The sequence below is a fragment of the Clostridium cuniculi genome (assembly GCF_004353185.1).
Lineage (GTDB): Bacteria > Bacillota > Clostridia > Clostridiales > Clostridiaceae > Clostridium > Clostridium cuniculi.
In genome coordinates, this window is the sequence record NZ_SMUS01000002.1 from 115343 (window position 1) to 171119 (window position 55777).

The 55777-nt window shown below is 28.5% G+C and carries 53 protein-coding genes and 1 pseudogene; 21 read left to right on the top strand and 33 right to left on the bottom strand.

What is annotated here, in order from left to right; genetic code table 11:
- Window positions 1-319 precede the first annotated feature (319 nt).
- The 9 genes from EJJ37_RS21265 (at window position 320) to argF (ending at window position 9836) form a co-directional block, all read left to right on the top strand.
- Entirely contained in the window at window positions 320-1216 is an 897-nt protein-coding gene (locus EJJ37_RS21265) for a YetF domain-containing protein (protein ID WP_133013784.1), read from the top strand.
- Complete coding sequence (locus EJJ37_RS01300) at window positions 1213-1593, top strand: DUF4363 family protein (RefSeq protein WP_133013785.1); 381 nt, start codon at window positions 1213-1215, stop codon at window positions 1591-1593. Before EJJ37_RS21265 ends, EJJ37_RS01300 begins: the two co-directional genes overlap by 4 nt.
- A gap of 265 nt (window positions 1594-1858) precedes the next feature.
- Window positions 1859-3082: an argininosuccinate synthase gene (locus EJJ37_RS01305; RefSeq protein ID WP_133013786.1), complete on the top strand. Its 1224-nt coding sequence runs from the start codon at window positions 1859-1861 to the stop codon at window positions 3080-3082.
- 4 nt (window positions 3083-3086) lie between these two features.
- Window positions 3087-4487 carry an argininosuccinate lyase gene (gene argH, locus EJJ37_RS01310; protein ID WP_133013787.1) on the top strand — a complete coding sequence of 467 codons (1401 nt, stop codon included), beginning with the start codon at window positions 3087-3089 and terminating at the stop codon, window positions 4485-4487.
- The gene (gene argC, locus EJJ37_RS01315; protein WP_133013788.1) at window positions 4475-5509 is read left to right on the top strand and encodes an N-acetyl-gamma-glutamyl-phosphate reductase; all 1035 of its coding nucleotides are present in this window, start codon (window positions 4475-4477) and stop codon (window positions 5507-5509) included. The genes argH and argC overlap by 13 nt, the downstream gene beginning before the upstream one ends.
- Before the next feature lie 18 nt (window positions 5510-5527).
- Window positions 5528-6757 carry a bifunctional ornithine acetyltransferase/N-acetylglutamate synthase gene (argJ, locus tag EJJ37_RS01320; RefSeq protein WP_133013789.1) on the top strand — a complete coding sequence of 410 codons (1230 nt, stop codon included), beginning with the start codon at window positions 5528-5530 and terminating at the stop codon, window positions 6755-6757.
- A gap of 81 nt (window positions 6758-6838) precedes the next feature.
- A complete protein-coding gene (argB, locus tag EJJ37_RS01325; protein WP_133013790.1) occupies window positions 6839-7693 on the top strand; it encodes an acetylglutamate kinase in 855 nt (284 codons plus the stop codon).
- 22 nt (window positions 7694-7715) lie between these two features.
- Window positions 7716-8894 (top strand): aspartate aminotransferase family protein, encoded by a 1179-nt coding sequence (locus EJJ37_RS01330; protein WP_133013791.1) that lies wholly within the window; start codon window positions 7716-7718, stop codon window positions 8892-8894.
- A gap of 21 nt (window positions 8895-8915) precedes the next feature.
- Complete coding sequence (argF, locus tag EJJ37_RS01335) at window positions 8916-9836, top strand: ornithine carbamoyltransferase (protein ID WP_133013792.1); 921 nt, start codon at window positions 8916-8918, stop codon at window positions 9834-9836.
- Between the two features lie 27 nt (window positions 9837-9863).
- On the opposite strand, the gene EJJ37_RS01340 is transcribed toward argF, so the two are convergent.
- The gene (locus EJJ37_RS01340; protein WP_133013793.1) at window positions 9864-10904 is read right to left on the bottom strand and encodes a nucleoid-associated protein; all 1041 of its coding nucleotides are present in this window, start codon (window positions 10902-10904) and stop codon (window positions 9864-9866) included.
- 75 nt (window positions 10905-10979) lie between these two features.
- A complete protein-coding gene (locus EJJ37_RS01345) occupies window positions 10980-11873 on the bottom strand; it encodes a LysR family transcriptional regulator (protein WP_133013794.1) in 894 nt (297 codons plus the stop codon).
- Window positions 11874-12135: 262 nt separating this feature from the next.
- Here EJJ37_RS01345 and EJJ37_RS01350 point away from each other — a divergent pair, with 262 nt between their 5' ends.
- Together EJJ37_RS01350 and EJJ37_RS01355 are read left to right on the top strand one after the other, a co-directional pair.
- Window positions 12136-13359 carry an MFS transporter gene (locus EJJ37_RS01350; RefSeq protein WP_133013795.1) on the top strand — a complete coding sequence of 408 codons (1224 nt, stop codon included), beginning with the start codon at window positions 12136-12138 and terminating at the stop codon, window positions 13357-13359.
- 169 nt (window positions 13360-13528) lie between these two features.
- Window positions 13529-14320, top strand: a complete 792-nt coding sequence (locus EJJ37_RS01355; protein ID WP_166484634.1) for a M15 family metallopeptidase — start codon at window positions 13529-13531, stop codon at window positions 14318-14320.
- A gap of 78 nt (window positions 14321-14398) precedes the next feature.
- Here the strand turns inward: EJJ37_RS01355 and EJJ37_RS01360 are convergent, their stop codons facing one another.
- From EJJ37_RS01360 to EJJ37_RS01405, 10 genes are all read right to left on the bottom strand, one after another.
- Window positions 14399-14995, bottom strand: coding sequence for an FMN-dependent NADH-azoreductase (locus EJJ37_RS01360; RefSeq protein ID WP_133013797.1), 597 nt, complete (start codon window positions 14993-14995; stop codon window positions 14399-14401).
- 31 nt (window positions 14996-15026) lie between these two features.
- Window positions 15027-15908: a pirin family protein gene (locus EJJ37_RS01365; protein ID WP_133013798.1), complete on the bottom strand. Its 882-nt coding sequence runs from the start codon at window positions 15906-15908 to the stop codon at window positions 15027-15029.
- 72 nt (window positions 15909-15980) lie between these two features.
- Window positions 15981-16424, bottom strand: a complete 444-nt coding sequence (locus tag EJJ37_RS01370) for a MarR family winged helix-turn-helix transcriptional regulator (RefSeq protein WP_133013799.1) — start codon at window positions 16422-16424, stop codon at window positions 15981-15983.
- 235 nt (window positions 16425-16659) lie between these two features.
- Window positions 16660-17934 carry an MFS transporter gene (locus tag EJJ37_RS01375; protein ID WP_133013800.1) on the bottom strand — a complete coding sequence of 425 codons (1275 nt, stop codon included), beginning with the start codon at window positions 17932-17934 and terminating at the stop codon, window positions 16660-16662.
- Window positions 17924-18724 (bottom strand): ABC transporter ATP-binding protein, encoded by an 801-nt coding sequence (locus EJJ37_RS01380; protein WP_133013801.1) that lies wholly within the window; start codon window positions 18722-18724, stop codon window positions 17924-17926. The genes EJJ37_RS01375 and EJJ37_RS01380 overlap by 11 nt, the downstream gene beginning before the upstream one ends.
- A gap of 2 nt (window positions 18725-18726) precedes the next feature.
- Window positions 18727-19734: a FecCD family ABC transporter permease gene (locus EJJ37_RS01385; protein WP_133013802.1), complete on the bottom strand. Its 1008-nt coding sequence runs from the start codon at window positions 19732-19734 to the stop codon at window positions 18727-18729.
- Window positions 19734-20726, bottom strand: coding sequence for a FecCD family ABC transporter permease (locus EJJ37_RS01390; RefSeq protein WP_133013803.1), 993 nt, complete (start codon window positions 20724-20726; stop codon window positions 19734-19736). Before EJJ37_RS01390 ends, EJJ37_RS01385 begins: the two co-directional genes overlap by 1 nt.
- Window positions 20713-21663 carry an iron-hydroxamate ABC transporter substrate-binding protein gene (locus EJJ37_RS01395; protein ID WP_133013804.1) on the bottom strand — a complete coding sequence of 317 codons (951 nt, stop codon included), beginning with the start codon at window positions 21661-21663 and terminating at the stop codon, window positions 20713-20715. Before EJJ37_RS01395 ends, EJJ37_RS01390 begins: the two co-directional genes overlap by 14 nt.
- Before the next feature lie 239 nt (window positions 21664-21902).
- Window positions 21903-22211 (bottom strand): nucleotidyltransferase family protein, encoded by a 309-nt coding sequence (locus tag EJJ37_RS01400; RefSeq protein ID WP_133013805.1) that lies wholly within the window; start codon window positions 22209-22211, stop codon window positions 21903-21905.
- A 1-nt stretch (window position 22212) separates the two neighbouring features.
- Window positions 22213-22614: a nucleotidyltransferase substrate binding protein gene (locus tag EJJ37_RS01405; protein WP_133013806.1), complete on the bottom strand. Its 402-nt coding sequence runs from the start codon at window positions 22612-22614 to the stop codon at window positions 22213-22215.
- A 120-nt stretch (window positions 22615-22734) separates the two neighbouring features.
- On the opposite strand from EJJ37_RS01405, the gene EJJ37_RS01410 reads away from it, so the two are divergent.
- The 7 genes from EJJ37_RS01410 (at window position 22735) to EJJ37_RS01440 (ending at window position 29757) form a co-directional block, all read left to right on the top strand.
- Complete coding sequence (locus tag EJJ37_RS01410) at window positions 22735-23739, top strand: helix-turn-helix domain-containing protein (RefSeq protein WP_133013807.1); 1005 nt, start codon at window positions 22735-22737, stop codon at window positions 23737-23739.
- Between the two features lie 127 nt (window positions 23740-23866).
- Window positions 23867-24718, top strand: a complete 852-nt coding sequence (locus tag EJJ37_RS01415; RefSeq protein WP_133013808.1) for a Cof-type HAD-IIB family hydrolase — start codon at window positions 23867-23869, stop codon at window positions 24716-24718.
- A 55-nt stretch (window positions 24719-24773) separates the two neighbouring features.
- The gene (locus tag EJJ37_RS01420) at window positions 24774-25625 is read left to right on the top strand and encodes a MurR/RpiR family transcriptional regulator (RefSeq protein ID WP_133013809.1); all 852 of its coding nucleotides are present in this window, start codon (window positions 24774-24776) and stop codon (window positions 25623-25625) included.
- Between the two features lie 108 nt (window positions 25626-25733).
- Window positions 25734-26507, top strand: coding sequence for a GDSL-type esterase/lipase family protein (locus tag EJJ37_RS01425; protein ID WP_133013810.1), 774 nt, complete (start codon window positions 25734-25736; stop codon window positions 26505-26507).
- 104 nt (window positions 26508-26611) lie between these two features.
- Complete coding sequence (locus tag EJJ37_RS01430) at window positions 26612-27121, top strand: DUF4358 domain-containing protein (RefSeq protein ID WP_133013811.1); 510 nt, start codon at window positions 26612-26614, stop codon at window positions 27119-27121.
- 23 nt (window positions 27122-27144) lie between these two features.
- Window positions 27145-28551 (top strand): MBOAT family O-acyltransferase, encoded by a 1407-nt coding sequence (locus tag EJJ37_RS01435; RefSeq protein ID WP_133013812.1) that lies wholly within the window; start codon window positions 27145-27147, stop codon window positions 28549-28551.
- 12 nt (window positions 28552-28563) lie between these two features.
- Window positions 28564-29757, top strand: coding sequence for a DHHW family protein (locus EJJ37_RS01440; protein ID WP_133013813.1), 1194 nt, complete (start codon window positions 28564-28566; stop codon window positions 29755-29757).
- Between the two features lie 275 nt (window positions 29758-30032).
- Here the strand turns inward: EJJ37_RS01440 and EJJ37_RS01445 are convergent, their stop codons facing one another.
- The 9 genes and pseudogenes from EJJ37_RS01445 to EJJ37_RS01485 form a co-directional block, all read right to left on the bottom strand.
- Entirely contained in the window at window positions 30033-30812 is a 780-nt protein-coding gene (locus tag EJJ37_RS01445; RefSeq protein ID WP_133013814.1) for a ZIP family metal transporter, read from the bottom strand.
- A 215-nt stretch (window positions 30813-31027) separates the two neighbouring features.
- A pseudogene (locus tag EJJ37_RS01450) lies at window positions 31028-31138 on the bottom strand (zinc-ribbon domain containing protein); the annotation flags it as partial.
- A gap of 112 nt (window positions 31139-31250) precedes the next feature.
- On the bottom strand, window positions 31251-33065 hold the full coding sequence (locus tag EJJ37_RS01455) for an ABC transporter ATP-binding protein (protein WP_133013815.1): 1815 nt from the start codon (window positions 33063-33065) through the stop codon (window positions 31251-31253).
- Entirely contained in the window at window positions 33062-34798 is a 1737-nt protein-coding gene (locus tag EJJ37_RS01460; protein WP_133013816.1) for an ABC transporter ATP-binding protein, read from the bottom strand. Before EJJ37_RS01460 ends, EJJ37_RS01455 begins: the two co-directional genes overlap by 4 nt.
- 83 nt (window positions 34799-34881) lie before the next feature.
- Window positions 34882-35364, bottom strand: a complete 483-nt coding sequence (locus EJJ37_RS01465; protein WP_148321268.1) for a MarR family winged helix-turn-helix transcriptional regulator — start codon at window positions 35362-35364, stop codon at window positions 34882-34884.
- 205 nt (window positions 35365-35569) lie between these two features.
- Window positions 35570-36814 (bottom strand): sensor histidine kinase, encoded by a 1245-nt coding sequence (locus EJJ37_RS01470; protein ID WP_133013818.1) that lies wholly within the window; start codon window positions 36812-36814, stop codon window positions 35570-35572.
- Window positions 36807-37487 (bottom strand): response regulator transcription factor, encoded by a 681-nt coding sequence (locus tag EJJ37_RS01475; protein ID WP_133013819.1) that lies wholly within the window; start codon window positions 37485-37487, stop codon window positions 36807-36809. The genes EJJ37_RS01470 and EJJ37_RS01475 overlap by 8 nt, the downstream gene beginning before the upstream one ends.
- A complete protein-coding gene (locus EJJ37_RS01480) occupies window positions 37487-38035 on the bottom strand; it encodes a UBA domain-containing protein (protein ID WP_133013820.1) in 549 nt (182 codons plus the stop codon). Before EJJ37_RS01480 ends, EJJ37_RS01475 begins: the two co-directional genes overlap by 1 nt.
- 147 nt (window positions 38036-38182) lie before the next feature.
- Complete coding sequence (locus tag EJJ37_RS01485) at window positions 38183-38722, bottom strand: DUF4342 domain-containing protein (RefSeq protein ID WP_133013821.1); 540 nt, start codon at window positions 38720-38722, stop codon at window positions 38183-38185.
- A 221-nt stretch (window positions 38723-38943) separates the two neighbouring features.
- On the opposite strand from EJJ37_RS01485, the gene EJJ37_RS01490 reads away from it, so the two are divergent.
- A complete protein-coding gene (locus tag EJJ37_RS01490; RefSeq protein ID WP_133013822.1) occupies window positions 38944-39861 on the top strand; it encodes a DMT family transporter in 918 nt (305 codons plus the stop codon).
- Window positions 39862-39968: 107 nt separating this feature from the next.
- Here EJJ37_RS01490 and EJJ37_RS01495 read toward each other — a convergent pair whose 3' ends face one another.
- From EJJ37_RS01495 to EJJ37_RS01510, 4 genes are all read right to left on the bottom strand, one after another.
- On the bottom strand, window positions 39969-41972 hold the full coding sequence (locus tag EJJ37_RS01495; RefSeq protein WP_133013823.1) for an oxidoreductase: 2004 nt from the start codon (window positions 41970-41972) through the stop codon (window positions 39969-39971).
- Between the two features lie 194 nt (window positions 41973-42166).
- On the bottom strand, window positions 42167-42613 hold the full coding sequence (gene aroQ, locus EJJ37_RS01500; RefSeq protein WP_133013824.1) for a type II 3-dehydroquinate dehydratase: 447 nt from the start codon (window positions 42611-42613) through the stop codon (window positions 42167-42169).
- Between the two features lie 95 nt (window positions 42614-42708).
- Entirely contained in the window at window positions 42709-43578 is an 870-nt protein-coding gene (locus tag EJJ37_RS01505; RefSeq protein ID WP_133013825.1) for a shikimate dehydrogenase, read from the bottom strand.
- A gap of 314 nt (window positions 43579-43892) precedes the next feature.
- A complete protein-coding gene (locus tag EJJ37_RS01510) occupies window positions 43893-44078 on the bottom strand; it encodes a hypothetical protein (protein WP_133013826.1) in 186 nt (61 codons plus the stop codon).
- A 339-nt stretch (window positions 44079-44417) separates the two neighbouring features.
- Between EJJ37_RS01510 and EJJ37_RS01515 the strand changes: the two genes are divergently transcribed.
- On the top strand, window positions 44418-45779 hold the full coding sequence (locus EJJ37_RS01515) for a dicarboxylate/amino acid:cation symporter (protein ID WP_133013827.1): 1362 nt from the start codon (window positions 44418-44420) through the stop codon (window positions 45777-45779).
- A 62-nt stretch (window positions 45780-45841) separates the two neighbouring features.
- Here the strand turns inward: EJJ37_RS01515 and EJJ37_RS01520 are convergent, their stop codons facing one another.
- The 6 genes from EJJ37_RS01520 to EJJ37_RS01545 all read right to left on the bottom strand — a co-directional run bounded on the left by EJJ37_RS01520 (window position 45842) and on the right by EJJ37_RS01545 (window position 52519).
- Entirely contained in the window at window positions 45842-47266 is a 1425-nt protein-coding gene (locus tag EJJ37_RS01520; RefSeq protein WP_133013828.1) for a 6-phospho-beta-glucosidase, read from the bottom strand.
- 87 nt (window positions 47267-47353) lie between these two features.
- The gene (locus tag EJJ37_RS01525) at window positions 47354-49279 is read right to left on the bottom strand and encodes a beta-glucoside-specific PTS transporter subunit IIABC (RefSeq protein WP_133013829.1); all 1926 of its coding nucleotides are present in this window, start codon (window positions 49277-49279) and stop codon (window positions 47354-47356) included.
- A gap of 129 nt (window positions 49280-49408) precedes the next feature.
- Complete coding sequence (licT, locus tag EJJ37_RS01530; protein ID WP_133013830.1) at window positions 49409-50251, bottom strand: BglG family transcription antiterminator LicT; 843 nt, start codon at window positions 50249-50251, stop codon at window positions 49409-49411.
- Between the two features lie 280 nt (window positions 50252-50531).
- Entirely contained in the window at window positions 50532-51278 is a 747-nt protein-coding gene (locus EJJ37_RS01535) for a hypothetical protein (RefSeq protein WP_133013831.1), read from the bottom strand.
- Between the two features lies 1 nt (window position 51279).
- On the bottom strand, window positions 51280-52152 hold the full coding sequence (locus EJJ37_RS01540; protein ID WP_133013832.1) for an ABC transporter ATP-binding protein: 873 nt from the start codon (window positions 52150-52152) through the stop codon (window positions 51280-51282).
- A 4-nt stretch (window positions 52153-52156) separates the two neighbouring features.
- Window positions 52157-52519, bottom strand: coding sequence for a GntR family transcriptional regulator (locus tag EJJ37_RS01545; RefSeq protein WP_133013833.1), 363 nt, complete (start codon window positions 52517-52519; stop codon window positions 52157-52159).
- Window positions 52520-52737: 218 nt separating this feature from the next.
- Here EJJ37_RS01545 and EJJ37_RS01550 point away from each other — a divergent pair, with 218 nt between their 5' ends.
- Window positions 52738-53295 (top strand): class IV adenylate cyclase, encoded by a 558-nt coding sequence (locus tag EJJ37_RS01550; protein WP_133013834.1) that lies wholly within the window; start codon window positions 52738-52740, stop codon window positions 53293-53295.
- Window positions 53296-53326: 31 nt separating this feature from the next.
- Here the strand turns inward: EJJ37_RS01550 and EJJ37_RS01555 are convergent, their stop codons facing one another.
- Entirely contained in the window at window positions 53327-54331 is a 1005-nt protein-coding gene (locus EJJ37_RS01555) for a polysaccharide deacetylase family protein (RefSeq protein WP_133013835.1), read from the bottom strand.
- Window positions 54332-54533: 202 nt separating this feature from the next.
- Complete coding sequence (locus EJJ37_RS01560) at window positions 54534-55532, bottom strand: polysaccharide deacetylase family protein (protein WP_133013841.1); 999 nt, start codon at window positions 55530-55532, stop codon at window positions 54534-54536.
- Window positions 55533-55777 lie beyond the last annotated feature (245 nt).

The window sequence follows — 55777 nt, forward strand, 5'->3', positions numbered from 1 at the left end:
AGTGCTAAATCTTGTTTTATCATAAAAATTTTTTAAATTAATTCTTTATACTCTTATTATATACTGCTTCGAAAATTATTCTATTATTTTATAGGTTAAAATTATTATTATTTTAAAATTCATATAAAAAAATTAAAATATAGAGTTTCAGACAACTTCAAGTAACCAAATATAAAATTTGGACTAATGTTATTTTTTTAAGGAAACTCAACTCCTTTCAGTCGCTGAGTAAGTTCGAGTAACCAAATATAAAATTTGGACTCTCACTTAGAATAAAAGTATTTTTTATACAAATACTTAAATTAGAGGTGATTTAATTATGTTCATTGTTCTTATAAGAACTATATTTTTATATTTTTTAGTAATACTTGTAATGAGATTAATGGGTAAGAGACAAATTGGAGAGCTACAACCATATGAGTTTGTTATAACAATAATGATATCTGACTTAGCAGCTCTTCCAATGCAAGATACTAGATTACCTTTAATTCTTGGTATTATTCCAATTATTACTTTATTGTTTATAAAAACAATCTTAACTCAATTACAGCTTAAAAGTCAGTTTACTAGAAAAATACTTGAAGGTGAACCTTGTATATTAGTTTGCAAAGGTAAAATAAATTACAAAGCCTTAAAAAAACAACAAATTAATCTAGATGAACTTATGGAGGAACTTAGACTAGCAGGTTATTTTGATTTAAATGAAATTGAATATGCTATTTTAGAAAATAACGGTCAATTATCATTTTTAACATCTCAAAGTAGCTCTAGTAGCGCTTCTGTTGATACTTCTTGTAGTTCTAATACACAACCATTATCATCAGGAAGTGAACCTCAAGCTTCCACTCAAAGTAATACTCAAAACACTAATAGCAATGCTTCAGGAAGTGAAAGTTCTTCTAAAAATAATAAAAAAAGTAATTCTACAGGCTCTAGTGGATCTAATAGTTCAAGTTCTTCATCAAATTCAAATAGTTCTGGAAATAGTAACTCTACCCAAGTTCCTAGATTACCTATAATTTATGTTCTAGATGGGCATGTTAATAATAATGCACTTACTACTAGCGGAAAAAATAAAGTTTGGATTGAACATGAATTGAAAAAATATCATATTAACTCAATTAAAGATGTTTTAATTGCTATGATTGATACTCAAGGAAAATTTGTTTATCAATTATATGATAAAAATGATAATGTTAAAGGAGCTAAAAAATGAAAAACTCATTATTTTCTATTCTTCTCTTTATATTATTATTAGGCTTTTTAACTTATACAGATATAAGTTTTAAAAATCTTTGTAGTAATGTTATTGAAATGTGTAATGAAATGGAAGGAAGCTTAAGTTACTCTACTAAAGAAGAAAATTTTGAAGATGCTATGGCAATTTTTAATTTAATTCAAGATAAAGGTAAAATAGCTGCTATATATATAAACCATGTAGATTATGATGCATTATTAAGTGAAGCTTTAAAACTAACCATATATATTGAAAAAGATGACTCAAGTGAAACTGAAGCATCACTCCATTTATTAAAATATAGCACTGAGCATATGAAAGAACTTCAAGTTCCTAAACTAGAAAATATTTTCTAAAAAGATACGCAAAAGATATAATTTCTTTTGCGTATCTTTTATATTTTTATTACATTTATGCATAAACTCACTCCTTTTTGTATATACATTTTTATCCAATTGCTTTTCCCACTTATTTATCTAGCTTTTTTCTATATATATTAATATTTTATACATTTTTCCAAAATAACTATTGCATAATTATACACTCTTTTGTATAATTATAAACATCAAATATTTATTCCAATTTATAGCAACGATTGATAATTAAAGGGGGCTTTTATATATGAAAAAATTTAATAAAATAGTTTTAGCTTATTCAGGAGGACTAGATACATCAATTATAATCTCATGGCTTAAAGAAACTTACGGTTGTGAAGTTATAGCAGTAGTTGGTAATGTTGGACAAACTGATGAGCTAGAAGGATTAGAAGAAAAAGCATTAAAAACTGGGGCATCAAAAATTTATATTGAAGATTTAACAAAGGAATTTGTTTATGATTATATCTTCCCTACACTTCAAGCCGGAGCTGTGTATGAAGGAAAATATTTATTAGGAACTTCTTTTGCTAGACCTTTAATAGGAAAAAGACTTGTAGAAATTGCAAAAAAGGAAGGGGCCGATGCAATTTGTCATGGTTGTACCGGTAAAGGAAATGACCAAGTTCGTTTTGAGCTTGCTGTTAAAAACTTTGCACCAGAAATGCCAATTATAGCACCATGGAGAATATGGGATATTAAATCTCGTGAAGAAGAAATTCAATATGCTTTAGATAGAGAGATTCCAATAAAAATTACTTATGAAACTAACTATAGTAAAGATAAAAACTTATGGCATTTAAGTCATGAAGGTTTAGACCTAGAATTTCCTGAAAATGAACCTAAGTATGATAAAATATTAGAACTTTGTAACACTTTAGAAAATGCACCTAACGAAGCAACTTATATTACTTTAACTTTTGAAAAAGGTATACCAGTTGCCCTTAACGGTGAAAAAATGGATGGTGTTAAATTAATTGAAGAATTAAATAAAATTGGTGGAGAAAATGCCATTGGTATTATGGATATGGTAGAAAACAGACTTGTTGGTATGAAGTCAAGAGGCGTTTACGAAACTCCTGGTGGAACTATACTTTACAAAGCTCATGCTGATTTAGAAGAAATTTGTTTAGATAAAGCAACTCATCACTTTAAACAATCAATTGCTTTAAAATTTGCTGATTTAGTTTATAACGGTGAATGGTTCACTCCACTTAGAGAAAGTCTTTCAGCCTTTGTTGATAAAACTCAAGAAACTGTTACTGGTGAAGTTAAGCTTAAACTATATAAAGGCAATATTATTAATGCCGGAATGACATCTCCTTATTCATTATACAGCGAAGAATATGCTACTTTCGGTGAAGATGGCGTATATAACCAAAAGGATTCTGAAGGATTTATTAATCTTTATGGTTTACCAACTGTAGTAAATGCAAAGATGAAAGATTCTTTAAAGAAACAGGCTGAATAAAAAAATGAAGCTTTGGGGCGGAAGATTTACTGAAGGAGTTAATGAGTTAGTTAATACCTTTAACTCCTCCATTTCAATTGATTCAAGAATGTATAAGGAAGATATAGAAGGAAGCCTTGCCCATGTTAAAATGCTTGGAAAGCAAGGAATTATTCCTTCTCAAGATAGTGAAAAAATAGTTGAAGGCTTAAAAAAAATATTAATAAGAATTAACAGTGGAACTATAGAAATAGATAAAGATGCTGAGGATATTCACAGCTTTGTTGAAAGTATATTAACTTACTATATTGGTGATGAAGGTAAAAAACTTCATACTGGTAGAAGCAGAAATGACCAAGTTACTTTAGATACTAAACTTTATTTAAAGAAATATATTAAAATTATAATAAATGAAATATTGAATCTTCATGAAACCTTACTTGAAAAGGCTAATGAAAATATAAATACTATTATGCCAGGATATACTCATATGCAAAAAGCTCAACCAATTACTTTTGCACATCATATCTTAGCATATTGTGAAATGTTTAAAAGAGATATAGGACGACTTTTTGATTCCTATAGAAGACTTGATGAAATGCCACTTGGAAGTGGTGCTTTAGCAACCTCTACATACCCTATTGATAGAGAGTTTGTAGCATCTGAGCTTGGCTTTTCTAAAATAACACTTAATAGTTTAGATTCTGTTTCAGATAGAGACTATGCTATAGAAACTTTATCTGCACTTTCATTAATAATGATGCATTTATCAAGATTCTCAGAAGAAATTATACTATGGTGTACTGGTGAGTTTAACTTTATAGAACTTAATGATAGTTACAGTACTGGAAGTAGTATAATGCCTCAAAAGAAAAATCCTGATGTGGCAGAATTAGTTAGAGGTAAAACAGGAAGAGTTTATGGTGATTTAATGACTTTACTTACTGTTATGAAAGGTATTCCTCTAGCTTACAATAAAGACATGCAAGAAGATAAAGAAGCATTATTTGATGGTTTAGATACTGCTCTTCTTTCACTTCAAACCTTTAATGGAATGATTAAAACTATGAAAGTAAAAAAAGCTAATATGAAAAAATCTGCTGCTGGTGGATTTACAAATGCTACTGATGTTGCTGATTATCTTGTTAAAAAAGGTATGGCATTTAGAAATGCTCATGAAGTTGTAGGCCAAATAGTTCTTTATTGTATTGATAAAGATATTGCTATAGATGACTTAAGTATGGAAGAATTTAAAAACTTCTCTCCTATTTTTGAAGAAGATATATATAAGGCAATAGACTTATTAACTTGTGTTGAAGAAAGAAGTGTCATTGGGGGACCTAGCTCTTCATCAGTTAAAATGCAAATAGAAATTTTAGAAAAATTTATAAAAGAAAATAAGGAGAATTTATCATGTTTAAAGTAGGAATTATTGGGGCAACAGGATACGTTGGAGTTGAATTGTTAAGACTTTTACTTAATCATGATAAGGTTACAGTTACTGCTATCTCCTCCTCTACTTTTAAAGATGAGGAGATAAGCTCTGTATATAAAAGTTTTTTCAATAAAACAGCACTAGTTTGCAAAGATAAAAGTGATGTTATTGATAAATGTGATGTTATATTTACTGCTCTTCCTCATGGTTTAAGTGAAGAAATAGCAGCTGAAGCAATAAGCAAAAATAAAAAGGTAATAGATCTTGGGGCTGATTTTAGATTAGAATGTGAAAATTCTTATGAAGAATGGTATGGAAAAAAGTTTACATGCAAAGATATTCATAAGAATAGCATATATGGACTACCAGAATTTAATGGTTCTAAAGTTAAAGAATTTAATATAGTTGCTAATCCTGGGTGTTATCCAACAAGTATTTCACTTGGACTTATGCCACTATTGAAAAATAATTTAATTAATACTAAAAATATAATTTGTGATTCAAAGTCAGGAATTACTGGTGCTGGAAGAGGACTTTCTTTAAAAACTCACTTTGCAGAAGCTAATGAAAATTTTGCTGCATACGGTATTGGTAGCCACAGACATACACCTGAAATTGAACAAACCCTATCATATATGGCAAATGAAAATGTAGAAGTAACATTTACTCCTCACCTATTACCTGTCAATAGAGGAATACTTTCTACAATTTACTGCCAACCTAAAGATAAACTTACCTTAGAAGAAATTCATGAAATATATAAAAAACAATATGAAAATGAAGAGTTTGTCCATGTACTACCATTAGGTCAAACTGCTGAAATAAAACACGTTAAATATACAAATAATTGTCATATTTCTATTCATCAAAATTATAGAAAAAATAAAATAATAATTGTTAGCGTTATAGATAATATGGTTAAAGGAGCTGCTGGACAAGCTATTCAAAACATGAACCTATTGCTCGACTTACCACAAAATACTGGACTTAAATTAATAGCTCCAAGCTTTTAAATAAAGGATGTGTAATTTATGATTAAAATAGATGAAAATTTAACGGTGACTTCCCCTGCTGGTTTTAAAGCATCTGGAATTCATTGTGGTCTAAAAAAAAGCTTATTAAAAAAAGATTTAGCTTTAATATATTCTGATGTTGTAGCCACTTCTTGTGGAGTTTACACAAAAAATAAAGTAAAAGGCGCTCCACTTACAGTAACTAAACAACATTTAATTAACAAAAAAGCTCAAGCTATAATTATTAATAGTGGAAATGCCAACACTTGTAATGGTGATGATGGTTTGTCAAAAGCAAATAAAATGACTCACCTTTGTGCTAAAGCATTAAACATTAAAAATGATGATGTACTAGTTGCTTCAACAGGAGTAATAGGTGTTCCTCTTAATATAGATGCAATAAAAGATGGAATTCCTCAACTAGTAGGTAATTTATCAGAAGATATTGAAGGTGCTAAAAATGCCTCTATGGCTATTATGACTACTGATACAATTCAGAAACAAGCTGGAATTACATTTGAAATCAGTGGTAAAAAAGTTACACTTGCTGCTATGGCTAAGGGGTCTGGTATGATTCATCCAAATATGGCTACTATGCTTTCTTTTATAACTACTGATATTTCAATATCTCCTACTTTATTAAAGGAAGCATTAAAGGAAAGTGTTAATGTTTCTTATAACAGAATAAGTGTTGATGGTGATTCTAGCACTAACGATATGGTTTTAATAATGGCAAATGGACTTGCTTCAAATGAAACTATAACTGAAAAAAATAATGATTATAATTTATTCTTAGAAGCATTAACCTCTTTAAATATTTATATGTCTAAAAAAATTGCAAAGGATGGTGAGGGAGCCACCAAACTTATAGAATGTACTGTAAAAAATGCTAATTCTATTGATGATGCTGAAACTCTTTCTAAAAGTGTAGTTACTTCAAGCCTTGTTAAAGCTGCAATCTTTGGCAGTGATGCTAACTGGGGAAGAATCCTTTGTGCACTAGGATACTCTAATGTAGACTTTGATCCTGAAAAAGTTGATGTTTCTTTTGCAAGTACTTCAGGAGAAATTCTTGTTTGCCAAAATGGTACTTCTGTAAATTTTGATGAAGCTAAGGCAAAAGAAATTTTATTACAAGATGAAATTAAAATTTTAATAGATATGAAACTAGCTTCATCAGAAGCAACAACATGGGGCTGCGATTTAACTTATGATTACGTAAAAATAAACGGTGACTACCGCAGTTAACAATATATGGGTGGACCTCCGGGGTCAATCCATATTTTGGATTGACCCCGGAGGTCCACCCATTTTTTGGAGGTGTAACAATTGAACTATGCTCAACATGCAAATATATTAATTCAGGCATTACCTTATATCCAAGAATATTACGGTAAGACTATTGTAATTAAATATGGTGGAAATGCCATGATTAATGATGAATTAACTAAAACAGTAATAAATGATATTATCCTTATGAAATGTATTGGAATTAATCCAATAATAGTCCATGGTGGTGGTCCTGATATTAGCAGTACTTTAGCTAAAATGAATCATGAAAGTAAATTTATAAATGGTTTGAGATATACTGATGAAACTACAATAACAGTTGCTCAAATGGTCTTAGCTGGAAAAGTAAATAAAGATTTAGTTAAACTAATTGAAAAAAATGGCGGTAAAGCAATTGGTTTATCTGGAATTGATGGATCATTAATAAAAGCTAAAAAGCTTATTAGTGATATTGATTTAGGTTTTGTAGGTGAAATAACTTCTGTAAATACAGAACTTCTAAATTTATCAATGAATTCTGGTTATATCCCTGTAGTTTCTTCTATTGCAATAGGTGAAAATGATACTAATAGTTATAACATAAATGCAGATACTTGTGCTTCAAAAATTGCCTCTGCTTTAAAGGCTGAAAAATTAATTCTTTTAACTGATGTACCTGGCGTAATGACAGATCAAAATGACCCTTCTACTTTAATTTCAACTTTAAGGTTACATCAAATTCCAAAACTAACTGTAGATAAAATAATTAAAGGTGGAATGATTCCTAAGATAAACTGTTGTGTTGAATCTGTAAGAATGGGAGTTAAAAAAGCTCACATAATTGATGGCAGAATTAAACACTCTATCTTACTTGAATTACTATCTGAAAAAGGAATTGGAACAGAAATATATTAACTAATTAAACGAGGTGATTAAAATGACTTTATTTGAAGAAGAAAATAAGTACTTAATGAATACTTATGCTACCTTGCCTATTGAAATAGATTATGGTCAGGGATCTTACTTATTTGATAAAAACAATAAAAAATATATAGATTTTACTAGTGGAATTGGCGTTAACTCTTTAGGTTATAACAATGCTGATTGGAAAAACTCAATAATATCTCAACTAAACAATTTCCAACATCTATCTAATATTTTCACTAATAATTCTACTGTATCACTTGCAAAAAAACTTTGTGAGTTATCTGGAATGAGTAAAGTTTTCTTTGCTAATTCTGGAGCTGAAGCAAATGAATGTGCTATTAAACTTGCTAGAAAGTATAGCTTTAACAAATATGGTGAAGGTAGAGGTACTATTCTTTCACTAAAACAATCTTTCCATGGTAGAACATTAGCTACATTAACTGCAACTGGACAAGATAAATTTCATAACTACTTCTTTCCATTTCCTACAGGGTTTAATTATGTAACCGCTAATTCCATTGATGACCTACAAGAAAAACTTACTTCTGATGTTTGTGCAATAATAATGGAAGCTATTCAAGGTGAAGGTGGTGTTCATCCACTGAATAAAGATTTTGTTTTAGCTACTTGTAAGTTAGCTAAGGAAAAAGATATATTAATAATCTTTGATGAAGTTCAATGCGGAATAGCTAGAACAGGAAACCTCTTTGGTTATAATACCTTCAATGTTGAACCTGATATAGTCACTTGTGCTAAAGGCCTAGGAGCAGGACTTCCTATAGGAGCAGTTTTATGTAATGAAAAACTTTCAACAACTTTCCAACCTGGAGATCACGGTTCAACATTCGGTGGAAATCCTGTTATATGTGCAGGTGCAGCCTCAGTATTAAATCAACTTTGTAATACTAATTCTTATAGTGAAATTATATTTAAAGGTAAATTAATAAAAGAAACTATCTTAAATGAAAATTTAGAAATAGTAAAAGATGTTCGTGGATTAGGTCTAATGCTTGGAATAGAAATAGATGGTGATTCATCTATTATTCAAAAGAAAGCTCTTGAAAATGGACTACTAGTTTTAACTGCTGGTAAAAATGTAATAAGACTGCTACCACCACTAAATATCTCTGTAGAAGACGTTAAAGAAGGCTTAAAAATCTTAGTAAAAGTATTAAAAGAATATAAGTAAATATAAAAGGGGGCTTTATTTATGAATAAAGATTTATTACGTATGGATGATCTTTCAAAAGATGAAATTTTAGATATATTAAATCTTGCTGATCAATTAAAATATGAACAAAAACATGGTATAGAACATCATTTACTAAAAGGAAAATCTTTAGGTATGATTTTTGAAAAAGCATCAACTCGTACAAGAGTTTCCTTTGAAGTTGGAATGTATCAACTCGGTGGACATCCTCTATTCTTAAGTTCTAAAGACTTGCAAATAGGTCGTGGGGAACCTATCCAAGATACTGCTAGAGTTTTATCTAGATACTTAGATGGAATTATGATAAGAACATTTTCTCAAAAAGAAATTGAAACTTTAGCTGAATGTTCATCTATTCCTATAATTAATGGATTAACAGACGATGAGCATCCATGCCAGGTTTTAGCAGATTTAATGACTATAAGAGAAAAGAAACTTATCCTTGAGGGCTTAAAGGTTGCATATATTGGTGATGGTAATAATATGTGTAATTCTTTAATTGTTGGTTGCTTAACTTTAGGTATGAATGTAGCAATTGCTAATCCTATTGGTTACAAACCACCTAAATATTATATTGAAAAAGGTATTTCATTAGCTGAAGAAAATGGGGGTTCTTTTGAAATGACTGAAAATCCATCAGAAGCTATAAAAAATGCTGATGTAATTATAACTGATGTTTGGGCTAGTATGGGACAAGAGAGTGAGGCTAAGAAACGTCAAATTGCCTTCAAAGGATATCAAGTTAATTCCGAAATAATGAAATTAGCAAATAATGATGCTATTGTTCTTCATTGTCTTCCAGCTCATAGAGAAGAAGAAATTACTGAAGAAGTTCTTGAAGCTCATGCTGATGAAATCTTTGAAGAAGCCGAAAATAGACTTCACGCTCAAAAAGCAGTACTAGTCAAATTGTTATCATAAAAGGTAGGACTATCATAGTCCTACCTTTTATTTTTCTATATAATTAATGACATGTTTTATAATCATATTAATGCTTCCGTCACCATTACGCTGGATTTCAAATTTACTATTATCATGGTAAGCATCCTCATTAATATATAAATCTATATCTTTATCAATTTTAAGTCTAATTCTCTTAAGCTTTTTTTCAACCCAAGCCTTATCAACTGCAACTTCCTCTTCTAACCCGTTCCCCTTCATAAACACTTCAAAGTCTTGCCTTTTTGTTGGATCTTCCTTAAATAATTCGTTAGAAATTTCTTGGATATTAATTGAATCCTCTTCTTTTAATTTACTCTTAACAGTTGTTCTAATTAATTCAGCTTGTTCCGCATTTTCTGTGATATTACTTCTAGTCCAAGTCTCTGCTGCCTTTAAGAATGTTTTTGTCATATCTCTTTTATTAGCAACAATACTACACCCTAAAAAGCTATTCATAAAATAATTAGCTCCATATTCATCATCTTCACTAGACTTCTTTTGCTTATCAATGACATATAAATCAAATATTTGCCCTTCTCTAATTGGCTTTATAAATGCTGCTTTTTGAATTCTTTGACTGCTACCTGGTAAACCTGCTGCTTGTGGAACTATTCCTATTCCAATCTTATCATTAACAAACTCTACAGAGTGAGTAAAGTTTTTAACATAATCCATTTTAAGTATTCCTATCATTGGACCAACATCTGTAATTAAAGATGCTACTATTAAATCACAAGCTGGAATATTAACATTCCCTTTCATAATAGAAAAAAGTTGTCTAGATAATTCCTTAGACAACCCAAGGAAATCATTATCTACCCCGTTTAAATAATCCTGTACTATTTCTTTTACAATATTTCTTTCCGAATTAAAAATTGCTGTTTTTAACTCCTCATCCTTTAGACATTTTTCAATATGCTTATGTAAAAACTTATAAATATCCTCACTTAATTCTAATGTGTATTCATTTAAAATTGGTTCTGTTGAGTTACTATCAAGAATATGTATTACTGCTTCCTGAATATTTATATCATTTATGTATTCCAAAATATCACCTCTATATGTATTATACTAACACTAACAACATTTTCTACAGAAACATTATAGCATTTATTAAAATACTTATTTAAAAACCTTTTTACTATACTCTAAACTAAACTTTTTAAATAAATTTACAGATGGAGTAAGATATCTATTTTTTAAAGTAGCTAAATAAATAAATCTTTCATGTTTAGGATTAGTTATAGGCAATACTTTCACATTATAATACTTTAAAGATGATATTCTCGGAACAACTGCAATTCCATAATTTATTTCAACTAATCCTGCAACAGCATTGTCTTCTTCAACTTCACATATAGTATTTGGTACAATATTTACCTTTTCGAATAAATCTTCTATAATTGATCTAATTCCACTCTTTTCACTAAACCCTATAAATGGATAACTTCCTACTTCAGTTAAATCTACAGATTCATTTTTTGCTAAAGGATGTTCATTTGATACAATAAGAACTAACTCCTCATTAGCAATAGGAATAAAATCTATATCTGGTTCATTTTCTACCATTGAACAAAATACCATATCAAATTTTTCTTCTTTTAACCCTTCAATAAGTGTCTTTGTTGTTCCTTGTCCAAATAAAAATTTTATATCTTTATTTTTATCACTCTCTGTAAAATCCTTAATTAGATGTGGTATAAAACTTGGGCCTAATGTATAGATATATCCTAACTCTATAGTTCCTGTAGATACATTAGCTAATTCTCTAATCTTTTTTTCTCCCTTTTCTAACTCACTCAAGGCTCTATCTACATATTCAAAATATATTTTCCCGTATTTAGTTAATTTAATATTTCTTCCTTGCTTTTCAAATAGATAAGTTCCTAAATCTTTCTCTAATGTTGACATAGCATGACTTAAACTAGGTTGAGTTATTGATAACTCTTCAGCTGCCTGTGTATAATGTTCTAATTTTGCTAGAACTCTAAAATAACTTAAATGATTTAAATTCATATATAACATCCTCCCCATTTATTAAATGTAATAAATTACCTTTTAAAGAAAACCATTACTTTGTTATAAATTGAACTTATTATTTTACCTTATTTTTTAATATTCTTATAATATTATAGCATATCTATAGATTTTTTCTATAAATAAACACAATAATATGTATTAGAATAATTAAAAATAATATATTAAAATTTATTTTGTAAGTTAAACGAGGACTTTATACATAATTACGTTAAATTTTTATCAAAAAGGAGTATTAAAAATGCAAAATACACTTACTAAAAATAAGTACATGCCAACGGCATTAGCTATGTATATTAACTACTTTATACATGGTATGGGAGCTATCATACTAGCTCAAAATATCGATTTCTTAATGGAACAATTTAACACTAATAAAGCTGGTGTATCATATGTTATCTCAGCTTTAGGTTTAGGTAGATTAATTGTATTATTTGTATCAGGTGTATTATCGGATAAATACGGTAGAAAACCTTTCGTACTTTTAGGTATGGGAACTTACGTGTTATTTATGGGTGGTATATTAATTAGTACTAATGTTACTATGGCATTCTTCTTTGCTTTATTAGCTGGTATGGCTAACTCATTTATGGATGCTGGTACTTATCCTGCATTAACTGAATGCTTCCCTAATGCATCAGGAAGTGCTAACGTTGCAATTAAAGCATTCATTTCAGCTGGTCAATTCATATTACCATGGATAATAAGCTTCTTAATTGCTAATAACCTTTACTATGGATGGTCATTCATATTCTGTATCATAGTATTTGTAATAAACGGATTATTTATATTCAAACTTAAATTCCCAGAATTCAAACCTGTTGAAAAAGCTGAAGCTGCTACAGAAGAAGTTGAATCTAATGTTAAAGCTAACTTTTGGATTGAGGGTATTTGCTTAATCTTAATCGGATTCACTGCTACTGCAACATTCCAAGTAATTGCAAACTGGTTACCTTCATTTGCAAGAGAAGTTGCTGGTGTTGAACAAACAATTTCTCTTAAGCTTATAAGTATCTACAGTACTGGTTCAATAGTATCTGTGTTTGTTACTTCAATATTAGTTGCTAAATGGATTAAACAAGTTAGATTTACTTTTGTTTACCCTCTAATATCTTTAGTAATGTTAACAGTACTTTGGATGTTCCCAAGTACTATAACTTGTATAGTTGCTGCATTTGTAATTGGTTTCTCAGCTGCTGGTGGAGTTCTACAATTAGCTTTAACTTCAATGTCAGAATTATTCCCTTCAAGCAAAGGTAAAATTACTGGTATAGTATTTACAGCTTCAAGTTTAGCTTCTACTATAGTACCAAGTATCACTGGTATACTAGCAGATATCAACTTAAGCCACGTAATATTATTTGATATGGGAATAACTGCTTTAGGTGTTGTGTTAGCACTTATTGTTAATATCAGATATAACATAGTTAAGAAAAATGAATTAAAAGCTAATAAAGCTTCTTAATAAATTTCAAGAGATTGTACAAAAACTGTACAATCTCTTTTTGTTTTAACTCACTTTAGTGAAATCTATGTAAATTAAATATTAGAATTCAAAATTTTACTTTGTTACAACTATGATAAATATTTGCAATATTTTAAATATGGAATACAATATAAAAAGGGGGGATACTATGAAAAATTTAAAATCAAATAAAAAATTTATAATTTCACCTAATATTTTTATTGTATTTATTCTATTTTTAATTGTAATCTCTACTAATCTTATTAATAAATCTATTAAAGATAATAAAACAATTAATAATGATATTAATACTAAAGACTCTATTAGTAATAATGTTGCTAGTATAAACTCTAAAAATAACAATGAAACTACATCTGAAGATATAAATTTACTTTATAATAATCCTAATGATGAATACCTTGTATTAGTTAATAAAGAACATTCACTTGAAGAAAATTATGAACCAGATGATTTAGTTATTCCTAATATTCCATTGCAAACTTCTTCGGATATGACAGCTCATGTTAGATATCAAGTAGCTGTAGAGTTAGAAAACATGTTTAATGACGCTAAAAAAGATGGTATTAATTTAATAGGAATTTCAGGCTATCGTTCATGCGATTATCAAACTACAGTTTATAATGATGCTGTTGCTAATGAAGGAGTTGTAGCTGCTGATAGTTATGTTGCCCATCCTGGTCATAGTGAACATCAAACTGGTCTATCAATAGATATATTATCTAGTGAATATAGTACTTTAGATGAAGGTTTTGAAAATACAGAAGCATTTAAATGGTTATCAGAAAATATTAATAATTATGGTTTTATAATTAGATATCCTAAAGGAAAAGAAGATATTACAGGATATAGCTACGAACCATGGCATTTAAGATATGTTGGAAAAAATGCTGCTAAAGAAATAACTGAAAATCAATTAACTTTAGAAGAATATCTAAAATAAACCTAGTTTAAATCAAAACTAGGTTTATTTTTATATTATCTTTAATTATCAATTATATTCTACCTTGTAGATTAAATTCTAAAAGTTTTTTGCAATATTGCTAGCATTATTTATCGCATCATTTACTTTTCCTTCAACATCAGCACCCATAACATCTAAGTTTTCTATTGCAAGTGTTTCTACTTCTGTTATACCAAAGAATCCTAATATAGTTCTTAAGTATCTATCTCCCATTTCATATGGTGCATTAACATATTCGCCACCTCTAGCTACTATGTGTATAGCCTTTTTATTATTTAAAAGACCTACTGGACCTTCAGCTGTATATTTAAATGTTATACCTGTTACACTTACATAATCTATATAAGCCTTTAAAATTGCTGGAAAACTTAAATTCCACATAGGTGCTGCAATTATATACTTATCTGCTTCTGCAAATTGATATGCATATTTTAATTTTGGATTATTTTTGCTCTCATCATTTTTAGGCCCAAATATTACTCCTAAATCTTCTGGTCTTAAGAAATCTATGTTTTCTTTATATAAATCTAATACAACAACTTCATCATTAGGATTATTTTTCTTATATTCTTCTACGAAACTATCTGATACTTTAAAAGTTCTAGATTCTCCTTCTTGTTTAATATTTGCTTTAATATATAATACTTTACTCATAACTTTTTCTCCTCTTTATAACTTCTATTTTTTAAAATTCTTCTGTTCCAAACTTATTATTCTCAAAATCCTCATAAGCTTGATATATTTCTTCCATTGTATTCATAACAAATGGTCCATGTGATACTATTGGTTCATTTATGGGTTCTCCACTTAATACAATAAATAACGTATCTTTAGTAATTGATTCAATAGAAATACTTCCTTCCACATTATTAAATAAAATAAAGTCACTTTCTTTACCTATATTTTCTTCATTTATTTTGATTTCTCCCTTTAATACAAGTATCCCTGTATTAAAGTTACTTGGTTCATTTAATAGAACTCTTCCATTATTATTTAAAGTAACATTATAAATATTTATATCTGTAAATGTTTGTGCAGGTCCTTTTACTCCATTAACCTCACCTGAAATAATACTTATTTCTCCTTGATTATTATCAAGCTTTAAAATCCCCATATCACTTTTTAATAGTGTTTGATACTTAGGTTCAATCATCTTTTTATCTTTAGGTAAATTAACCCAAAGTTGAATCATATGAAGGATTCCACCATTTTTACTAAATTCAGTTTCATGATATTCTTTATGAAGAATTCCTGATGCAGCAGTCATCCACTGAACATCTCCTGGACCTATAATTCCATGATTTCCTTTATTATCATGGTGTTCAACCTTTCCATCATAAGCAATTGTCACTGTTTCAAATCCTCGATGAGGATGAGCTCCAACCCCACGAATACTTGATGAAGGTTCATAATAATGTGGTTCATGATAATCTAATAATACAAATGGAGATAAACGTTTCATATCACCTATTCCCACAGGCAAATATTGAGAAACCCTAAATCCATCTCCAACCATATGAAAATCAGGTCCTCTAAAAATCTTTTCTATAGTTCTAAATTTTTTCATTTAAACCTCCTCTATTAAAAACCCCTTAAATTATCACTAATTAGTGATAATCTCTTAAAAAATTTTTATTTTTTATAAGTCCTTAAATTTTTTAAGAATAGTTTTTAATGTATTTTTTTCTTCATCAGTCAAAATTTCAAAGATTCCTTTAATATTTTTAATATGATCTGGTAAAATATTTTCTATAATTTTTTTCCCTTCTTCAGTTAATGATATTATACAAGATCTCTTATCATTAGGATCTGGTTTCTTCTCTATTAATCCATCCTTTTCTAAGTTTTTTATAACTACAGTTATATTTCCAGATGTAGTTAATATTCTATCTATTATCTCACAGATTCTTAAATCGCCTTTATTATATAAAGCTTCTAGGACTCCAAATTGAGCTATTGTTAATCCGCTTTGCTTTATTGTTTTATACTCTATTCTATGAATAATATGTTCTGCTCTCGTAAAAACAATTAAAGTAGATAAGTCCAATTCATTTTCTTTGATTAATTTTTTTATATCCTTCATGTTTTTAATATATCACTAATTAGTGATATTGTCAAATATATTCAAAATGTATAATAAAATCCATGTAGGAATGTCTATCTACACGGATTTAAAGAATATAATTTACTAATTAACATTTTATTTTTTAGCATTTATATTTATTTTTATAATTTTTTACAACAAAAAAGCTACATAAGAGTAAATTTATTAATTCACTCTTATGCAGCTCCATTTATAAAAATTAAATTATTAAATTCTAAGAACTCTTCAATTCTCTTACATTCCACTTAACAAACAGCATAAGTCCAATATTAAATATAGCTGAAACTAATAGTATAATTCCTATTGGTATTCCCATATCTATAACTTGTCCGAATAATAATTGTCCTGGTGCAACACTTATAGTTGCTACCGCTGTTGAAAAGGCTGATACACTTCCAAGCATTTCTCCTGGTACTTGCTTTTGTATAAATGTTAAAGTCAATACATTTGATAATGCTAAAGATAACATTATTGCAAGACCTGCAAGTGAAAATATTGTAACTAAAGAATAGTTATTTAATTCTATAAATCCTAAGATAGACATTACAATAACACCTGCTAACATTGGGAAATATGTATAATGTACCTTTTTCATAGAAAACATATTAGGCTTCACGCTAATCCAGAACCCACCTAATATCATTCCTAAAACAAAAACCGCCTCAACTATTCCATATATTTCTGAAGAAAGTCCTAAAAATACATTTATAAAATATGGTGCTACTATTGACAATATTGGTGATAAGAAAATATTACATAAAGCATAAGATACTATAATTCCAAGTACAATTTTCTTTTCATTTTTTAAATAAATAAATATTTCTTTAGCATCTATGAAAGACTTTTTAACAAAATCCATAGACATTATTTTTTCATTATCTTTAGTAGTAGCTATTTCATTTTCAGTAACTCCGTTCTCATTTACTACATCCGGAATATCTAAAAACATTTCCATTATTGCAGAAGCAAAAAAGCTTACTGCATTTACTATTACTATTACTTTTATACCTAACAACCCATAAAGAACACCTGCTAGTATTGGTCCAACAAAGTTAACTATTGACCCAACTTGGTTAATTACTCCATTTGCTGAAGTTAGTTTATCTTCTTCTACTATTTGCGGTATTGAAGATGTTACTGCTGGACCATATAAAGTAGCACATACTGATAACATAAACATAACAGTTCCAACTATTAGTACGCTATCATTTCCTTTAAATAATATGAATGCATACACTCCTATTAATATCGAGCAAAATAAATCTAAATATACCATTATCTTTTTTCTATTTATCTTATCAGATAATCTACCTGCAATTGGTGCAAATAGAATATATGGTATTGTTGATATTGCTAATATATTAGCAAATGTAGCTGTACTACCTGTAAATGCTAATAAATATAGTGACATACTAAATCTTTGAATTGAATTTCCAAAAAGAGAAATAATCTGTCCTATAACTATTATTATAAAATTTTTATTTTTCATCTGTCCCCCTAAATAAGTCATATTCCATACATATTGGATATTGTCCATCTTCACTTACTGTAAGGTTGGCATCTATTCCATATATAGTTTTTAAATTTTCTTTATTAATTACGTCTATTGGTCTTCCTTGACAGATAATCTTTCCCTTTTTAAGACCAATAATATTATCTGCAAATCTACAAGCATTATTAAGTTCATGCAGAACTATAACTACTGTAATATTTTTTTCTTTATTAAGCTTTTGAAGCACTTCTAATACTTCAAGTTGATAAGACATATCAAGATAAGTTGTAGGTTCATCAAGCATTATTATTTCAGTTTCTTGAGCTAAAGTCATAGCAATCCAAGCTCTTTGTCTTTGCCCACCAGATAAGTTTTCAACTCCTCTATCAGCAAATTCACTAAGACCTGTTTCTTCTATTGCCCAATCAATAATTTCTTTATCATGGCTAGTAAGACCACCAATCATTTTTTGATGAGGAAATCTACCAAATGCAACAAGTTCTCTTACTGTAAGCCCATCTGGACAGACCGGCCCTTGTGGTAAAAAGGCAACTTCTTTTGCTATATTCTTTTCTTTTATCTTTTTTATATTTTTATTGTTAATGAAGATATCACCAGTCTTAGGCTTATTAATTCTTGCTATAGTCTTAAGTAAAGTTGATTTACCACATCCATTTGCTCCAATTATTATGCTTATTTTCCCCTTTGGTATAGATAAGCTCATATCTTCGATTATAGTATTATTTTCATATGCCACACTTAAGTTCTTTACACTAATAGCTTCCATAATTATTTCTCCTTCATCATTAAATAAATAAAATATGGTACTCCAAATATTGATACTGTTATTCCTACTGGAATTTCAATTGGAGAGAATAAATTTCTTGAAACTGCATCTGCAAGAAGAACTATAATAACACTTATCATTGCTGAAACTGTAATAAACTTCTTATGATAAGGTCCAACTAACTTTCTTGCAATATGAGGAGATATAAGTCCTAAGAATCCAATATTACCTGCAAATGCTGTTGCTGTTCCTGCTAATATAACTGCAAAAGTTAAAAATTTCTTTCTTTCCTTTTCTAAATTTAACCCTAATGATATAGCAAGTTCATCTGAAAGATTTAAAACATCTAACTTTTTATGATTTAATAAAACTACTATAAACATTAAAGCTACTATTGGAATTATTACCTTTGCATAGCTCCATCCAGCCCCCCAAAGACTTCCTGATGTCCAAACTAAAACTCTATTATAGTCTCCAACACCACCTCTAAAAGTGAAGAATGTTATAAATGCATTAAGTCCTGCATTTAATCCAATCCCAATTAATAAAAGTCTTTTAGGCTTTATTCCTTTTCTACTAGACATCATATATATTATGAATGCCGTAACTGCAGCCCCTATTATAGCCATAGCAGGTAGTACAAATATAGATAATTGTCCAAGCTCACTATAATATGCTCCAGTTGAATATGTAATAAATAATACTGCTGCCACAGCAGCTCCAGCATTTATACCTATTATTCCTGTATCTGCTAAATCATTTTTTGTTATAGTTTGAAGAATTGCTCCTGCTGTTGATAGTGCAATTGCTACAAACATTCCAACTAATAACCTTGGAAGTCTAATAGTTAATATTGCTGTATTTTGAAGTTTAGTTCCATTTCCTAAAAAAGTATTAATAACCTCTCCAGGTGAAACCTTATATGTACCCCAACATAATGTAACCATAAAGGAGATTATTAATAAAACAAGTAAAACTGATATAACTATTTTAAATTTTTTCTTATTCATTATCCCCTCTCCTTTCTAGCTACTGATATAAAGAATGGTATTCCTATTAATGCTGTAAACACACCTATTGGTGTTTCATATGGATCAAATATCATTCTTGCTGCAATATCTGCAAAAGTTAAAAGAACTGCTCCAAGTAAAAATGAACATGGAATATTTCTTCTATAGTCTTCTCCTAATACTTTTCTAACTATTTGAGGAACAATAAGCCCCACAAAAGCTATATTTTTACCAACTGCAACTGCTGCTGCACACATTGGTATCATAACCATAAGAGTAATAAATCTTATTTTTTCTGGATTTTCTCCAAGTCCTATTGCAACATCATCACCTAAATTTAATATATTTATCTTTGGTGATAATAATATTGCTATAATAAGTCCTATAACTCCTACTATAAAGATTAATCTAAAATCTGCCCAACTCGCATTTCTAAATCCACCTGATACCCAAAATCCTATCATTTGAGATTGGTTTGATAAAAGCCCTATAACAGTAGTTAAAGAAATGAAAAATGTACTCATGGCTGTTCCAGCTAAAAGTATCTTTGCAATTGAATTATTATTTGCCTTTTTTGATATAAATCCTAGAACTATTATTCCAGTTATTAATGCTCCTATAAAAGAAGCTATCATTACATTTTGTGTAGTTATTCCTATTCCAGCTGCATAAAAAATCGCTATTACTAAAGTTGCTCCTTGGCTTATACCTAAGATAGATGGTTCAGCTATTGGATTTCTAGTAACACCTTGAATCATTGCTCCTGTTACTCCTAATACTCCACCTGTAAATAATACAGCAAGAGCCCTTGGAATACGTACATCTCTAACTAACATAAGTTCTAAAGTTTCACTATAGTTAAAGATACTATCCCAAATATCTGAAAAAGTAATATGGACTGACCCTAGCCTAATGGCTAAAGTCAATCCTCCTATTAAGAGTAACAAACTACAAATTACAAATATTATTGTACGTTTATTACTTTGTTTCATTTAACATGTCACCTATTTCATCTACTAATATTTCTCTTCCGATTGGACTGTATCCTTGGTTAAAGTATGGTGATGATTCTAATACTACTACATTACCATTTTTAACTGCAGGTAAGTTGTTCCAAATACTATTTGCTTCTAATTGAGCTAAGTCTTCATCTGTTGCAATTAAGAATATATAATCAGCTTGAATTGCTGCTAATCCTTCATAAGTTACAACTGGTAAACTAATATCTGTTTGTTCTGGCATTCCTTCTGGTTTAGCTAATCCCATATCACTATATAATACATCTCCGAATCCTGCACCATCAAAGATAAAGAATTGACCACCACTTGCTAAGAATGAAAGGTATGTTGTATCCTCACCGTATTCTGCCTTGATTTTATCTCCAGCTTCTTTTGCTTTAGCTTCATAATTAGCTATCCATTCATTAGCAACATCTTCTTTATTAAATACTTTTGCAAATGCTCTAACGTCATCTTTCCAGTTTAAAGCTTCTAATTGAATCATAACTGTTGGAGCTATTTCACTTAATTGGTCATACATCTTTTCTTGAACTGTTGATATAACTATTAAGTCTGGGTTTAAGTTCATAACTGCTTCAACATCCATAGTATCTTGCATGCTATATCCTAATATTTCTGCTCCACTTAATGTATCTTCTAAGTATGAAGGGAATTTAGTGTAATCATAAGCATCACTATTTGCAGTCCCTACAACCTTATATCCTAAAATTGATAAAATATCACTATTACCACTTAAATCTACTATTCTTTGAGGATCTGCCGGTATTTCTACTTCTCCTCTTACATCTGTAACTGTTATAGTATTTTCTGAAGTTTTATCTTCATTTGTCGCACCATTACTTGCACATCCAACAAACATCATAGCTGTCATACAAGTAGCTACTAAAGTTTTTAATATTTTCTTCTTCATTGTATACCTCCATATATATTTCATAAACTATTTTTATCTTTCTCGTTTCCTATGAGTTAATTGTATATGAGAGTCATTCTCATTTCAACAAGTGCACCTAATTTAATAATTTTATCACCCAATTTAATAATTAATTTCAACTTAGCACTTCTATTTAAATTAGTATTTCCATATCTTTTATAAATAATTATTTCATTTAAATCAAAAACACATGTGAAATTTAAATTTTCACATGTGCATTAATTATTTTTACTATAAATAATTTTTCCTTCTTCATCTATATGCTTTATCAAATTCTCGTTATTTATTCTCTCGTAATGGATAATATCAAAAAAGTATGGTAAAGGATAAATCTCATTTAAATAGTCATCCAATTTATATAGTATGGAGTTATCTATACTTTTCCCTACTATAGCCATATCTATATCTGATCCATTTTTATAGTTTCCCATTGCTCTACTACCAAATATTATTGCTTTCTCAATTTGAGGAAACATACTTAACGCCTTAAGTATGTATTCTATATCTCTATTAAGTAATCCACACATATTATAACTCCATTAATAATTTTTCATGCATTTTTTCTAGTTCTGGAAGATAAAGCTTTATTATTTCTTGAGTCATTTTATTGGCTAATTCTTCATCATATGTATGAGTAGTTAAATTTCTATTTGATAAAGCATCTATCCATACATGTCCATTTTCAATTATACCAACTTGAAATGCTTGTTTTATAGTTTCTCTTGGACTCTTTACAATATATCCTTCTGCTTCTAAATAATCTTTTAATACCTTCCATCCAAGCTCAAAAGTCATTTCAAAAAATTGAATTATACCTGCCTTCTCCAATTCTGTTACTATTGGTCCATCAGAATATTTTTTTAACAATTTATATGATTTATCAAAATTTTCAAACCTTTGTTTCCAACGTATTTCTTTAAGATTCTCCACTTTTTCATCTCCTTATAATATGTTCTCTTATAATTATATCCCATATATTTTTATTTTAACATTAATTATTTTTATGTTATATTATTTATTAATCTAATTTAATAAGTATTGAGGTAGATTATGATTGCTAAAACAACAAAGGAATTTCAAAATGAAGTTTTAAATAATATGACTTTTACTCCTTTTAAAACAGAAAATTATACAATTTATAAAAATGAAAATAGACCTGAACTTGGATATTTTATTAAATATAGTAGAGAAGGATATTATGATTTTGGAATTGGCGATTATACTATTCCTGCAGATTTCTCTATATCCTTTGAGCATCATGAACATCTAATTAGATTTGGTACTGTCTATACAGGAGAAACACAATTTGAAATTGAGGATAATCCGGTTTCTTCCTTTAGTCCCTCTTCTTTTTTTGTAGCTGAAAAAGGAATAAAAGGAAAGCAAACTTGGAAGAAAGGACAGCACTTTCATGGCGCTGAAATAACAATTTACAAAAAATACTTTGATGAAATAATAGGACCTAATTTTCCCAAAACTATAGATTTTGATAATTTTATTAGTAACTATACTTATAGATATTTACCCCTTGAAATATCTTCTATTATTCAAGGATTAAGAAGTATGTCCGAAGTTGATAAAATAACTCCTATATATCTAGAAAGCAAGATATTGGAGTGTATTGCCTTACTTTATAATGAAATATACTCTTCTCCAGAAAATGTTTTTACTAACCAATTAAATTATGGAGAAATTAAAATAGGAAAAGATAGATATGTTACTTTAACTGCAGCTGATGCTAATGCAATACAAAAAGCTCATGATATATTAACAGAGGAAGCTTGTAACCCTCCTACCATAAAAAGCTTAAGCAAAATGGTATTTTTAAATGAACAAAAATTAAAAGCTGGTTTTTCTGCAAAATATCATATGTCCATTAGTGAATATACTAACTCTATTAGAATGACAATGGCTGAAAATTTATTATCTACTACTGAATTAAGTATTGATGAAATTTCTAAAAAGCTTGGATATAATTATAGTAGTAACTTTGTAAAGATGTTCAAAAAAACTCACGGGAAAACACCCTTAGCCTTTAGAAAATTTAAAGTTTGACATACTTCTTTCAAATTTTCTTTGTGAAATTAATTATTTTTGCAACATATTCCTCAATCTCCATTTAATATATTAATTTCCTAATACAAAATTAGTATAATTAAATAAAACACTATGGAGGTAGAATATGAGTGATATACGAGTAATAATAATGGATGTTGATGGTACATTAACTAATGGAAAAAAAGAAATAACTAAAAAAACTAAAAATGCTTTAATTAAAGCACAAGAACTAGGAGTAACTTTAATATTGGCCTCTGGAAGACCTACTTCTGGATTAATGGATTTTGCTAGAGAGTTAGATATGGATAAACATGATGGCCTTCTAGTATCCTTTAATGGTTCCAAAGTTGTACATTGTCAAACAAATGAAGTCTTATTTAATGAAACTATGACTATTGAAGAAGGACAAGCAGTTCTTGAACACATGAAAAAGTTTAATGTTAAACCAATGATTGATAAAGGAAACTATATGTATGTAAATAATGTTTTTGATAATGAAATACTAGTAAATGGTGAACCTTTTAATATAATTCAATATGAATCTCGTGGTGGTAAATTTAAATTATGTGAAAAGGATGATTTAGCCGCTTTTGCTGATTACCATTTAAATAAAATTTTAACTGCTGGTGATCCTGATTATTTACAAGAAAATTATAAAAACATGATGGAGCCTTTTAAAGATAAATTAAGTTGCATGTTTACAGCACCTTTTTACTTTGAGTTTACTGCAAAAGGTATAGATAAAGCTAAGGCTTTAGATACAGTTTTATCTCCTATGGGCTTTAAAAGAGAAGAAATGATTGCTTTTGGAGATGGTCATAATGATGCATCAATGATTAAATATGCAGGTATTGGTGTAGCAATGGAAAATGCTGTAGATGATTTAAAAGCTATAGCTAATGAAGTTACCTTATCTAATGAAGAAGATGGTATTGCCTATACACTAAGTAAATATATAAAAGAAATAGAATTTTAGTGAAATATTAAAATTACATAATGAAATATTATATAATGTTCATGAGGTGATCTTCATGAACATTTTTAGCAAATTAAACAAACTTACTAACTTAACTGAAAATGAAAAAATATTAGTTAAATATATGCAGGATAATCCCGAGACCTTTGTTAAAATGAGTGCTTCTGAAATTAGTGAAGCTTGTTTTATTTCAACATCTACAATTTATAGATTATGTCAAAAACTTGACTTATCAGGATTATCAGAATTAAAAGTACAAGCTTCTTCATCAATTAATGAATATTTAATAGAAAGTAGTTCACTAGACTATAATTATCCCTTTAAACAAAATGAAACAGAACATGAAATTGTACTTAAAATGAAGGAGCTATATGATCAAACTATTGTATCATCTTTAAACCTAATTTCTCTGGAGCAGTTAAGACTAATAGCTACTGAACTTAAAAAAGCAAAATATATAGATTTTTATACTTCTGCAGGTAATATTTATTTTGCAGAAAACTTTAAGTTTCAAATGCAAGAAATAGGAACCTTTGTTAATGTACCCATAGAAGAATATACTCAGCTATTAACAGCATCTACTAGTGACGAAAACCATATTGCAATAATAATGTCCTTTGAAGGCAGAGGTGTAATAGTTAAAAATTTAGCTGATATATTAAAAAAGAATAAAACAAAAATAATATTAATCTCTTCTACAAATGAAAATCCTATTACTAAATATGCCGATTATCAATTATATCTAAGTTCAAATGAAAATCACTATAATAAAATTTCATCTTTTTCAACAAGGTTATCCTTATTATATGTACTAGATTGTATGTATACTGAATTTTTCAAATTGGACTATGAAAGGAATGTACAATACAAACTTAATACCTATAGAAAACTCTCTAATAATTTATAGATATTATTAGAGAGTTTTTTTATAAGAAATCTGTAACTCTTTTGTAACAATTTCCCCAGAAAATTACCTTATAATCTTATTAATAGTAATAATTGCGAGGAAAATACAATGAAAAGAAAAATACTAACTATACTCACCTTAACAATGTCATTTTATATTATATTTTCATTTATTATAGGTATGTTAAGTGGAATTTTTAAAAGCAAAACTCCATCTCAAAAAGATTTTTTAGTTCAATTAGAAAATAAATCTTTAGATGATTTGCAAGATAAAATTGATACTTATCAAAATAATATTTTAAATGCAAATAATGATAGCTCAGAAAATGAAGACATCAATTATGCTAAATACTACGAAAACACTATTTTTATGGGTGATTCCATAACTGAAGCATTATCTGAATTTGGTATTTTAGATAGCTATAACGTAATTGCTAATAAAGGTGATACTGTAATAAAAGCTTCACAAAGTATAGACAAGCTTCAAGGTATTAATCCTAAAAATTTAGTTTTATTATATGGAATGAATGATGTTATCGCTTTTGATAGTAATTCATCTGAAGAAAGCTCTAATGCATTTAAAGAGAAGTATATTGAACTTATTAATTCAATTAAAGCAGTACTACCAAAAACAAATATTTATTTAATATCACCACTTCCTGTAATGAATAATGCAGTTAATACAAATTATAGATTAACTAATGAAAATTTAAATGAATTTAGATTAAAGGTTGCTGAAGTTTCCACTGCTACAGGTAGTACTTATATAGATTTAGCAAGCGTAATAACTGAAAAAGATTATCTGCATGAACAAGATGGAATTCACTATAAATATGATTTCTATACGATATGGCTAGATCTTCTAAAAAATTACATACAGTAAAATATAAATTTCATATATAACAAACTTGATTCTAAATATCAATCTTGTTATATACTTTAAACTTTTATAATTGATTATATTATTAAATTTATAGTGAGGACTATATGATACATAAATATACAAAAATAAAACTTAATAAGCAAAAAAAATATACCATTTATTATTTAATTGAAATAGTTATAATTATATCTTTATTCATAGGTTTATATCCTATATTGAGCATTAAAAGTGCTGATATGACTGCAATAAAAAGTGATTTAGAAAAAAATTTAGACTTAGAGTCTGTAAATATTGGAAATGAAAAAACATTAAAAAATATATACTATATCAATGTAAATTCTATTGAAAATTTTGTATCCTATGCACCTAAAAGTAATATGGATGTTGAAGAAATACTAATCTTAAAATTAAAAAAAAATGAAAATATGTCTGAAATAAAAGCAAAAGTTAATAAGAGGCTAGAAAAACAAAGAGAAAGTTTTAAAAACTATAGTCCAGAAAAATATAAAATTATTGAAGACGCTATATTAGAAGAAGAAGGTCAATATTTAATATTTATTATTTCTGAGAATTCTTCATCTATATACAAAATAATTAAAGACAACTTTAAATAAAGGAATAATTGGAGTGAATAACTATGGTTTTTAGCAGCTTAATTTTTATATTTATATTTTTACCACTAGTTTTAGTAAGTTATTATATTGCCCCTAGAAGATTAAGAAATACTGTTATCCTTTTAGCTAGTTTACTATTCTATGCTTGGGGAGAACCTACATATATTATACTTATTATTATATCAATACTTATAAACTACTTAGGCGCTTTACTAATTAGAGTACATATTAAAAATAAGGATAAATCTAAATTTATTTTTATAACACTACTTCTTATAGATATAAGCATATTATTTTTCTTTAAATATTATGGATTTGCTATAGAATGTTTAGGTTCTATTATTGGTTTAGACTTAAAGGTTAAATCTATTTCTCTACCTCTTGGAATATCATTTTATACTTTCCAACAAATATCTTATATAGCTGATATTTATATGCAGAAAGTAAAACCTGAAAGAAACTTAATAGACTTTGCAACTTATATTACAATGTTTCCACAACTTATTGCAGGTCCAATTGTTAAATATGACGATATACATAAACAACTTGCTAATAGAAAGGAAAGTATAGATAAATTTGGAGAAGGAGTTCAACGCTTCATTATAGGTTTAGGAAAAAAAGTAATACTGGCTAATAATATAGGACTAATTTGGACACAAGTAAAAGAAGTAAATTTAAATGATTTATCTGTTGTATTAGCTTGGATAGGTATAATTGCTTTTACTCTTCAAATCTATTTTGATTTTAGTGGATATTCAGATATGGCAATAGGCCTTGCTAAAATGTTTGGCTTTGATTTTTTAGAAAATTTTGATTATCCATATATATCAAAAAGTATAACTGAGTTTTGGAGAAGATGGCATATGTCCTTAGGTGGATGGTTTAGAGAATATATCTATATCCCCTTAGGAGGAAATAAGAAAGGTACACTTATTCAAGTTAGAAATTTATTTATTGTATGGTTTACTACAGGCTTATGGCATGGAGCCAGTACTAACTTTGTAGTTTGGGGATTATACTTTGGAGTAGTTCTATTTATAGAAAAAATATACTTAAAGGATTTACTTAAAAAAATTCCTTCTATATTTTCACATATATATACATTAATAATTGTAATGATAGGTTGGGTTATCTTTGATATGAATACACTTACTGATTCAGGTCATTATATCAAAATAATGTTTGGATTTAGTAATAATATTTTTATTGATAATCTAGCTAAATATATATTAACTAATAATTTTATTATTCTATTGATAGGATTAATTTGCAGTACAAAACTAATTAAAATTTATATGAATAAAATTAAATCTACCTTTAGAGAAAATGATGTATTTTTAATAACAGCAATTAATTTATTAATTCTAATAATTTCTACTGCTTATTTAGTAGGCGCAAGCTATAATCCATTCTTATACTTTAGATTCTAAGGAGGTGTTTTTATGGAAAATCAAAAAAAAGAATATAAACCTAAAATAAATAAACTAAGCAAAAGAAAGGTTAGAATTTATAACAGAGCTCTAAACAGACTTATGACTCTCATGTTTATAACCTTTATCGTAATTGTAATACTTCTTAATATTTTAAAGACTGATAAACCATTCTCTGAAGAAGAAAATAGAACCCTAGCTACGATGCCTAAATTTACAATAAAAAGCTTTCTAAGTGGAGATTTTACTGAGGAGTACACAGAATATGTAGAAGATAATTTTGCCGGTAAGAAGGGCTTTGTAAGTATCAAAACTAACTTGGAAAAGCTATCTGGCAAAACTGAAATTAACTCTATCTTTATAGGAGAAGATGAACAGTTATTTGAAAAGTTTAAAGAGGGCTCAGAAGAAGAAACTTCTGCTAAAATCGCTGCCATAAACTCTTTTTCTGATAAATATAACAACTTAAATATAAGTTTTATGCTAACACCTACAGCAACTAAAGTTCTTGAAGATAATTTGCCTAAATATGCTCCTAATGATGATGAATTATCTTATATAAATACTGTTTTTTCTGGATTAAATGATAATGTTAAAACTATAAACCCATATGAGGCTTTAAGTGAAAATAAGAATGAGTACATATTTTACAAAACAGATCATCACTGGACAAGTAAGGGAGCTTATATTGCTTATACAGTAATGTGTGAAAAATTAGGTTTAACCCCAACCCCTATTGATAACTTTAAAATTATTACTGTTACTGATTCATTCTATGGAAGTTTATCCTCTAAAATAGGTATACAAGGCAAAAAATCAGATAGTATTGATGTGTATATTCCTAAAGAATCAGATTTTATTGTGAATTATGTAAATGAGCAAAAGAAAAGTACAAGTCTCTTTGATAGTACATATTTAGATAAAAAAGATAAATATAGTATATTTACTGGTGGAAATCATCCTTTAATTAATATAAAGACCTTAGGTGATCCAAATAAGAAATTATTAGTTATAAAAGACTCCTATGCAAATTGTTTCTTACCATTTTTAACATCTCATTATGGTGAAATCAATGTAGTTGATTTAAGATATTTTTATGATGACTTAGATAAACTAATTGAAAATAAAGAAATAACAGATGTGTTGTTTTTATATAATGCTAATACCTTTAACAGTGATGATTCTATATTAAATATTGGAGCTTAACCAAATTAAACAAGGAGTTAGCTATAAAAATTGATAAAAATACTGAATGTTAGATAGTAGATAATTGTGTAATTATCTACTATCACAGTATTGTATTACTATAATTTATAGATAGTAATTCTATATGTCACATATATTATTTTTTAGCCATTCCATTTTCTAATATTTTCTCTATTTTTACTACGTACATGATCTGATAATCTTTATCTTTATACCATTAATCAATAAATTCCTTTTCTATAAAGCATTCTTCCTTTAATTCTTTTGCGTAAAGCTTATGATAAAGCTACATCTAGAACCATCATAACTACAAAACCTATAGCAAATCCTATTGTTCCTATATCTGAATGTTCTCCACTTGATGATTCTGGAATTAACTCTTCAACAACTACATAAATCATTGCTCCTGCTGCAAATGAAAGAAGATATGGCATTATTGGCGTTAAAGCTGTAGAAAATAAAATTGTTAAAATTGCACCTATTGGTTCAACAACTCCTGATAAAAATCCATATGAAAATGCTTTTCCCTTACTTATTCCCTCACCTACTAATGGCATTGATATTATAGCTCCCTCAGGGAAATTTTGAATAGCAATTCCTATTGATAGTGCAAATGCTCCAGCAATAGTTATTACATTTTCTGAATTCATAGCTCCAGCAAAAACAATTCCTACTGCCATTCCCTCTGGTATATTATGCAATACTACAGCTAGTACAAGCATTGTTGTTTTCTTAATACCTTCACTTTTTAATCCCTCAGGTTTATCATTATCTAAATGAAGGTGTGGAATTATTTTATCTAAAATAAGCATAAAAGCTATCCCTACTAATACCCCAATTGCTGCCGGTAGAAAAGCAAGCTTACCCATTCCATCACTCATATCAATAGCTGGTATAATTAATGACCATACAGATGCTGCAATCATTACACCTGACGCAAATCCAAGTAACCCCTTATTAACTAACTGATTCATTTCTTTCTTCATTATAAAAACACAAGCAGCACCTAATGTAGTTCCTAGAAGAGGAATTAATATTCCAATTAATATATTCATAACCTTCCCCCTTTTATTAAATTTTTATATTTATATCTTAACTCATTTGATAATCGTTATCAATTATAGGTTTTGATTTTTTTTATAGATATATCTATACATTATAATAAAATTACTACTTAAATATAACTATTCTAAGTAATAACTCCTTTCTTAATTATAATCAAATATCAAAAAAGGTTGTAGTTTAAACTACAACCTATAACAATCTAAAATTATCTTCTATTTTGTTCTTTTTTAGCCCTTCTACAAGCTGCACATCTTGTTGGCTCATTTTCGAATCCTTTTTCTTTATAGAATTCTTGCTCTCCTACTGAAAAAACAAACTAATACTTTTAAATTATTACTTTTATATTATAAATTTAAAACACTATAAAATATTTTTTAGATCTAATACTAAATACCACTAAGATCACTATTAGATATGAATATAGAAAATTATGCAAACTGACTATAATACAGTTTAGCATAAGCTCCTTGTTTTTCCAAAAGTTCATAATGATTTCCTTGCTCTATAATATTCCCATCTTGCATAAACAGGATATTATCAGCATCACGAATTGTAGATAAACGATGGGCAATAACAAAACTTGTACGTCCTTTCATTAGACTTTGCATTGCTTTACCAATTTCTGCTTCTGTACGAGTATCCACACTAGATGTGGCTTCATCTAAAATCAAAATAGGTGGATCACATAAAAATACACGTGCAATAGTCAAAAGCTGACGCTGACCAACTGATAGGTTAGACCCCTCATTATCTAACATTGTATCATACCCATGTGGCATTGTACGAATAAAATAGTCCACTTTTGCCGCTTTAGCCGCAGCTATAATTTCTTCACGTGTAGCATCAGGTTTACTATATGCAATATTTTCGGCAACAGTTCCTCCAAATAACCATGTATCCTGTAATACCATACCAAAATTTTTACGCAAACCATTTCTAGTCATATCAACAGAAGATATACCATCTATTAAAATTTTCCCACTATTAACCTCATAAAACCTCATTAATAGGTTTATTAAAGTTGTTTTACCTGCTCCCGTACTTCCGACTACTGCTATTTTTTGTCCAGGTTGCACTGTAAAACTAATATCTCTCATCAAGAGTTTAGAATCATTATATCCAAAGCTTACATGTTCAAAAGAAATTTCCCCCTTTGCACGTTCTAACATTATTGGATTTAATGTATCTGGAATTTCTTCTTCACTATCCAAAATCTGAAAAGTACGCTCTGCTGATGCTAAGGCAGATTGCAAAGTGTTAATCATGTAAGAGGCCTGAGTTAGAGGTTCGGAAGCTTGATTAACATATTGGAAAAATGCTTGTACGACACCTATTGTCATAGTTCCATTTAACATTGCATTTCCTGCAATAACTGCAATTACTGCCTGTCCTAAACGGTTAATTAAACGAATAAGCGGATTCATGCAGTTTGTTAAAAAATCAGCCTTTTGTGTAGCTTTTCTATTAATTTCAGTATATTTGAATACTTGCTCCATGCTTTCATCTTCATGATTATATGCCTTAATTATATTTCTCCCAGTATAATATTCCTCAACAATCCCTGTTAATTCTCCAAGAGTTTCCTGTCTCGAAGCTGCATATTCTAAATTTTTCTTAGCTACAACTTTTGTAATAATTATGCTGATTATCATAAATATAAGAAATATACAAGTTAAAATAACATTATAATATAGCATAACTGCAAGTGATCCAATAACTATCCCAATAGCAACCACTAACTTTAAAAGTCCTGTTTGTAATGTTTCTGTAATCTTATCTAAGTCATTTGTTACTTTGCTTAAAATTTCTCCTGGTTTATTCTGATCAAAAAATCTAAATGGCAATAAATTTAATTTCACAGCAATTTGTCGACGTAAAGATAATGTTAATGTATCAGCCACACTAGCCATTAAAAATGATTGTATATAGTAGAAAAACCATGTAAAAAGATATTGTATTGATAGAATCGTTAAATCCTTTCCTACATTATCCCAGGTAATAGAAAATACTATTTCTTGTGCTTTAGCAGCTTTAATACTCTGCCATAATTTATCAATAACCACAGCACTTCTAAATGGTGTCCAGATACTTAAAATTATATAAATACAAATAGAAATTCCTACTATAGTAAGACGAATACGTTGATTCTTCAATTGATGAAATAACCTCAGTATTGTATCTTTCGTATTTTGTGAAGAATCATAGATTAACTTTTGATTTGTTTTTACTCTATTTTTTTTCATACTTCTTTAACCTCCTTTGTTTGAGAATTTACTATTTCCTTATAAACTTTACAGCTTTCCATTAATTCTTCATGTGTACCTAACCCAACCATTTTCCCTTCATTTAGCACAACGATTTGATTTGCGTTTCGGATGGTACTAACTCGTTGTGCTATAATCAATACAGCCGAATCTTTTGTTTCTGATTCTAATGCTTTTCGCAGTGATGCATCTGTTTTGAAGTCAAGAGCAGAAAAACTATCATCAAAAATATATAATTCTGGTTTTTTAACTAAAGCACGTGCAATTGATAACCGCTGTCTCTGTCCACCAGAGAAGTTCACTCCTCCTTGTGCTACATATGCTTCTATTCCTTCTGGTAATGAATTTACAAAATCACTAGCTTGTGCAATTTCTAATGCGTGTTTCAGTTCAGACTCCGTAGCATCAGGATTTCCATAACATAAATTTTCAGCTATTGTACCAGAAAATAACCATGCTTTTTGTTGTATATATGATATATGCTCTCTTAAAGAATGCTGTGTCATTTGTCTAATATCTTTATTGTTTAAATACACAGTTCCTTCTGTTACATCATGAAATCTTAGAATCAATGAAGCCACTGTTGATTTTCCACTACCAGTACCTCCAATAATCGCGGTAGTTTCTCCACGTCTACATGTAAAATTTAGATTGCTTAAAGTATCTTCTTCTGCATCAGCAAAACGGAAATATACATTATTAAATTTTAATACCTCATCATCATTCTCTAAATTAATATCTTTATCTTCTGATACAAGGTCAATTATTTCTGGAGAATGATCCAATACAGCCTGTACACGATGACAACATTCAAGAGCTCTAGGTAAAGTTAAAATTACCATTTGTGCCATCATCAAATAAAATAATGCCAGTAATGCATATTCGATTAATGCAGTAATATCACCAAGTTGGAAATACCCAGTAGCAATACGTCCTCCACTAAACCAATAAATCAAAACAACAAAAACATTAATTGAAAAAAATGAAAGACCATCTAAATTGGCAAACATTCTATTTGCTTTTATAGAAGTATTAGCATAATCGGTAAATGCTATATCTAAACGCTTTTGCTCACTGGCTTGCTTATTAAATGCACGAACAACTCTTACGCCTGTTATATTTTCAATCAAAACAGTACTCATACGATCAAGTAGTTTTTGTAGGCGTCTAAAAACTGGAGATGCAATACGCATTATGCAAAAAGCAACAAGCATTACAATAATTAATACTGCTATCAACATAAAACCTACCACTACATCTAATCTAAAGGATAAAGTACATGAAATTATGAATATAGCAGGTACAGGTAAAACCATTTGAATAAAACTCATAAAAGCAAATTGAATATTGGTTATATCAGAAATTGTTCTGGTTGTAATAGAAGCTGTACCAAATTGCTTAAAATCATACATTGACAGTTTAAGTGATTTTTCATAAATAGCATCTCTTAAATCTTTTCCTATTTTTGAAGAAAGTAATGAACATGTATACCCTCCAAGAATAGCTCCTACCCCCGAAATAATAGAAGCTATTACTATTTGCCCACCAGTTGCTAATAGATCATTTAATGTGCTTTTAGAAGTTCCTTCATTCATCATTTCAGCTACTAATGTGGGAATATATAAAGCCCCAGCCACATCTAAAATTATTAATAATATAGTAATAACAAATAATTTCCAGTGTGGCTTTAAAAAACGTAATATTAATTTCATTAAAATTCCTCCTTTTTAAATAAAAAAATGCGCTCAGTTATTTTAAATAACCGAGCGCACTCGACATCTTATCGACATTGCAATTACGATTGCAAGTCCTCCGATGAACTATTCTTACTATTTTGATATTCCTCTAATGATTCTTTCATTAAGGTTTTGTATTTGCGAATTAGCCTTGTAAGTTGGACTCTTTCTTCTTCCTTCATCATATGCCAAACCTTCTCTTCTAATCCATGCATATTTCCAACATACTTCTCTACAAATTTAACCCCATCTTTTGTTAGATAAGCCTTTTTTACACGAAGATTATTTTCAACACTCTCTAGACGTATTAAATCTTTTTTAATTAGTTGTCTAAATGCTGAATTAACTGTTTGACGACTAAGGCAAAGACTTTCACTAATATCATGTTGAGTTGCAACTCCCTCATATATCATCAACAATGCCCAGTATTCTGTATTAGATAATCCGCAAATTTTAGAAAAGCTATCATAAACCCTTTCTAAATCTTTGTAAGTTTCACGAAAAGATTTTAGAGTACTATCATCCGAATGACTATAGTTCATTGCTCACCTCCAATTGTCCGAAATCATATTGTATTAAAACGGACAATTTATAGTATATATTCTACACCATAAATTGTCAATATTTTTTTTTGAGTTAATATAACTTTTATTCAAATTATTACCACAGTATTTCTTTTACTTATCCAAATGATTAAAGCTATTTTTTTAATTTATTTATGATACAGTTAATTTTTTATTATTATATTTATGGTAAATATACTGTTATTCTTGTACCTATTTCTTTTCTACTTACAACACTAAAATATCCATTATGATTATCAATAATCCATTTAGCTATAGATAATCCAAGACCTGTACCACCATTCTTTCTAACTCTTGCCGTATCAGCTCTAAAGAAACGTTCAAATATATGTGGTATATCTTCCGTATCCATTCCTATTCCATTATCCTGTACAGAAAAATAAGGTTCCCCCTTATTATTTCTTCCTGTCCTAAGTACTATATTTCCTCCTGATTCTGTATATTTAGATGCATTTTCAACTAATATCCTAGCAGTTTGTTTAAGAAGTCCCACATCTCCATAAACATTAACCTCTTCTAAATTAATATAACTATATACATGTTTATCATCTATCATTTTAGATTCTTCTACAACCTCCTTAATCATATTACTTAAAGAAAACTCTTCAATAGTAAGCTGTGTTTTACCATTAATTCCCCTTGCTAAAAATAACAACTGTTCAACTAAATTTTTCATATTTTCTGATTCAGACTTTATAGCTGTAATAGATTCATCTAATACACTTTCATCACTTTTTCCCCATCTATCAAGCATATTTGCATAACCTTGAATTACCGAAATAGGAGTTCTAAGTTCATGTGAAGCATCTGATACAAATCTTGCTTGCTGTCTATAAGAATCCCTCATTCTATCTAGCAATTTATTAATAGCATCTTCTAATCCCTTAAACTCACTATCTCCAATATGAATTCTTTCATCAGAAGCAACTGGGCTAATTTTTGATATAGCATCTTCTAAACTATGAAATTTTTCTTCATCAAATACCATATTACTAAGTCTCTCTGCTGTTTCCGCTATTTCATTAAGAGGCTTTAATATTTTTCTTACTCTTGCTGTTCCAAATATTATTTCTTCTAATAAAAATATACCTTCTACCATTCCAATTATTATTATTATTTTTCTTAAATTATATAAAAAATAACTAGCTGCCTTAACCATAGTTTTTCCATCATCCCATATTACTGTATAAGTTGCTGTTTCTATTGGATAAAATTTAATTGCTCTTTCAGCATTATTTACTAGTTCTCCATAAAAGCTCTTTTCAGATTCAATACACCATAGTCCTATTAAAATTGCCATTAAAATTGCATCAATTATGAGAAATTTAAAAAATAAATCTCTTACCTTTATGGCATTAAGCTTTATTGCAATAGATGTAACATTCTTTGTTTTTCTTCTCTTATTCATCTTTTATTACGTATCCTACACCACGAACTGTAGTAATTACCTTAATATTAAATCTATCATCAATCTTTGCTCTTAAGTATCTTATATAAACATCTATTACATTTGTTTCCCCAACATAATCATAACCACATACCTTTTCCATAAGTACATCTCTAGTTAATACTATATTTTTATTTTCCATTAATATTTTTAAAAGCATAAATTCTCTATTAGTTAATTCAATTTCTGTATTATCATAAAGCACTTTATGCCTTAATTTATCTAGAGATAATAAACCACACTTTAATGTATCTTCACTCTTTTTTACAGTAACTATTCTCTTTTTTAGAGCATTTCTTACTCTTGCAAGTAACTCTTCAATTGCAAAAGGTTTTGTTATATAATCATCTGCACCGGCATCAAGACCTGATACCTTATCCATAACAGCATCTCTTGCAGTTAGCATTATTACTGGTATATCAGAAGTTTTTCTAAGCCTTCTTAATACTTCAAGACCATTAAGTTCTGGTAACATTACATCTAAAAGAGCTAAATCTACCTCACCCTTTTCAGCAATTTCAAGACCTTCTCTACCATTATTAACTTTTAATACTTTATATCCTTCATGAACTAACTCTAGCTCTATAAATCTTGCTATTTTTTCTTCATCTTCAACTATTAAAATCTTAACCATTACTTTCCTCCAACTTTCCCTTTTCCTTTAATCTTCTGCACTTCTTTTGATATTTTAATTAATATCTCATTAATTTTATCTGTATTAATCTTTTTAGATTCTATAGAAAATTCTATATCTAAAAATAATCCAATAACAACAAGAGGTATTAGTAGCCAAAATCCGAATATTAAAAGAACAATAACTACTGTAAGTGGAAATTTTAAAAAGAAATCATTTTTGCCTTTTATTTCTATAAAAATATTGTTGCAGGTATCTATAGCCTTACATATAACCTCAAAAATCCCTTCAAAGGTATTATTAGATTTATAATTACTATTTTTTTTAACTTCCTCAAAGTTATATTCTGTATTTTCTTCTTCATAACTTTCCTTATATTCATTAGTATAAAATATACTAACAGAAGGACCCTTTACCTTTCCTTGCTTCTCCAAATCTAAAATAGCATCAAGTATATCCCAATTATTTATTTCTAATACTCTTTTTGCATCTTCATATGTTATTCCTGTCTTTTCCCTTAACTTTTCTACAAGCTTAAGCTTATCCACAAATTTTCCTCCAGCCTTTACTTTATAATAATTCATCTTAAATTTATCCTTATTTATTAAATTATACCATCCGGTAAAATATTTCTAAAGATTTCATAAAAAGAAAAAGACCTTGAGTTATCTTCAAAGCCTATTTCTTATAATATTCTACTTTCCTTCATATCCTTTTTTAAAATCTTTTTTTATAGTATCTGCTGATTCTGATACCTTTTCAAAAACATCATTTACTCCATCATAATTCATATTAGGTCCTTCAATTGAATACTTATACCCACAGAATAAACCTATTATTAATAATACTACAGTTGGTGGCATAAAGAATAATAATAAAAGTATTGATATTGTTAAAGATATTCTTATTGGTTTTTCATTATCTTTTTTAATTTCAAAATAATTCTTGTTTCCCTTAGCTATAATTTTTCCTAAACCTTTAAATATTCTTCCAATAACTTCTCCAATTCCACCATAGCTTTCGTGGTTTTTTTTAGTGTTGTCATCTTTCTTTTGATCCTCTTCTTTTACTTCAATAATAGTAGTAGTATCATTATTTTCTACTTTTCCACTTCTCTCTAAATATATTATTGAATCTAAAAGATCCCAATTACATCTCTCTAATACTTCTTGTGCTTCTTCATAAGTTACATGAGCCTTTTCCATTAATTTTTTAATCATTTCATTTCTTTCCATTTATATAACCTCCCTAAATTTGCTTTCCTCATTTACTATGGTTATATAATACGTTTAATAAATTAATCTAAAATATAAGAAAGATTAAAATTAGATTAAAATTAACTGTAAGTAATATCATAATAATAGTTGATTTATGAAATATTGTTGTATTTGTAAAATAAAGTATTATAATTTAATTGTATTATTTATACAATTATATAATAAGGAGGGATATACATATGAAAAAAATAGCAGTTTTGTTTCCCATAATTTCTGGTGGATTATGGGGTTCTGCAGGAATATTCATTAGAAAATTAAGTGACTTTGGTTTAAATAGTTATACTATAATTTCTTCAAGAGTCTTAATTGCCTTAATTATTCTATTTATTGGAATTCTAATATTAGATAAATCATTACTAAAAATAAAATTAAAGGATGCATGGGTCTTCATGGCATCTGGTATCTTGGGTATGCTAGGACTAAATTTTTGCTATAATGAATCAGTAAACCACTTATCATTATCATTAGCAGCAGTATTACTTAGTCTTTCTCCAATATTCGTAATATTTATAGCAGCAATACTTTTTAAAGAAAAAATTACTCTACGTAAAATAAGTTGTATGCTATTAGCAATTTTAGGCTGCGTACTTGCTAGTGGTCTTTTAGAAAATAATAGTGGAATGAAATTATCTGCAATTGGAATTTTAATAGGATTACTTTCTGCATTCTTTTATGCTCTATATAGCGTAGTATCTAAAATTGCAATGGGTAAGGGATATGAAGCACTTACTATTACATTCTATAGCTTACTAACTCTTGAAATTGTTTTATTACCATTTACAGATTGGAATATACTTAAGGATTTTGTAATCTCAGCACCAGTAAATAATTCTATATTTATGTTATTACATTCAGTATTCACATCTGTATTACCATATGTACTTTATACAGTATCTTTAAGTTACATAGAAGCTGGAAAGACATCTATCCTAGCTGCAGGTGGTGAACCCATATCTGCTATGCTTTTAGGAATGTTATTCTTTTCAGAAGTTCCTACTATATTATCTTTAATAGGCTTAATATTAACTATTGTTGCTTTATCACTACTATGTATGCCATCAAAAAATCAAGTAGATGAATTAACTATGGCTAATTAAAAATATGTGTTTAACTCAATAAGAACACATTTTCAATTATTATGAAATCATAAATATAATAAAACCCAGCTGATTCCTCAACTGGGTTTTCTACATTTCATATTTTATTATAGAGCGCCAATTCTCTTAAGTGTATCAGTGATATGTCTACCTTCTTCAACACCTTCAATAATTCTTCTAGCTCTAACACTATCACCAATGTTAACAACTTCTACATTAGTTTCAGCAAAGTTTTCTTGTAATTGTGCCATTAATGGAGAATATGCTCTCATTCCTAAACATACAAATCCATAATCAAAGTTAATTTCTTCATCTACACCATCTTTATTAACTATAAAGCTGCTATCTTTTATTTCTAATAATGAAGTTTCAACTCTTACATCTACTTCCTTCTTCTTAAGCATAGTCATAAAGTCAAGCTTAGTTATTACGTCCATTCCATTTCCTACAGCTGGCATTCTTTCAACTATAGTAACTTGAGCACCCTTGTGAGCAAAGTATTCAACTACATCTAGTCCAACTGCTCCTCCACCGATAACTCCTATTTTCTTTCCTTCTAAGTCCATTCCATTGAACTTTTCAATATTGCTTATTAATCCAAATATTGATAATACTTTTGAATCTTCTTTATCAACTCTATCATGTAATCCTGTAATTGGAGGTAAAAGAGGAGTTGATCCTGTAGCATTAACAACTACATCTGGTTTTAAATTTTCTATTGCTTCTATTGTAGCAGTAGTATTTGTAAATATATAAAGATTTCTTAATTTCTTAGCTCTATTAATTAAGTAATCTGGGAAATCATTAATTCTATCTTTAGCTGGTAATTTAGCTATTTCTCTAGCTAATCCACCTAAGTAAGGCTTAGCTTCAAATAAGAAAGTTGTACATCCAACTTCAGCAGCAGTACAAGCAGCCTCTAATCCTGCAGTTCCTCCACCAATAACAACAACATTTACTGGCTTGTTTACTTTCATAGAAGTATGTGCTTCTTCTCCTAATATAACTTCTGGATTTATTGTACATCTTATTGGTCTATTTATCCCTATTCTGTGACCTGCACATCCAATATTACAAGATATACATTTTCTTAATTCATCTTCTCTTCCACTCTTAACTTTGTTAACCCATTCTGGATCAGCTATAAGTCCACGTCCCATTGCTAATAAATCAGCATGTCCTTCTTCTAATATCTTTTCAGCAACCTTTGGATTTCTGATGTTTCCTGATGTTATAACTGGCTTATTGAACTTCTCTTTAAAAGCCTTAGCCATGTATGAACGCCATCCATCCTTTAAGTAGTTAGCATCTATTTGATATTGTAGTGTATCATTAACTGCAGCTGATACATTTAATATGTCAATTTCATCAACAAGATATTCCATCATTTCTAATGTATCTTCTAATGTATTTCCACCTTCCATGAATTCATCTGCACTAAATCTAAAGCTTATTGGGAACATTGGTCCCACTGCAGCTCTAACTTTTTCTAATACTAACTTAGGGAATCTTACTCTATTTTCTAAACTTCCACCAAACTCATCAGTTCTCTTGTTATATAAAGGTGATAAGAATTGGCATAGTAAATATGAGTGTCCTCCATGAATTTCAACTGCATCAAATCCAGCCATTTGTGCTCTTTTTGCAGCTTCTGCATACTTATCAGCAATTGCGTATATTTCTTCAACTGTTAATGGTCTTGGAATAGCTCCACCAGTTTTTGAAGGAATATCTGAAGATGATACTGGAGTATTTCCTTCTATTCTTGATGGTACAGCTGATGCTCCAGAATGATTTATTTGAATAGCAACACAAGCACCATGTCTATGTAATCTTTCAGTTAATCTAAATAAATTTGGTATGTATCTATCATGATCTAATCTAATTTGAGTTGTTCCGTTTGAACCCATTGGAAAATCAACACAAGCATTTTCTACTATTATTAAACCAGTTCCACCTTTAGCTCTCTTTTCATAATATTGTACATGCTCTTCAGTGAAATCTCCCATTGCTCCACCGTAATTAGTTCCCATTGGAGGCATAGCAATTCTGTTTCTGATAGTCATATTTTTTATTGTTAATGGTGTAAATATGTTTTGGTACTTATTCATCCTACATTCTCCTATAAATATATATTGATAAAGTTTTAACTTTCATTTTCATATAATTCCTTATTTAAGTATAACTCTTTAAAAGCTATAAATCTAATGAATATTTTTATGTTTTTTTATAGATATATTCTATTGATTTATAAAAAAATTAAAAAAGGCTGTGCATATTGCAACAGCCATCATTTGCTAAAATCTTACTTGTTTCTAGTGATATAGTCTTCTAAAGCTTCCATTGCTAAAACATAACCTTTTTCACCAAATCCACACATTTGTCCGATACAAGCTGGAGCCGTTTTAGATTCTTTTCTAAATTCTTCTCTAGCATGTACATTTGAAATATGAACTTCAACTGTTGGAATTCCTGTGTTTCCTTTTATTGCATCATGTAAAGCTATGCTGTAGTGAGTGTATGCTCCTGGATTTATAACAACTCCATCAAACTTTTCAAAATATGCTCTTTGTAAGAAATCTATCATAGTTCCTTCGCAGTTACTTTGAAGAAGAGTAACTTCATGTCCTCTCTTTTCTCCTTCTTCTTTTATATATTCACATATTTCAGTAAAGCTCTTTGTTCCGTATATTCCCTTTTCTCTAACACCTATCATGTTTATGTTTGGTCCGTTTATTACCATGAATTTCATATCTATTTCCTCCCAAATTTTAATTATATTCTTTTAATTTTTCGTAAAACTATTAATGTTGCTATAAATAACTTCTAATTTCCTAATTTAAAATCTTATTTGCTTTCAAATAAGAACTCTTTCATGTGTTCTATTGGCATTTCTTGTCCAGTCCAGCATTTGAATGCTTCTGCACCTTGGAATAACATCATTCCTAATCCATTAATTGTTGGGCATCCAACTTCTTCTGCTAATTCTAATAATCTAGTTTTTGCTGGTTGATATACAACGTCACTTACTATAAGATCTGGTCTTAACATATCTTTTTCTATGTAAGTTTGACCAACGTATGGTTTCATACCCATTCCAGTACCATTTGTGAATATTACAGAGTCAGCAATTTCTGCTCTTAAAGCTTCTTTATCTTCTAATCTAAATAACTTAGCTTTACAGTTAGTTTTTTCATTTATCTTCTTAACTGTTTCTTCTGCTCTTGCAAAGAATTCATCATCTTGGTTGAATATTGAAAGTTCAGCTACTCCATCTAAAGCTGCTTGGATACAAATTGCTGTAGCTGCTCCACCAGCTCCAACTATAGTCATTTTCTTACCTATAATATCGAATCCAGCATCACTTAATGATCTCATATATCCAACACCATCAGTAATATGTCCAGTTAAAACACCATCATCATTTATAACTGTATTTACAGCACCTGCTAATTCTGCAGCTGGAGTTAATTTATCTAAGTATTTATGAATAACAGTTTTATTTGGCATTGATACATTGCAGCCTCTAGCTTGCATTGCTCTTAAACCTTTTACTGCATCCTCTAATCCTTCATTTCCAACTTCAAATGCAAGATAAGCATAATCTAATCCTAAATATCTAAATGCTTCATTGTGCATTTTAGGTGAGCTTGTATGCTTAATTGGCGTTGCTAATAATCCTATTAATGTAGTATAACCTGAAATACGTCTTTCCATTGTATTCTCTCCTTTATCTCAATAGCTTCTTTATATTTAAGCTACTATAATCTCTTTGATACTTCTTAGTATTCTTAAAAAAAATAATGAACGTTAAATATTTAACACTTAATTTACTTTTATTATATTCCAGTATCTTATAGTAATCCAATTGATTTTAACAACATTATCTATAGATATAGGCTATATATTAATCATATTATATAATTATACTTTATAAATTTATATGAATAATAAAATATTTCCTCTTCAAATATATAAAAATAATGATGAATTCTAGATATACCTATCTTAATTCATCATTAATAAACTATCTATGCAATTGACTCTTTATTTTTCTTAATCCAATTATAGTACTTTTCTTGGCACTCTATAGAACAAAACCTATTTCCGTTCCAATAATCTATATAATTAGTATCTTCATTACAAACACTGCACTTAAGTGTTTCTTTAACTTCCATCATATTATATTGCCCCTTATTTAATTTGTTAAACTTCATCTCATATGCCCCCTTATAATTAAATCATTATATATATTTTATCACTTTTAAATCTAATTAGTAATTCTTTTTATAGATACTTTCTATTAATTTGATAGTTTTTATCTATAGTTTTTTTCTTAAATTCATTTACTACTTTTCATATATACTTTTAATATCACATTAATTAGTTAAATTATTGACATATTATTTTATCTAATATATTATTTATCATAACGTTAAATAATTATATTCCTTTAATAAAATATTCAACACTTAATTTTTAATATGTTAATTTACAACCTTTACATAGATTGTTTGTTAACATAATTATAATATTAATTATTGGGAGATAATTTTATGAAATTCAACTTTACAAAAGGAAAAAATAAATCTACTGAATTAGCTATAAGAATGGCACTTTCTCTTGTACTAGCTCTACTTGTTGGTACTGCTTTTATATTATTAAGAGAATCATTAATTTCTAATGATAAAGCTTCTATATGGAATTCTATTAATAATATTTTATTTCAAGATATAACTACTGAAGAAGGTAAAAATGCTTTAGGTATTTTCTATATACTTGGCCAGCTATTTATTAATTGCCTTCAATTAATAATAATTCCTATGGTATTTTCATCAATAGCTCTTGCTATGTGTCATATTAGTGATACTAAAAAGCTTGGAAGAATATCATCAAAAACACTATTAGGCTTTTTAATAACTTCTATATTTGCATTAGCTACTGCCTGTGTATTTGGATTTTCAGCTTATAAGCTTGGATTTTTCAATGTTAACCTTGCTAGTGATACTTCTACATCTGTAGCTACAGCTAACGGAAACAATCCATTAATTGTAATACTTGATGCAGTTCCTAGTAATATAACTAATGTTATGTCAGATAATTCAATGGTATTATCTATAGTTTTCTTAGCTGTAGTTGTTGGTTTATGTATAAATAATCTTGGTGAAAAAGTATTAGTTTTAAAGAATTTACTTATTGATTTAAATAATATAATTAGTGTATTTTTAGGATTTGTTATAACTAACTTTAGTCCATTAGCAGTTTTCATATTAGTAACTAGAACTTTTGCTGTGTATGGTTTAGATCGTTTGAAACCAGCATTAGCATATATGCTTACAGTTTCAATTTCATCTATGCTATTTTTAGTTATTGCTTATCCATTGTTTGTTTATTTAACAACTAAATTAAATCCTATTATATTTATGAAAAAAGTTGCTAAAGTTGCTCTTTTAGGATTTTCAGCTGCAGCTTCTTCTGCTGCTTTATCACTAAATGAAAAAACAACTGTTGAGGAACTTGGAGTTAGTAAAGATATTGCTTCTTTTGTACTTCCATTAGGTATGACTATTAATATGAATGGTACTGCAATAATGCAAGTAATAGCAGCTATTTTTATTGCAGCTAGCTCTGGATATACTCTTACTATTCAAAACATAATTTTAATAGCAGTTTTAGCATTAATAGCTTCTGTAGGAACACCATCTGCACCTGGTTCATCATCAATAATACTTTTTACAGTATTAACAGGTATGGGATTTAATAATGAAGCTACACTTATAGCTTATTCATTAATTATTGCTATAAATAGGCCTATAGATATGCTTATAACTTGCTTGAATGTAATTGGTGACTCTGCTACTGCAGTAGTTGTAGCTAATTCTGAAGGCTGTTTAAATAAGGAAATCTATAATAGTTAATTACATATAAAATAAAAGGCTGTGATTAATCACAGCCTTTTATTTTTCACTTTATTTAATATTTAATCCAAATCTGATCCATTTGATTCTATAACTTTTTTATACCAATAGAAACTCTTCTTTCTTCTTCTTTCTAATGTTCCCTTACCTTCATTATCTCTATCTACATATATAAATCCATATCTCTTTTCCATCTCTCCAGAGCCAGCACTAACTAAATCAATTGGTCCCCAAGTTGTATATCCAATTAAATCTACACCATCTAAGTTTACAGCATCTCTCATTGCTTTAATATGTTCTCTTAAATAGTCTATTCTATAATCATCTTCTATTTCACCATTTTCATTAATCTCATCTTTTGCTCCTAATCCATTTTCAACAATAAATAATGGCTTTTCATATCTATCATAAATATGGTTTAATGTTATTCTTAATCCTAATGGATCTATAGGCCATCCCCATTGACTATATGAAAGATAAGGGTTCTTTGCTGATGCAAATAAATTTCCCTCTGCTACATCATCACTATTATCTGTTCTTACACAACGACTGTTATAATAAGAAAATGCAATAAAGTCCACAGTATATTTATTTAATATATCTATATCCTCTTCTTCCATAATCGGAGTAATTCCCTTACGTTCCATTTCTTTTAAAGCATAATTAGGATACTTACCTCTTGCTTGAACATCAATAAAGAAATAACTTTCACGATCTACCTTTGTAGCCTCCCAAACATCCTTTGGATTACAACTATATGGATATGCACTTCCTGCAGCAAACATACATCCAACCTTATAATCCTTATCTATTTCCCTTGCAATTTTAGTTGCAATAGCACTAGCAACTAATTCATGATGAGCTGCTTGATATTTTATCTTTTCTCTATTTTCTCCCTCTTCAAAACAAATCCCTGCTCCCATAAATGGTGCATGTAAAATCATATTTATTTCATTAAATGTTATCCAATATTTTACCTTGCCTTTATATCTTTCAAATACAGTTCTGCATAACTTTTCGTAAAATCCAATCATCTTACGATTACGCCATCCACCATAATTCTTTATTAAATACATTGGACAATCAAAATGACATATTGTTACTAAAGGCTCTATTCCATACTTTTTACATTCATTAAAGATTTCATCATAAAAAGCTAACCCCTTTTCATTTGGAGTTTCTTCATCTCCATTAGGAAAAATTCTACTCCAAGCAATACTCATTCTATAAACCTTAAATCCCATCTCTGCAAACAACTTAATATCATCTCTAAAATTATGATACATATCTATTGCTACCTTAGCAGGATAAAAATGATCATCATCAAAATCATACATTTTTAAATTTCCTGTAATTACAGCAGATCTATCTTTACCTGTAGGACAAACATCCACATTAGCTAATCCTCTACCATCTTCATTATATCCACCTTCACATTGATTTGCAGCAGTAGCTCCACCCCATAAAAAATTATCATTAAACTTCATACTTTCCTCCATATTATCATATAAAATTTTTACAGTATTTATTAAGCCCTGCCTCAACTAAGTTAAAACAGAGCTTAAAATAAATTATTAAATTATTACAGTGATAGCTTTATCACCAAGCTCTAAACTTTTACTTTCAGTAGCAGCTATTTCAAAATAATCATTATAATTTGTTACTACTACTGGTGTAACAATGCTATAGCCTGATTCTTGTATAAAATCAATATCAAAGGTTACTAATTCTTGTCCCTTAACAATTTTATCTCCTTGTTTTACATGTGCTTTAAAGCCTTTACCTTCTAATTGCACAGTATCTAGTCCTACATGAATAAGTATCTCTACACCTTCCTCACTAGTAATACCTATAGCATGTAAACTTGGGAATAAAGTTGTAACATCTCCACTAACTGGTGCAACTACTTTTCCTTCTGTTGGTTTAATAGCTAAACCTTGTCCTAATACACCTGTTGCAAAAGCAGCATCTTCAATATCTTCTAATTTTATTGTTTCTCCTTTTATAGGGCTAGAAATAAATATTTTCTTTAAGGAGTTAGCTTTAACTTCCCCATTATTTTCTTCTTCAACAATTTCCATAACTTCTGCAACTTCTTCCTTATCCTTGTAGAAGATCATAGTTAAAACAAATCCTACTACCATTGAAATTACTATACCAAGTAATGCTACTATTAAATTTCCCATAGCTCCATCTGGTTCAATCATTGCTGGTAATTCAAATATTCCCATTCCACCAACCATAAACTTTCTTAAATTGAAGAAACCATAAAACGCTCCTCCAATACCACCTGTAATACAGCTAATTATAAATGGCTTTTTTAATGGTAGTAATATACCATATATAGCAGGCTCTGTTACACCAAAAACTCCAGATATAAAGTTAGGTAATGCCATTTCTTTAATCTTTTTATCTTTTGTCTTAAAGAATATAGCTAAAACAACTGCTGAAGTAGCAAATGTACATGCAAAGAATGGCATCATTACATTATCATATCCATTAGTCATAATATTATTTATATATACAGGTATAAAGCCCCAATGCATTCCAAAGATAACAAGTATCTGCCAAGTAAATCCTACAATAGCACCTGCAATTAAAGGACTAAAATCTCTTACTGCAAATACAAATTCTGAAATTATTGTTGAACCAAAAGTTGCAATTGGTCCTATAACTATAAATGTAATTGGTAATGCTACTAAAAGAGTTAACATTGGCACAAAGAAAAACTTAACTAAATCCGGTACAATTTTATTAAATACCTTTTCGCATTTTGAAGCAAAATAAACTGATAAAATTACTGGAATAACTGTTCCTGTGTAATCTATTGATATTACAGGAATTCCAAAGAAACTAATGTAAACTGGTGATTCAAACATAGTTCCAGTAAACAGTGTATACATTGCATCACCCATAGATGATATTGCTCCAGATTGTATACCTGGATAACACATAATAGCACCAATAACTAATCCTATCATTGGTTTTAATCCAAACTTTTTAGCTGATGTATATCCTAAAAATAGCGGTAAAAATGTAAATAATCCATCTCCTATTGCATTTATAATTAAAGCTCCACCTGATGTGTCACTATATAATCCAAGTGCAATAAATAATGCATTTAAACCTTTTACCATTCCACAAGCAGCCATAATCCCTAATATTGGTTGAAAAATACCTGATACAATATCTATTCCTCTATCCAATAATCTTCCTGACTTCTTAGGTTCTTCATTACTACTTAAATTATCAATATCTATTAATTCACATACATCTGCATATACCTCTGGTACATGATTTCCTATTACTACTTGGTATTGTCCACCACTTTTCATAACTGTAACAATACCTGACATATTCTTTAACACATCATCCTTTGCTATGCTTTCATCCTTAAGCTTAAAACGTAATCTTGTAATACAATGTGTTAAGCTAATTACATTTTCCTTTCCTCCAATATTCTTCACAATATCTTTTGCTAATTCATTATACTTTCCCATTTCTATTCCTCCATATTTCTATTTTTTGAAATTTGAAGGTTTGGCCAACTTAATGTTACCATCCAGCTTATAGTTAAATTAATACTTTTAAATACTTGTCACATCCCTTCATATAAAAAATATATATAATTATAACTTTGAGTCCTGTAGTAACTTTGCAATATGAATAGTTAAATATATATACTCATCACTAGATAACTCATAGTTATATTTTTTACTAATAAAAAGTTTTACTTTATCTATGCACTGAGCTTCCTTTGGATACTTACCTTTTATTATACTTAATAGTTCATCATCTGAATCTCCATTATATGTATTATTTGAAAATAGTCGTTGTGCAAAATATCTTAAATGTGTTATAAATCTATAATAAAATACCGATTCTTCCTTTAACTCTATCCTAAAATTTATTCTAACAATAGTAAGGATTTCTTCTATTAATTTTGTAATTCCTTGAACTTGAGGTTGCTCTTCATTTAATTGCGCATTTACCATATGAAGAGCAATAAATCCTGCTTCATCTTCTGGAAGTCTTATTTTTGTTTTCTCCTCTATAATATCTAATGCCTTCATACCTATTTTAAATTCATCTTTATAGAATCTTTTAATATCCCACAGCAGAGCATTTCTTACTGTAATATTATTCTTAATTCTTTTTATAGCTGTGTAAGTATGATCACTTAAAGATATATAGATTCCATCATTTAGCTTCTTTCCTAATACACCTTCTGCATACTCAATTATTTCACTAGATAGTTTCATATGTTCCATTGGAATTTTATTAAATAACTCTTGAAATTTATTTGAAACTTCTTTATTTGATATTCTAAATACTTTGTTTATCTTTTCTTCATCAATAGTATCACCTTTTGATTTTTGATATCCTATGCCTTTGCCCATTACTATTATTTCTTCATCATTAGAATCTAAAGTAATTACAACATTATTATTCAATAACCTAGTAATAATCATCTTACCTTCTCCTCTTTTAAACTTTATAAATTATATTAATATTTTACCTTATAATTTATTTATAAAAACAAAAAAACCCATTCATTATAATGCACAAAATACCTATAGATATCCTCTGCATATTAATGAATAGGCTTAGCTTGCACTTAAGCAATTACTACCCAGTTCCACCTCTATCTTAACTCAAATAATATCACTTGTCAACGTTTTCTATTTATTTCATAAAATAAGAAACCTACATTAAATGTTAGTTTCTTATTTTATATACCATTTTAATTTATTACCTTTCTTTAATTACAGCTTTTCTAATTAATAAAAATGCTATCCCTGATAAAGCTACTGTAAATACTAAAAATGTTGTTATACATGCAAAAACATTTGATGGGTTGAATCCAAATATATAATTAGTAAACTCATTTATTCTAAGCGTTAAACTAGGATTTCTCATGGAAAGATTGCCCTTTAATATTATAAATGCTACTGGAATAGCTGATACTAATACTTTTACATATTTATTAGCCCTATAATAAATCATATTAATTACTATTCCAACTACATAAGCTAAAAGGCATAATGAAAATTGAAATAAAATAGTATTAAAAATAGTATTTAGACTATTACTTTGTACCCAACTCCCATCATAAATTTTTGATATATACCCAACTGAATTTCCATAAGCCATATCATAAAAAGTTGGATTTTTAATAAAAATATTATTTATTCTATTAATTATAATATCAATAATTGACATAACTAAAGCTATTGGAACACTTGATATTAATAATCCCTTAATAAATGTTTTTCTTGATATACCATTACTTTTAGCAAAATAAAAATTTGATTTAAAGGAATTTAATCCACAAACAAATATAAAAATTACAGTTGAAACTTCTATACCTGACAATGTACTTCTCCCATCAGATACAGCTATTAGTCCTATTATTACACAAATAAATATAAAATAATATATTATGGCTGCTTTCATAATTCCCTCAGCATTCATCTTCGCAATCTTTAAACTTTTCATATTAAACCTCCTCCTTTTCAGTTAAATATATAAATAACTTTTGTAATTCAACCTTTGAAAATTTTAAATCTAAATCTTCTGCTAACTTTTTATCTTCATTAGTTAAATTACCTATTATAGTGGCAGATTTAAATGATGTTATCTCTTCAATATTAACTATATTTTTTGCACTTATAAACTTATCTATATTTTCAGTTAATCCAGAAACTGTATATGCCTTATCTAATAATTCTTCAGCTTCATCACTACTAATAATCTTGCTATTATTCAAAATAATTACCTTTTCTATTAAATTTGAAACTTCTTCAATAATATGAGTAGATAAAATTATTGTTTTAGGATTTTCAATATAATTTTCCATTAACTCTTTATAAAATAACTCTCTATGATTTGCATCAAGTCCTAATACTGGCTCGTCAAATATTAAAATTTCTGCATTTGAAGCAAGTGTATTTATTATTTTGCATATTGAATTATATCCTGTTGAAAGATTCTTTATTTTAGTATTAATATTTAAACTAAACTTCTTTGCTAACTCTAAGGCATACTTACTATCAAAATTACTATAAAATTCTTTAGTCCATTTAAATACATCTTTTACTTTAAAATCTTCTGGATAAAGAGTCCTTTCAGTCATAAAATATATCTTTTCTAAAGCATTATCATTTTCATATACATTTTCTCCATTAATTGTAATTTCACCAGAATCTACTATTGCTCTATCAGTAATTAAATTTAATAAAGTTGTTTTTCCTGCCCCATTTCTTCCTAACAACCCGTAAATTTTATTTTCTTCAAATGTTATATTTATATCTTTTAAAACTTGTTTTTTGTTATAGGTTTTATTGACCTTTTTAACCTCTATTATAGCCATATTCTTACCCCTCTTTATTAATCATTTTTATAATATCTTCTATTGATATATTTAACTTCTTTGCCTCATCTAAAAGTGTAACTATATAATTATTAAAAAAACTTTCTTTTCTTTTATTCATTAATACCTCTTTACTTCCCTTTGAAACAAACATCCCAACACCTCTTTTTTTATATATAATTCCTTCATCAACTAAAATGTTAAATCCCTTTCCTACAGTAGCAGGATTAATTTTATACTTTACTGATATTTCTGTAGTTGATGGTATCATTTCATCCTCTTTGAATATTCCTTTTATAATATTGTCCTCTATTGCCTGAGCTATTTGAATATAAATAGGAATATCATTATTAAATTCTATAATCATATTATATTTTTAACCTCCCTTCTCTTAGTTAGTTAATTGGTTAATTACTTATATAATTAACTATATGACTATTAATCTCATTTGTCAACTTTTTCCTGTAATTTTATTGAAATTTATAAATAAAATCTTTATGTTTAAATTTCTTTTTTGGCTTATTGTTATATTTTTTATTGTATAATATAAATATTCTTATCTTTAAATTGAAAGGAGCATTATTAATGAAAGAATTAGAAACTAGAATAATGGATATTGATGTTGATGACATTAGAAATAAAATGAAATCTTTAGGTGCAATTAAGGTTAAATCTGAAGATCAAGTTAATGAAATATATGATTTTGAAGATGGTAGACTTTTAGCTGATAAAGGATATGCTAGAGTTAGAACTACTATTGATAGACTTACTGGAAAAGAAACTGTGTTTATGACTACTAAAAAAATGTTAAGTCAAGGTACATTTAAAGTTATGGAAGAAAATGAAACTATTGTTGAAGATGGAGAAATGGCTAGAAGAATATTTAAATCTTTAGGTCTTATACTTCAAGAATCTATTTCTAAATATAGAGAAAGCTATAAACTTAATGATTCTTTAATTGAAATTGATATTAATGATAAGAGCTTCTGCCCTTTCCCTTATTTAGAAATTGAAACTACTTCTGAGGAAAAACTTGAAGAGATTTTAAAATTAATTGGCTACACTTTAGCTGATACTACATCTAAAACTATTTATGAAATTTTAGCTGAAAGAGGAATTGAAGGTAAAATTAAAGGCAGATAACAAAAACTGCTCACAGCTGTGAGCAGTTTTATTATTTAATTGTTCTAAATTCATAACCTTGACTTTGTAAGTATTCTATTATTCTTGGAAGAGCCTTTACTGTTTCTTCCTTTCCATATGTATCATGCATTAATAAAACTACACTATCTGCATTAGGTCCTAACGCTTCTACAGTCTCCTTAGTGCACTGTAATAATTCATCAGCATTCTTTGGTTTACCTTCTGCATCTTTATTTAACGCATTCCAGTCCACATTATAGTATCCATCTTGTTCCATAGCTTCCTTCATAGATGTACGACCTTCCCATGACCAATATCCACCTGGTAATCTAATAACTCTTGTAGAGAAGTCTTTACCTAATACTGCCTTCATTGAATTTTCACTTTTTTCAAGATCTGATATAATATTATCTACATTCATGACTCTATTAGGATATAGGTATGAATAGTCATGACTATATGTATGATTTGCTATTGCATGTCCTCTCTTAACTTGCTCTTTTAATATTTCCTTTACTTCTTCATTCTTATCTATTGATGAACCTAATACAAAGAATGTTGCTTTAACATTATATCTATCTAATACATCTAATATTCCTGGAGTATTGGTTGTTGATGGTCCATCATCAAAAGTTAAATAAACAACTTTTTTACCATCTGTTCTTACAGGATAATGTTTAGTTCCATTTAAAAGACCTTTAGTATTTTCAGCAACTATAGCTGCATCATCTGCATTAGGATCCTCTTCAAATGATAAATAACCACTATTATCTAACTTATTCTCCTCCACTTTCTCTTCACTATTTACTTGATCTTTATTATTCTCTACCTGTTCCTTATTATTAGATTCTGTATTATCACTTGTCCCATTTTCATTCTCACTAGGATTTGCAATTTGTACATGTTCTTGTTGCTGTCTAGGAATAAATTTGATACCTACAAATATTCCTATTATCACTAAAATACTTGCTATCAAAATTGCTTGATTTCTTTGTCTTTTTTTTCTTCTATTAACTCTTCTCTTACTTGGGCTCATCCTTCTATGTTTTCCTCCATTTTTTATATTTTTTAATTAATTTATATAAACATAACTTATTACTTTAAACTTATTTTTCCCTTTAATATTAATATACATTATAGCTATAGGTAAATTCGTTACAAAAGTGTTACAAATTAATTTCACTATGAAAACATAAAGGGATAAGTTAAAACTCATCCCTTTAATCTTAATTTTTTTACTACTTAATAGTCCTAAACTCAAAGCCTTTCCCTTGTAAATATTCTATAATTTGCGGAAGTGCCTTTACTGTTTCTTCTTTTCCATATGTATCATGCATTAAAAGAACAACGCTATCAGCATTAGGCCCTAATACTTCTATTGTATCCTTAGTGCTTTGTAATAATTCATCTGCATTCTTCGTCTTTCCTTCAGCATCTTTATTTAATGCATTCCAATCTACATTATAGTATCCATCTTGTTCCATGGCTTCCTTCATAGGTGTACGACCTTCCCATGACCAGTATCCACCTGGTAATCTAATAACTCTTGTAGAAAAATCCTTACCTAATACCGCCTTCATTGAATTTTCGCTTTTTTCAAGATCTGATACTATATTGTCTACATTCATAGTTCTATTAGGGTATAAATATGAATAATCATGTCCATATGTATGATTAGCTATAGCATGTCCTCTTTTAACTGTGTCTTTTAGTATGTCTTTTGCTTCTTCATTAGCTTCAATTGACTTTCCCAAAGTAAAAAATGTTGCTTTAACATTATATCTATCTAATACATCTAATATTCCTGGAGTATTGGTTGTTGATGGTCCATCATCAAAAGTTAAATAAACAACTTTTTTACCATCTGTTCTTACAGGATAATGTTTAGTTCCATTTAAAAGCCCCTTAGTATTTTCAGCAACTATAGCTACATCATCTGCATTAGGATCTTCTTCAAATGATAAGTAACCACTATTATCTAATATATTACTTTCTACTTCTTCAGAATTGTCTTTTACATCTTTATCCTCAGAATTATTAACTACTTCCTTATCCCCAGAATCTATTTCTTCATCAGGTTTTGTAGTAACTTGTACATTTTCTTTATTTGATTTTGGAATGTACTTAATTCCTACAACTACTCCTCCAATTATTAGAATACATATAATTGAAATAATAACGTTTTTTTTATTTTTTTGCCTTCTATATCTACTTCTATTGTACCTTCTCCCTATCATCTTCACCAATCCCCCCATTTTTAGAATCCAATAATATAATAACATATATAAAAATATTCTTCCAAAATTCTTTTATTAAAGTTAAATAATATTTATATAGTAACTCTTTTTAAAACAAAATAAATATCCACCAGCTAAGCTGGTGGTTTTTCATAAGCCCTATAAGGGCAAATTGCTAGCTTGCGTCTTAAGACGCATAAATGGTCCAGCAGCCGCATTTTATTTTACTTGCTACCCTTAAAAGG

Excerpts from the sequence above, each read along its gene's own strand:
- EJJ37_RS01375 (WP_133013800.1), bottom strand. The coding sequence starts at position 17,934 with ATGAAAAATAAAAATTTTATAATAATAGTTATAGGACAGATTATTTCT.
- EJJ37_RS01410 (WP_133013807.1), top strand. The coding sequence starts at position 22,735 with ATGATTGCTAAAACAACAAAGGAATTTCAAAATGAAGTTTTAAATAAT.
- EJJ37_RS01350 (WP_133013795.1), top strand. The coding sequence starts at position 12,136 with ATGCAAAATACACTTACTAAAAATAAGTACATGCCAACGGCATTAGCT.
- EJJ37_RS01360 (WP_133013797.1), bottom strand. The coding sequence starts at position 14,995 with ATGAGTAAAGTATTATATATTAAAGCAAATATTAAACAAGAAGGAGAA.
- EJJ37_RS01510 (WP_133013826.1), bottom strand. The coding sequence starts at position 44,078 with ATGAAGTTTAACAAATTAAATAAGGGGCAATATAATATGATGGAAGTT.
- EJJ37_RS01345 (WP_133013794.1), bottom strand. The coding sequence starts at position 11,873 with ATGAATTTAAATCATTTAAGTTATTTTAGAGTTCTAGCAAAATTAGAA.
- EJJ37_RS01385 (WP_133013802.1), bottom strand. The coding sequence starts at position 19,734 with ATGAATAAGAAAAAATTTAAAATAGTTATATCAGTTTTACTTGTTTTA.
- EJJ37_RS01395 (WP_133013804.1), bottom strand. The coding sequence starts at position 21,663 with ATGAAGAAGAAAATATTAAAAACTTTAGTAGCTACTTGTATGACAGCT.
- EJJ37_RS01525 (WP_133013829.1), bottom strand. The coding sequence starts at position 49,279 with ATGGGAAAGTATAATGAATTAGCAAAAGATATTGTGAAGAATATTGGA.
- argC (WP_133013788.1), top strand. The coding sequence starts at position 4,475 with ATGTTTAAAGTAGGAATTATTGGGGCAACAGGATACGTTGGAGTTGAA.
- EJJ37_RS01390 (WP_133013803.1), bottom strand. The coding sequence starts at position 20,726 with ATGAAACAAAGTAATAAACGTACAATAATATTTGTAATTTGTAGTTTG.
- EJJ37_RS01470 (WP_133013818.1), bottom strand. The coding sequence starts at position 36,814 with ATGAATAAGAGAAGAAAAACAAAGAATGTTACATCTATTGCAATAAAG.
- EJJ37_RS01485 (WP_133013821.1), bottom strand. The coding sequence starts at position 38,722 with ATGGAAAGAAATGAAATGATTAAAAAATTAATGGAAAAGGCTCATGTA.
- EJJ37_RS01535 (WP_133013831.1), bottom strand. The coding sequence starts at position 51,278 with ATGAAAAGTTTAAAGATTGCGAAGATGAATGCTGAGGGAATTATGAAA.
- EJJ37_RS01355 (WP_166484634.1), top strand. The coding sequence starts at position 13,529 with ATGAAAAATTTAAAATCAAATAAAAAATTTATAATTTCACCTAATATT.
- EJJ37_RS01430 (WP_133013811.1), top strand. The coding sequence starts at position 26,612 with ATGATACATAAATATACAAAAATAAAACTTAATAAGCAAAAAAAATAT.
- EJJ37_RS01425 (WP_133013810.1), top strand. The coding sequence starts at position 25,734 with ATGAAAAGAAAAATACTAACTATACTCACCTTAACAATGTCATTTTAT.
- EJJ37_RS01455 (WP_133013815.1), bottom strand. The coding sequence starts at position 33,065 with ATGAAAAAAAATAGAGTAAAAACAAATCAAAAGTTAATCTATGATTCT.
- EJJ37_RS01490 (WP_133013822.1), top strand. The coding sequence starts at position 38,944 with ATGAAAAAAATAGCAGTTTTGTTTCCCATAATTTCTGGTGGATTATGG.
- EJJ37_RS01370 (WP_133013799.1), bottom strand. The coding sequence starts at position 16,424 with ATGAAGGATATAAAAAAATTAATCAAAGAAAATGAATTGGACTTATCT.
- EJJ37_RS01555 (WP_133013835.1), bottom strand. The coding sequence starts at position 54,331 with ATGAGCCCAAGTAAGAGAAGAGTTAATAGAAGAAAAAAAAGACAAAGA.
- EJJ37_RS01300 (WP_133013785.1), top strand. The coding sequence starts at position 1,213 with ATGAAAAACTCATTATTTTCTATTCTTCTCTTTATATTATTATTAGGC.
- EJJ37_RS01330 (WP_133013791.1), top strand. The coding sequence starts at position 7,716 with ATGACTTTATTTGAAGAAGAAAATAAGTACTTAATGAATACTTATGCT.
- EJJ37_RS01400 (WP_133013805.1), bottom strand. The coding sequence starts at position 22,211 with ATGTGTGGATTACTTAATAGAGATATAGAATACATACTTAAGGCGTTA.
- EJJ37_RS01365 (WP_133013798.1), bottom strand. The coding sequence starts at position 15,908 with ATGAAAAAATTTAGAACTATAGAAAAGATTTTTAGAGGACCTGATTTT.
- EJJ37_RS01560 (WP_133013841.1), bottom strand. The coding sequence starts at position 55,532 with ATGATAGGGAGAAGGTACAATAGAAGTAGATATAGAAGGCAAAAAAAT.
- EJJ37_RS01505 (WP_133013825.1), bottom strand. The coding sequence starts at position 43,578 with ATGGAAAGACGTATTTCAGGTTATACTACATTAATAGGATTATTAGCA.
- EJJ37_RS01420 (WP_133013809.1), top strand. The coding sequence starts at position 24,774 with ATGAACATTTTTAGCAAATTAAACAAACTTACTAACTTAACTGAAAAT.
- EJJ37_RS01465 (WP_148321268.1), bottom strand. The coding sequence starts at position 35,364 with ATGAACTATAGTCATTCGGATGATAGTACTCTAAAATCTTTTCGTGAA.
- EJJ37_RS01495 (WP_133013823.1), bottom strand. The coding sequence starts at position 41,972 with ATGAATAAGTACCAAAACATATTTACACCATTAACAATAAAAAATATG.
- EJJ37_RS01380 (WP_133013801.1), bottom strand. The coding sequence starts at position 18,724 with ATGGAAGCTATTAGTGTAAAGAACTTAAGTGTGGCATATGAAAATAAT.
- EJJ37_RS01520 (WP_133013828.1), bottom strand. The coding sequence starts at position 47,266 with ATGAAGTTTAATGATAATTTTTTATGGGGTGGAGCTACTGCTGCAAAT.
- aroQ (WP_133013824.1), bottom strand. The coding sequence starts at position 42,613 with ATGAAATTCATGGTAATAAACGGACCAAACATAAACATGATAGGTGTT.
- licT (WP_133013830.1), bottom strand. The coding sequence starts at position 50,251 with ATGATTATTACTAGGTTATTGAATAATAATGTTGTAATTACTTTAGAT.
- EJJ37_RS01440 (WP_133013813.1), top strand. The coding sequence starts at position 28,564 with ATGGAAAATCAAAAAAAAGAATATAAACCTAAAATAAATAAACTAAGC.
- EJJ37_RS01415 (WP_133013808.1), top strand. The coding sequence starts at position 23,867 with ATGAGTGATATACGAGTAATAATAATGGATGTTGATGGTACATTAACT.
- EJJ37_RS01435 (WP_133013812.1), top strand. The coding sequence starts at position 27,145 with ATGGTTTTTAGCAGCTTAATTTTTATATTTATATTTTTACCACTAGTT.
- argF (WP_133013792.1), top strand. The coding sequence starts at position 8,916 with ATGAATAAAGATTTATTACGTATGGATGATCTTTCAAAAGATGAAATT.
- EJJ37_RS01545 (WP_133013833.1), bottom strand. The coding sequence starts at position 52,519 with ATGATTATAGAATTTAATAATGATATTCCTATTTATATTCAAATAGCT.
- EJJ37_RS01305 (WP_133013786.1), top strand. The coding sequence starts at position 1,859 with ATGAAAAAATTTAATAAAATAGTTTTAGCTTATTCAGGAGGACTAGAT.
- EJJ37_RS01475 (WP_133013819.1), bottom strand. The coding sequence starts at position 37,487 with ATGGTTAAGATTTTAATAGTTGAAGATGAAGAAAAAATAGCAAGATTT.
- EJJ37_RS01460 (WP_133013816.1), bottom strand. The coding sequence starts at position 34,798 with ATGAAATTAATATTACGTTTTTTAAAGCCACACTGGAAATTATTTGTT.
- EJJ37_RS01550 (WP_133013834.1), top strand. The coding sequence starts at position 52,738 with ATGAAAGAATTAGAAACTAGAATAATGGATATTGATGTTGATGACATT.
- argJ (WP_133013789.1), top strand. The coding sequence starts at position 5,528 with ATGATTAAAATAGATGAAAATTTAACGGTGACTTCCCCTGCTGGTTTT.
- argH (WP_133013787.1), top strand. The coding sequence starts at position 3,087 with ATGAAGCTTTGGGGCGGAAGATTTACTGAAGGAGTTAATGAGTTAGTT.
- EJJ37_RS01515 (WP_133013827.1), top strand. The coding sequence starts at position 44,418 with ATGAAATTCAACTTTACAAAAGGAAAAAATAAATCTACTGAATTAGCT.
- EJJ37_RS21265 (WP_133013784.1), top strand. The coding sequence starts at position 320 with ATGTTCATTGTTCTTATAAGAACTATATTTTTATATTTTTTAGTAATA.
- EJJ37_RS01540 (WP_133013832.1), bottom strand. The coding sequence starts at position 52,152 with ATGGCTATAATAGAGGTTAAAAAGGTCAATAAAACCTATAACAAAAAA.
- EJJ37_RS01445 (WP_133013814.1), bottom strand. The coding sequence starts at position 30,812 with ATGAATATATTAATTGGAATATTAATTCCTCTTCTAGGAACTACATTA.